Below are 57,671 nucleotides of genomic sequence, written 5' to 3'. Positions count from 1 at the left end.
TTCATAACATCCCCAAGTTTCCCTGTTAAAATTAATTTCCCTTTTCCTGGCGCTACCGACACTTCAATTGCAAGTGTATCGCCGCCCGCTGCTGTGTAAGCTAAACCTGTTGCCATACCAACTTGGTCTGTTTTTTCAGCTTGACCATAACGGAATATATGCTTACCAAGTAAATCAACAATATTTTTCTCTGTTACAACAATGCGCTTGCGTTCTGCTGTAACGATAATTTTTGCTGCTTTACGGCAAACTTTTGCAATTTGACGCTCTAACGTACGAACACCAGCCTCGCGTGTATAATAACGAATAATTTCAAGAAGCGCTTCATCACGTACTTGCAAATTACCTTTTCGCAAACCGTGCTCTTTTAATTGTTTCGGCAATAAATGCTCACGAGCAATGTGCACCTTTTCAAGTTCTGTATAACCAGCAATTGAAATGATTTCCATACGGTCAAGCAATGGGCCCGGAACACTTGCAAGTGTATTAGCAGTTGCAACGAACATAACTTTCGATAAATCATATGGCTCTTCAATGTAATGATCACTGAAGTTATGGTTTTGTTCTGGATCTAACACTTCAAGTAACGCCGCTGATGGGTCTCCCCTGAAATCGTTAGACATTTTATCAATCTCATCTAATAAGAAGACTGGATTAACTGTTTTCGCCTTTTTCATACCTTGAATAATACGTCCTGGCATCGCTCCTACATATGTACGACGGTGACCACGAATTTCAGATTCATCACGCACACCACCAAGAGAAACACGTACAAAATTACGATTTAACGATGTTGCAATAGAACGTGCTAACGAAGTTTTCCCAACCCCAGGAGGTCCTACTAGACAAAGAATTGGTCCTTTTAATGAATTCGTTAACTTCTGTACAGCTAAATATTCAAGTACTCGCTCTTTCACTTTTTCAAGACCGTAATGATCTTTATTTAAAATTTCTTCCGAATGAGTGAGGTCAATCATATCCTCTGTTGCTGTTGTCCAAGGGAGAGCTAATAACCAATCAATATAATTATGAATGACACCACTCTCAGCAGAACTTACAGGTAATTTTTCATAACGATCTAATTCTTTCAGTGCAGCCTTCATTGTTTCTTCAGGCATTCCCGACTGTTCAATTTTCTCACGAAGTTCTTCAACTTCCCCGCCCTTGCCTTCTTTATCACCAAGTTCAGTTTGAATCGCCTTCATTTGCTCACGTAAGAAATATTCTTTTTGCGTGCGCTCCATTGAACGTTTCACTTTTTGTCCAATTTTCTTTTCTAGGCTAAGTAACTCTTGTTCATCTTGAATAATTGAAATAAGTGTATGTAGTCGCTCTTTCACAGATACAATCTCTAAAATCTCTTGTTTCTGCTTCGTTTTAATCGGTAAGTGAGAAGCAATTAAATCAGCTAGTCTTCCCGGTTCTTCTACATCAGCTACCGTTGCAAATGTTTCATTTGAAACTTTTTTCGAAACTTTAATATATTGTTCGAAATGCTCCAGTAACGTACGCATAAGAGCCTTCTCTTCTAAATCATCTTCTACTTCTTCCGTTACCGTTTTAATAGAAACTTGCACTATATTTTCTTCTTCGATAAACTCTACTACTTCTGCTCTATGTAAACCTTCTACAAGGACACGAAGCGTACCGTTCGGCAATTTTAACATTTGCTTCACTTTCGCCACTGTACCTACACTATATATGTCATCTTCTTTCGGATCGTCGATATTCATTTCTTTTTGCATTGCTAAAAAGATGATATTTTCATCCATTGCCGCCTGCTCTAGTGCTTGTATCGATTTATCACGTCCTACATCAAGATGCAGAACCATCGTTGGATATACGAGAATGCCTCTTAATGGTAGGAGGGGCACAATTCTTTCATTCGTATTCATACTAGACATAGCACCTCCATAATAAATTAAACTCCTGTTCAACTATTTTATATTACAATACATCTAGATGCAATTGCAGAGATTCTTCGCAATTGTTAATCCCCTGTTTTTTTGTGCCTCACGGAAAGAAAAAAGACTCCGCTTAAGCATACAAACTTAAACGAAGTCTGGCAAATTTTTATTATTGTATATTCTCACATTGATTGTGCATCTGTTTCGTCCAAATCATTATGTGCATCAAGCTCACGATGCATATTTTCCTGCATAAATGTTAATTCAAATACTTCTTTTAATTTGCGAACAGGAATGATCTCAATTCCCTTTATTGTATACAAAAATGGTTGCATGTTTTCAGCCGGAATGATGACTTTCTTAGCTCCCGCTTTTTTCGCAGCTTTTATTTTTGCGTACACACCACCAATAGGCTTCACTTCTCCGTGGATACTTATCTCACCTGTCATCGCTACTTCATTATTCACATACGTACGATGCACTGCTGAATAGACACCTGTTGCCATAGCAATACCTGCTGAAGGACCATCAATCGGGATACCACCAGGAAAATTAATATGTATATCATACCCTTCTGGCAACACATCTAGAGAACGAAGTACTGTTAACACATTATCAACAGAGCCTTTCGCCATACTTTTGCGACGAATCGATTTCGTTTGATTTCCAATACTTTCCTCTTCTACAATTCCAGTGACATTTACTGATCCTTTATCTTTCGCAGGAATAGCTGTTACCTCAATTTCTAATAACGCACCTGTATTCGGCCCATATACAGCAAGCCCGTTCACAAGACCGATTCTCGGAATTGGATAAATACGTTTTTCGTACTTTGGTGTAAGCTGACTAGAATGAACAACCCATTCAATATCTTCATCTTTAATGAAAGGTCGTTCTTCATTTATCGCCATACCAGCAGAAATTTGCACGAGATTAATTGCTTCTCGCCCATTTCTTGCATACATTCCAATCATTTCGATACCGTTCTCACCTACTTGCATCTCCACTTTGTCAGCTGCATTTTTCGCTACTTTTTGAATTTCTTCTGTATCTAACTCACGGAAGAACACTTCTAAACAACGCGACCTAATTGCAGGAGGAATTTCCTCTGGTGAACGTGTCGTTGCACCAACTAAGCGAAAATCTGCCGGTAAACCTTTTTGAAAAATATCATGTATATACGTTGGAATCATCGAATTTTCTTCACTATAATACGCACTTTCCAAAAACACTTTCCGATCTTCTAACACTTTTAGCATTTTATTCATTTGAATTGGATGTAATTCACCAATCTCATCAATGAACAAAATACCACCATGCGCATCTGTTACAGCCCCTTTTTTCGGTTGCGGGATACCCGCTTGTCCCATTGCACCTGCTCCTTGATAAATAGGATCATGCACTGAACCAATTAATGGATCCGCAATACCACGCTCATCAAACCTAGCTGTCGTCGCATCAAGTTCGATAAATGTTGCATTTGTACGAAATGGAGATTTCGGATTTCGTTTCGCTTCTTCTAATACAAGGCGTGCTGCCGCTGTCTTTCCGACACCTGGCGGACCGTATATGATCACATGTTGCGGATTAGGACCACAAAGAGCCGCTTTTAACGACTTAATCCCGTCTTCTTGCCCTACAATGTCTATAAAGGATGTAGGACGTACCTTTTCCGCAAGCGGCTCTGTTAAAGAAACCTCACGCATTTTACGAAGCTGCTCTAATTCTTTTTTCGATTCTCGATCAATTGAAACTTTTTGTGTTCGCTGATTTCGAAGTAAATGCCAAAAATACAATCCGACAATTACGCCAAAAACAAGTTGAACAAGTAAAAATATATTTGTCCAGCTCATAATTCATTTCCTCCCGCTATGTTTTACCTCTTAGTATTTCCTGGGAGGAATAGTGCTAAACATAAAGAAAAACAGCAATTATAAAAATTGCTGTTTCTTCTTCGCATTATGCAGATGTTTTTGTATCAAGTACAGTACCGTCTTGTAACACCAATTTCGGTGGTTCATTATCAGCTACTGTTTCTTTCGTAAGAATACACTTCTCGATATCTTTGCGAGATGGAAGTTCGAACATTACATCAAGCATCAAGCCTTCAATAATAGAACGAAGTCCACGAGCACCTGTTTTACGTTCAATTGCTTTTTTCGCAATCTCAACTAGTGCACCTTCTTCAAACTCTAACTCAACATCGTCAAGCTCCAATAATTTTTGGAATTGCTTAACAAGTGCATTTTTCGGTTTAGTTAAAATATCTACAAGAGCATCTTCATCAAGCGGCTCTAGGTTCGCAATAACTGGAAGACGACCGATAAACTCCGGAATTAAACCGAATCTTAAAAGATCCTCTGGTAAAACGTGAGATAAAACATGCTTCTCATTTACATCAGCATTTTTCTTCTCAGCACCAAATCCAATTACTTTCTCACCAAGGCGACGTTTAATAATAGGCTCGATGCCATCAAACGCTCCACCACAAATGAATAGGATGTTCGTTGTATCAATTTGAATAAACTCTTGATGCGGGTGCTTACGACCACCTTGAGGTGGAACGCTCGCTACAGTACCTTCTAAAATTTTCAGAAGTGCCTGCTGTACACCTTCACCAGATACATCACGTGTAATTGATGGATTTTCGGACTTACGTGCCACTTTATCAATCTCATCAATATAAATAATTCCTTTTTCCGCTTTTTCTACATCGTAATCAGCCGCTTGAATTAGTTTTAGTAAGATGTTTTCTACATCTTCCCCAACGTATCCAGCTTCTGTTAAAGATGTTGCGTCCGCGATTGCAAATGGAACATTTAAAATACGCGCTAATGTTTGTGCCAATAATGTTTTACCACTACCAGTTGGCCCAATAAGTGAAATATTACTCTTCGCTAATTCTACATCATCAATTTTGCTGTTAGAATTAATGCGTTTGTAATGGTTATATACCGCTACCGCTAGTGCTTTTTTCGCGTTATCTTGTCCGATGACATACTCATCTAAGATTTCACGAATTTCTACCGGTTTCGGTACATCTTTGAATTCTACTTCTTCGTCCTTCGCAAGCTCCTCTTGTACAATTTCAGTACAAAGCTCGATACACTCGTCACAAATGTAAACACCTGGACCTGCAACTAACTTTCGAACTTGCGTTTGTGTTTTACCACAGAAAGAACATTTTAATTGACCTTTTTCATCATTAAATTTAAACATATTTTCACACCCCTTACAAAGTGCTAACCTCTTGCCTTCGTATGTACACGATAAATGTATCGTATGTAAATACATATTATGTCACTACGTAGCGAGAAATACAAATAATATGACTAGTTATGTACAAATAAAAAAATTTTAAAACTTTTGAAATATGTATATTCGACTTACAAAGGTACTTTTCCTTCTTCATCGAAAAGTTTTATAAATATATTTCTATATTTATAAAACAAGGCACGATTAAAATCGCGCCTTGTTATTTTATTATGCAGCGTTGTCTACTAAGAAGTCTACAGCTTTACGCACTTTAAGATCTTCAGATAAAGCGTCTACGCTTCCAAGAGCTTGCTTGATAGCGTCTACTGGCATACCGTACATTTCAGCCATTTTTTCAACTTCTGCAGTTACTTCTTCTTCAGTAACTTCGATGTTTTCAGCTTCAATGATAGCTTCAAGAACAAGATTGATTCTTACACGTTTTTGTGCATCCTCTTTCATTTGCTCTTTTAATTTGTCAGCGTCAGTACCTGTGAATTGGTAGTAAAGCTCAAGGTTCATACCTTGTTGGCTTAAACGTTGCTCGAATTCACGAACCATACGATCTAACTCAGTGTCGATCATAGCTTCTGGAATGTCGATTTCAGCGTTAGCAGCAGCTAATTCTACTACTTCGTCACGTACTTTGTGCTCAGCTTCGTGCTTTTTGCCTTCTTCTAAGTTTGTACGAAGTTTTGTTTTTAATTCATCAAGAGTTGCAACTTCTTCGTCAGCATCTTTAGCGAACTCGTCGTTTAACTCAGGAAGTTCTTTTGTTTTGATTTCGTGAATTGTTACTTTGAATGTTGCTGGTTTACCAGCTAATTCAGCAGCATGGTACTCTTCTGGGAATGATACTTCAACTTCTTTAGAATCACCAGATTTAAGACCAATTACTTGCTCTTCGAAACCTGGGATGAAAGTACCAGAACCGATTGCAAGAGAATAGTTTTCGCCTTTTCCGCCTTCAAATGCTTCGCCATCAACGAAACCTTCGAAGTCGATTACAGCTGTATCACCATCTGCAGCAGTTCCTTCTTCTTTAACAACTAGTTCAGCTTGACGCTCTTGTAAAGCTTTTACTTCGTTCTCTACATCCTCGTCAGTTACAGTTGTTTCAACTTTTTCTACTGCTAAACCTTTGTAATCACCTAATTTAACTTCAGGTTTTACAGTAACTTTTGCAGTGAAAATTAAGTTTTGGCCTTTTTCGAATTTCTCGATGTCAATCTCAGGATGAGCAACTGGGAAGATACCAGCTTCATCGATTGCTTCACCGTATGCTTTTGGTAAGATGATATCTAAAGCATCTTGGTATAAAGATTCAATACCAAAGCGTTGTTCGAATAATGGACGAGGCATTTTCCCTTTACGGAAACCTGGTACATTAATTGTTTTTACTACTTTTTTGAATGCAGCGTCGATAGAGTTATTTACTTCTTTAGCATCAACTTCGATTGTTAAAACGCCAACGTTACCTTCTAATTTTTCCCATTTTGTAGACATTTATTCTTTCCCTCCAACTATAATAATGTATGCACATACCTTTATAGATCAAAATTTTTATTATCTCTTTCTTGAAATAACAAATGTACAAATAACCCTCTAGCAAAAAGCTTTCAGATACAATGTTCCAATCTACTAATTGTCTAAAAGACAACTACGGTATATTTTGTTCGAGACTAATATGAAACATATTAAGTAAGAGAATTATACTTCTCTTCTCTTACAAACAGGCAGATTTCTGCCTTTTGCAACCCTTACATTATAACATAGAATGTGCTCGTTTCAATAACTGAACGATTCTTTTTCATAATTATACGGGCAAATACCCTTCTCTTTCAATGCGCAGTAACCATTGATAGGCAATATGAAATTCCTCAAACTCAATATTGTATGCTGTCATAAGTTCTTCTTCATCAATAGCCAATCCGAAACGCTTTCTTCCAATTCTCTCTAAGACAGCAGCCCAAATTTCTACTTTATCCATTAATAGAGGGAACGGAAAAACGCTAATTTGTAATTCTTTCCAGTATGTAACCATCGTACTAAATATATCTGGATAATTTTGCTCTAATCGGTTTGAGAATTTATGTATAATTTTATCGGATTGCTCCTCATTATGACCTGTAAATGCTGGAATCACCTTTATCGTATTTCCAAACTTCTCTACTTCTATCTCTTCTTCTATTTGATTTTCTACCATTTTATACAAAATAGAAGTTTTTAAATAAGGATGCTGATCTTCGTCTATTAAAAATTTCTTTAAAGTAGGAAGTGCGAGATCCAGGTCTTTTAACGAAAGTTTCTGGATCACTCTTAGCTTTTGACCAAAGTTTTCTCCAAAAAGCCCATCGGTAAATTCTTCTAATTCAAAATTCGAATCCACTAGCGGTTTATCTTCTTCATTCAGCATCCCTTGCGCAAACAAAGCAAGCTGCGCCAATTTTTCCTTTTGCTCAGGAATTATATCTTTCGTTTGCAAAACTTCCTCAACAGTTTCAATGACACCTTCATAATCATTTGTTTGAACTAAAATAGTTACATACGTTTCAAGAATATCACCAAATAATACAGCTCCTGTTTCAAGCAACTGCTCACATTTTTCTTTCGCTTCTTCCATACGTTTTAATTCTAGCAAACAAATAACGGAAGCTAATTCTGTTTGTTCCGTTTCTGCATTATACTGACGTAATATTTCAAAGCAGCGCAATGCATCTTCGAATTCCCGCTCTTTCAACGCTAAAAAACCTTTATCAATATAGCGTTCTGATAGTTGCGGAAACAATACGACCGTATTTTCTTTTTTATCCATACGTCCGCCTCTTTTTCTAGATTTTAATGATCTTCAAAGTAAATATATCAAATGCGTAATGAGAACACAACATTCCAAAATTATTTATTTGAAATATAGGAATATTCTATTTTCATAACAAAAAACAACAAACTTCTAAATGAAATTCATTTTTCACAAACAAAAACCCTCAGCAACAGACGGCAGAGGGTTCATCATTAATGGAAAGCTTTTATAATTGTGGGGTATATAACAAGGGTAATAATTTGGAGAACAATAATTGCCATAACAATCATGCTAAAATAGAAGATTGGTTTACTTCGCTTCATTAAAAACATAATAATGAGCATCGTACAAGCAAACAAACTTAAAAAGAACAAACTCGTTGTCGAACTGAGTATACCACTCGGGACAAAGAACAATAAAACTACACTACAAGTACCTATAATTCCAAATAACCATTCCATTCATTCACTCATTCCCTTTCCCTCTCATGGCAGTTTTTTCTACGCTACTAAATGTTTTACAACATCAATTACATATGTTAACTTTTCATACGCCACAAACCCAAAAGCTACTGTTAAACCCGTTACGATTAATCCTTTCATCATCTCTTCCTCCTCATTTATCGTTGTTATCTTCATTATATAGGATTAGTAATTTGTTACCATCGAACTTCCTTACACTTACCTTACAGAGTTGTAAGATTTCAAAAATAGATTTAAAATCATGTTAATATATTTTTGTACAATTAAGAATTTAATTTACAAGGGGGATTATATATGTTCAAAAAAATGGCAGCTGACGTTTTAGGATTAAGCGATGTAGGTTCCGTTATCACACCAAAAGATTACGATAAGGTCGATGCTGATGATTACGTAATGCATGAAGATGGGGAGAAAATTTACTTTCTTATTAAATCTAAATCAGATGAATATTGTTTCACAAACAAAGGATTAATTCACCTAGATGGTACAAGTGCCACAAGCAAAAAACGTACATTACGCCGCTTTAGCTATAGTAAATATCAAATTAAAAACGTAGCACTTGAAACTGCAGGAACGATTGATTTAGATGTAGAAATTAAATTTCAAATGGGAGATGAGCATTACTCAATTGATGTTCATAAAAAACATATTGAAGAATTAAAAGATTTATATAAGGCTCTTCTTAAAATCGAAGAAATTTCATACGACAACGACATTAAATTGCAGTATGCACATAAAAGTTTAGATATGGCATCTAACGCTTTCAGCCGTATTTCAAATGCACAAGTAAATTTAGCAGAACAGTTTAAAGAGATGAACGAGATCGCCTTTAACTGGCTCGTTGATACGAAAAAGCAATATAACGTGAAAGATTACGGTTTTGTCTTTGAAAAATTTATTAATAACTAATTTAAAACAAACAAAAAACCTTGTTATCAAAAGATAACAAGGTTTTGTTAGCGTCCCAGGAGAGATTCGAACTCCCGACCGTACGCTTAGAAGGCGTATGCTCTATCCGGCTGAGCTACTGGGACATGGAGCGGGTGAAGAGAATCGAACTCTCGACCAGAGCTTGGAAGGCTCTTGTTTTACCACTAAACTACACCCGCATATGTTATTTTATTTTTCTTCGTTAGCGCTGTTGCCCTATCGACAATATTTATTATATTCATAACTACTTATAAAGTCAACACTTTTTTAAAAGAGGATAATTTTTCTTATCCTCTTTTAAAAATTGCTTGTTCCACCAGCTGTCCATCTAATGTTTCAAAACGAACTTCTATATGATTTTCATCCATTTCTAATAAAGCGAATGTTTTTTCCACACGAGAGCGCGGGAGCAAAATACTTCCTGGATTAATAAATAAAATCCCATCAATTAATTCTGCCCCTAATATATGAGAATGTCCAAAGCATGCTACTTGCGCTCCTACTTCTCCTGCATGATACGCTAACGTTTGTAACGTCATTTTCACATTATGACGATGACCGTGTACAACTAAGAAACGAATTCTATCTACATCAGTTACAATTTCATCTTGAAAGTTAGCATAATCACAATTCCCTTTTACAACTTGGAAACCTTGTAGCTCTTCGTGAGCAGGCGTTAGCTCTGAATCACCACAATGAATCATGATATCTACTTTCCCTTCGTAATTCTCTTTTAACTGCTGTAATTCCTTCACAGAGCTATGACTATCGCTTACGATTAAAGCTTTCATCAATCTCTCTCCCTTATTCTTCTAAAAACCATTCTGGGATTTTTTCTTCTAATTTACGAAGAGCGCGTCCGCGGTGACTAATCGCATTTTTCTCATCCGAATTTAGCTCAGCCATCGATTTTTTATATTCTTCTACATAAAAAATCGGATCGTATCCGAAACCATTTTCCCCGCGGCGCTGTTCTAGAATTTTCCCTTCGCACGTTCCGTTTACAATAACCGGCTCTTTATCCACTTCAGGGAAAGCAACTGCTAGCGCACAGTAAAAACGAGCTGTACGTTTTTCTAAATCGAAGTCAGTTAACCCTTGTAACACCTTATCTATATTCGCCTGATCATCTTTCGGCTCCCCAGCAAAACGAGCTGAATACACACCTGGTTTCCCGTTTAAGGCATCTACAATAAGACCAGAGTCATCCGCAATTACGATGGAATTCAACTGTCTACTAAGACTGTCCGCCTTTAAAATTGCATTTTCTTCAAATGTTTCACCAGTTTCTTCGACTTCTTCAATATGAGGAAAATCGTGTAAAGATTTCACTTCTAAGTCAAATCTCTCAAATAACTCAGCAAACTCACGTACTTTCCCAAGATTTTTCGTCGCTACAACAACTTGCTTCATATTTTCCACCTCTACTCTATATGAGATACGATGTCACCTAATGCTTCTTTTTGCTTTTCAACAAGTTGGAAAATCCCTTGTTCAGCAGCATCAAGTAATTCATTTAATTCAGCTCTGCTAAACGTCGCTTCTTCTCCAGTTCCTTGTACTTCAACAAACTGACCTTTTCCAGTCATAATAACGTTCATATCAACGTCTGCTTTAGAATCTTCAGCATAATTTAAATCTAAAACAACACCTTGTTCTTCAACAACACCTACTGACGTTGCCGCTAAATAATCTTTCACCGGAATTTTAGATACTTTGTCTGCTTGCAATAATTTTTCAAAAGCTAATACCATCGCTACATAAGCACCTGTAATAGAAGCTGTTCTCGTTCCGCCATCCGCTTGAATTACATCACAGTCAATCCAAACCGTTCTTTCGCCAAGTGCTTCTAAATCAACAACCGCACGCAATGCTCGTCCAATTAAACGCTGGATCTCCATTGTGCGCCCTGTTACTTTCCCTTTACTTGACTCCCTGATTGTACGTTGCTCTGTCGCACGTGGAATCATTGAATATTCTGCTGTTACCCAGCCTTTTCCTTCTCCGCGCATAAACGGCGGTACACGCTCTTCAATTGTCGCTGAACAAATTACCTTTGTATCCCCAACTTCAATTAGTACTGATCCCTCTGGATGTTTTAAATAATTTGTATGAATATGTATATGGCGTAGCTCTGCTTTTCCTCTACCATCTACTCGCATAAAAATAACCCCCTCATAAATACTCTCATTAGTATAGCCAAATTTAAATGTACGATATGTATAACAATAAAAGAAGGGGAACTCAAAAAGCAATTCCCCTTTCTTACATAAGTATATCAAATTATTCGCGATTAAAAACTACCTGTATTCACGTTTTGTGGACGATTAACAGGTTTTATTAACTTTTCACCTTTCTCATCCATAAGATTTGCTTTCCCATTCACTTCAATAGAAACATTTTTCACACCTTGTTTTTCCGTTAAAGATAAGACTAACGATTTCAACACATAATTTGAAATCATATTTTTGTCTGGGTTCACAAATATATTTTCATTAAAGTTTAATGTAATATTTCCGTCCTTCACTTTCGGATTCGTAATAAGCTTAGCTCCTGGATTAAAATCATTTAGTAGCGATCCTTGAATCGGACCTTTTACAAGCTCATCCACAATTGCCGAGTAATCATTTTCTTTTCCTTCTGCAACGCGCCTTGTTACCGGTACGTAATATTGCTGCTTATTATTTTGCGCCATAAAGTAAAGTGTAACCGGTTTTGTATGCGTCACATCTGCTACTTGTTCATCATCAAAGTTAATTCCATTCGCACGACTTACACCTTCACCAAGCGGTGTACCCGCAACAGGCATCTTCGCTAATTTTTCACCATTTATTTGGAACTGCACTTGTTTTATTTCTGTAAATTGAGTCAAAGTCCACGCTACTGATTCAACAATTTGACGTTCTTCTTCTTTTGAATAATTTTTCATTTCTTTAGAGAAATCAATTACTGCTGTCCCGCCTTTTTTCAAATTCAAGGTCATCGTCGTATTCGCTGAAAGGACTGCTCGAAATCCATTTGGTAATAAATTTGTAACTGGTCCATCTTTCACAAGATACTCTAACGTTTGCTGTACAACTTCATTCGCTTTCGGAGTAGGCATTGCAATAGTTTGCGGTACAACATATCCATTTTTATCAACGAGGTATAACTCTCTATTTACTGTTTGCTCTTGTTTATCTTTTTTAGCAGTTTCTTTCTTTTCACCTTCTGTATACGTAACTTTTTTTGGCGGATCAATTTGTTCTGTCGCTTTCTCTTGATTTAACAAGCCACACCCTGATAATAAAATCGCACTCACAGTAGCACCAACAACCCATTTAAAAGTGGATTTAGGCATGCCATTCCCCCCTAAAATCTAAGTTTGTACTATTATGTATACGAGCTGTTTCATATTTTAGAACAAGCTATAGCTACTTACACAGAAAAAACCCCTGATTTCTCAGGAGTTCTCTTATATGAATCTACTATTATTCTGTTTCTAAATTGATATGCTTCACATTTTCAATCGGCTGACCGAACCACTTTGATGCAATTTCTTTAAACAGGCCTACTTTACCAGTCGTTAAGAAGAGATGATCACTTTGTTCTTCTCCCTCATTTAACATCTTACTATGGTATAAAATCGTGCTTACCTCACGCGCTGTTTCATCACCCGAACTAATTAATTGTACTTGATCCCCCATTACCTTTTTAATAACAGGACCTAAAATAGGATAATGTGTACATCCTAGAATAAGCGTATCAATGTCAGTACTTTTCAACGGTTGCAATGTTTCTCTTACAACTTCATACGCCATTTCACTTTCGAAATTCCCACTCTCTACAAGCTCAACGAAAGGTGGGCACGCTAAACTTTCTACCATAACACGGTTATTAATAGACTTTAGTGCCTCTTCATAGGCGCCACTTTTTACTGTTCCAATCGTTCCAATAATCCCAACATGATACGTATTTGTCACTTTTAAAGCTGTACGTGATCCTGGATGAATAACTCCAACTACTGGAATTGGTAATTGTTTCTGCATTTCTTCTAAGACAACCGCAGTTGCTGTATTACACGCAATAACTAACATTTTGATATTTAAATCTAATAAATGCTTCGTCATTTCCCACGTAAATTGACGCACTTCTTCACGAGAACGCGGACCATAAGGGCAACGTGCTGTATCCCCTAAATATATAATACGCTCTTTCGGCAACTGACGAATTAATTCCTTCGCTACTGTTAAACCGCCCACTCCTGAATCAATAACACCGATCGCTCTATTCAACTTAATCACCCGTTTTCTCATTCATCATCTTTTATGTTTATCAGTATATTTTACACACTTTAAGTTCGCTAACTTAAAGTGCCCCTGTATAAAAATTTTCATTTGTACCTATATAGATCAGGACCTTTTTTATTTTGCTCCTTTTTTTCATAATTTGCAAGACAGAAAAATAACCGACCTTCTATATGAAAGGCGGTTTCTTCTATATAAAATACGCATTTATCCCACTAATTAAAGTTTCACTTTATTGCTCCATCTTTTTTTGAAAAGAAGACATTCCTATTAATAAGAAGAAATGAGCAGAAATTAAAATGATGATTAAAATAAAATTCAAACGATAACTATTTGTAGATTCCATAACCTTGCTCGCTACAGCTGGTCCAAATGCCATACCGAAAAAGTTAATTAAATTATATAAACCAAGACCGACTCCAACTTTAGCTGGATGTAATGTTTTCGGTATAAATGTGTTTAATGATACTTGAATAGCTGAATAACTCATAAATGTTAAAATAACCGCCACTAAAATAATGATTAAGTTCCCGTTCGGAATAAGCCCTAAAATTAAAAAGCCAACGATCATAATGACAGACGCTACATAAATCATATTCACATTTCCAAACGAAGGGACAATCTTTCCCGTAATAAAACTAGATACAATACCAAAGAGTGATGCAACAAACAGTGCAATTCCGATAACGAATGGCGACAATCCGTGCACTCTTCCTAACAGTGATGGCAATAATAATAGACTAGCACATAACGCCACATTAATTATAAACCCGACCGCTATTAAACGAAAAAATGGTTTGTTCGAAAATAACTCAATATCAATAAATGGATGCTCCGCGTTCTTCATACGAACCGTGAATAAAAATAAGAAAGCTACCGATAACACAAATAGCCAACTATTAATATTGACACCTAATAAAACAGTCGTAATGAATGCAAATAATAACGCCGCTCCAATGTAATCAAAATGAAACACTTCATCCGTATGCTGCGCTTCTTCTGGCATAAATTTTATAAGCAAGAAAATCCCAACTACTGAAATAACCATAAATAAAAATAAATATGGCCACCCTAATGTATTTGTAATAGCCCCGCCAACTAAAGGACCAATGCCTATTGCTAATGCAATAGAAGAACTAATCATCGCTAATGCACCAGGCTTCTTAGCAGGAGCAACTAATTTTGCCACTGCAATCATACTAAGCGCAATAAACGCCGCGCCCCCACTCGCCTGCACTAATCTTGCAAGAATGGTAATCGCATAAGATTGATTCATAAATCCAATAATAGAACCCGCTACAAATATGATAATTGAAATAATCAATAGTTTTTTTACGCTATAACGATCAGCCAACTTCCCATATATCATCGAACCAATACCGACAACTAAAGAATAACCTACTACAACCCAACTTACTTTCGATTGACTAATAGATAAATCATTAGCAATATCCTCTAACGCTACATTAAATAAAACCGCATTCATCGGTCCTAATAAAACGATAAAACATAATGTGAAAACAAACCATTTTGAATGGTTACTTATATCTTTCCCCATGCGTAACACCTCTTCTGATTGTAGTAACTGTAAATGAAACATGAAGTTGTTTAGCTCCTCTATCACTACTAAGCAACTTCATCAAATGTATAAATTTATCGCGCGACAAATTGAATTCGAAACGTAACATTATGTTGTTCGATATTCATGGAACTATCATAGTTTCAGCATTACAGTTTGTCAACGAAAAATATACAAAGTAAACTGTTTTAGTGTTTTTAGTTTACTTTGTCCAAAAATTGTTATACACTAATTTCGAATCCGGTATAAGGGGGACTGACATGGTTATTCAAATTTGCAATTTCTAACTTAATAAAATCAAGTAAATAAAGAACTTTTATATAGAAGAAACATTACAGGAGGATTATGATGAAGAAAAAAATGTTAGTTGTATTAACGAGCGTAGAAAGATACCCAAATTTAAATAGAGCTACTGGGCTTTGGCTTGGTGAAGCTGTCCATTTCGTTAAAAAAGTAGAAGAAGCTGGTTACGAAGTAGATTATGTCAGTCCACAAGGTGGTTATACACCGATTGATCCGCATAGTTTAGCGATGGCGGAGAGCATCGATTGGGAATGGTATCAAAAGAAAGAATTTATGAATCGTCTCGGTTCTACAATGAAACCGAGTGAAGTGAATCAAGAAGACTACGCTGTTATTTATTACGCGGGTGGTCACGGAGTTATTTGGGACTTCCCAGAAAACAAAGAACTTCAAAAGATTAGCCGCAACATTTATGAAAATGGCGGAATTGTTTCCTCTGTTTGTCACGGAGCTGCTGGTTTATTCCATATCACATTAAGTAACGGGGATCGTTTAATTAACGATAAAAAAGTAACAGGATTCTCAAATGAAGAAGAGAAACTAGCTGAATTAGATCAATTCGTTCCATTTTTAACAGAAGATGAACTCGTTAAATATGGGGGACTTTACGAAAAAGCTGCGCAGCCTTGGGAAGCTTACGCTGTAGAAGATAATCGTGTAATTACTGGTCAAAACCCTGCTTCAGGTGGTCCAGTAGCTGAATTAGTATTAAAACAGTTGCAAAAATAATATGTACTAAAAAAGCAGATTTCCCTCTAGTAAGGGAAATCTGCTTTTTTTACGAAATCATTTGTAAATTAGCTTTAATTTCTTTTTCAATTTCAGAATCATCAACTACATCTAAAAATTCCGGTTTAAACAGTTGATATTTCTTCAAATTGTAGAAATCAAGTATCGCTTGCTTTAACGTAATATCGTACTGAATGCAAAAAGTATGATCTATAATGCGTCTTAACATCACATCATCTTGCACCATAAATAGTTGCGCATTCATTTTATTAAAGTAACCTTGTTCCATACCCGACTCAAAAAACATTTGCAAATTACGATTGCGATTTTGTTGTGCAGCGACTAATTGATCCGACAAATGCGGATACGCTTCTTTCAAATCTTGTAAAAAGACATCCGAAATATACGTCACACATTTTAAAGAATGGATAAACGTCTTTTGGAAACGTTCTGTAAACGACATACTTTCATCTTGATTATCCGCATCTCCTTCAAGAAGATAGTTTATAAAATCCTCTACTACTGCCTCAATAATCTCATCTTTCGAAGAAAAACGTTTATATAAAGTAGCTTTACTAATATCCATATATTTCGCAATTTCATCTATTTTTAATTGGCTAAAACTCGTCTTTCGAATAACGGGCTTTATTTTATTAATATAAGTATTTGCACACGCTACTTTTCTCATTTAAAAGAGCCTCCTCTTTTGTTCATACAAAATAGTATAGCAAATTCATGAATGTTTATAAATGAAGTTATTATACTCATTACGTCTTTTTAGTTTATTACAATTTCAATCTACGCTATACATAAAAAGTACCCGCTACCTTTGTTAGTAGCGGGCACCTTTTCTATAACTTATTTACAGCTCTTTTTATAGCCTTACCTATTCCCACACTAGACTGCGGATTCTGCCCTGTAATCAAACGCCCATCTACTACAACATGCGGCGTGAAATTAGGTGCCACATAAAATAATGCCCCTTCTTCTTTCAACTTACTTTCTAGCAAAAAAGGAACTCGCTTTTCTAAATGTACAGCTTTTTCTTCATCGTTTGTATAACCTGTTATACGCTTACCGGCAACAAAAAACGAGCCATCTTTATTTTTCACACCAACTAAAGAACTTACCCCGTGACAAACAGCCGCTACAACCCGGTTATTGTTATACATATTTACAATCAAATTCGCTACATATGTATTACCAGGAAAATCTACAATAGCCCCGTGCCCACCACCAAATAAAACTGCATCATAATCTGAAAAATGAACCTTCGAAATCGGCTTCGTACTTTGCAATATCATAGCTACCTGCTTAAATTCACGAGGTATCCCATTTGGAATTGACACTCTATCAATAGGTACCCTTCCACCTTCTATAGATACAAGATCAACATCGAACTTAGCCTTTCTAAATAAATTATACGGAGCTGCGAGCTCTTCAAGCCATAAACCAGTCGGGTGTCCATTCAAGTTATGAGCGCTTGTTGAAACTAATAATACCCTTTTCAACATATCCCCTCCTTACTACCTATTTATGTAGGAAACATTCTTATCATTCATATGGAGCATGAAACAAACAAAAAAATAGCCGACCTCTTGTATAAAAGTCGGCTGCTTTCTTATAGTTCGAGCTCTCCCATACGAAGAAGCTCAACAACTGCTTGTGAACGTCCTTTAACCCCTAGCTTTTGCATTGCGTTTGAGATGTGATTACGTACTGTTTTTTCACTTATAAACAGTTCACCTGCAATTTCCTTCGTCGTTTTATCTTGAACCAGTAATTCAAATACTTCTCTTTCTCTCTTTGTGAGTAACGGTTTAGATTGATACGCTTTTTCCTTCAACTGGTATAACCCTCCTTGCTTAAGCCAGAGCTGTATATGTGTAAGTTGGGTGTTTATTTAGTCAAGATATTGTATGAACGAAATGTGCAGGTGGTGAATGAAAATGGGCTTTATTTCTTATGTTATTTTAGACTTTTATACAGTGCGTACACTCTTTTTATCCACTTACTTTTCAGTACACCATATTTGTTCTAGTAATATGCTGACAACTGTACCTACGAACAAACCATTTCCGAATATATATTGCATCACAGACGGCAAGGATTGGAGTGCTCCAGACGGTAAAAACATAACACCACTTCCAAATAATATAGCAACTCCTAAAATCGTTATATTCCTTTCGCTCATTGGCACTTGTTTTATATTATGAAACCCAATTCCAATTAGCTGTACGAACGAAGCCATTAAAACCGCAGATGCGACCGCGGATGGCAGAGAGGCTAAGTAGCGGATAATACTTGGAAACAGCGACATACCGACTAATAGTACGCATGCAAATAAGAATGAACGCATGTACTTTTGATTTGTTAAACGTATGAAACCTGCCGTTGCTGGTAATGGAACGACACCTACAGTTGAAAACAAAGAGGAAATCATATGCGAAATCCCTCCGACCCACGTACCATTTCTCAACTGTTTTTGTTCAATAGTCGCTTTATGAATCGTAGCTTGATTGATTGCTATAATAGCTGCCACTGTATTTGAAACTAAAATACATACCATAACGAAACTTGATACAGCCATACCTGTATTCCATTTTGGAATTCCCCACGCGAATATATGTGGAAGTTGCACAAAATGAGTTACTTGAGATGGGATCGTCACTTTTCCTGCAATGAGAAAAATAATCCAGCCACTAATTAGCCCTATTAAAACCGCATAACTTTTAACAAACCCTTTTCCAAAGTTGGAGAGTATGACTACGAATAAAAATATGCCAAAAGCAATTAATGCTGTAAATCCATCAATTTGAGAAACAGTAGCTGTAATTCCTAGCATTCCTTTTAAAAATACACCACTTAATTGTAAACATAATAAAAGTAAGAACGTCCCTGTCACGAGCGGCGTAAATAAAAATAAAATACGCCCGATAACTCCCGTTACTCCTAGCCCTATTAAAACAACTCCCGCAACCATCATTCCTAATTCTAAAATTTGCAATGTACTATGTAATTGATCCTGTCCTACAGTTGCATAAGCAAGCACGGTAAATACACCAACCCAAGATCCAGCTGGTCCATCCGCAATCGGAAGCTTATGTCCAAGCCATCCTTGTAAAAAAGAAGATATACCAACTACGAAAAACGTACGCTGCATTAAATAAAATACTTCTTCCGTCGTAAGATGAAATAATCCGCCAACAACAATTGGTAGCGCGATTGAGTTTGCTAATAAAAAAATAAACCATTGCAAAGTTCCCATAATATGATTTTGATTATGTTGATTGTCCAAACTTTTCATCCCTTCTTGCTTCCTTATAAGGAAGTATAGTACTTCCCTGTTTCTACTAAATAAAAAAGAAGGGTTCTATTTTCACAATTAGAACCCTTCTCAAAACATCTAAACGATTCCTCTATACAAGATTATCAGATTTCACTTGATCTAAATCCCCTATAACAACATTCCCTTTATACATAACTACACGCTTCTCTGTTTGACGAGCCACTGCTTCCGCGGCGCATGTTGCATTCGTCAAGACAAAACTTGCCTCATCTCCTACATTTGGCCATAATCTCTTGCCTTCATCGTTTAGCGTAGCTTTCCCTCCTGTAATAAAACGAAGAGCTTTCCCTAAAGACCTTTCATCACTCCAACCAAATCGTTCTGCCAATCGATTTACCTTTTGAAGCATATCACCTGTGCCAAACGGAGACCAATGATCTGTAATACTATCATTTCCTAATGAAACTTTAACTCCTTTTTTATCTAGTAATGGAATTGGGATTACTTGTTTACCGATTGGAACAGTTGAAGTGATATCAATCTTTAATGCTGCTAGTCTTTCTGCCACTTCTTCAGCTTCTTTATCAGTAACACCACCAAGTCCAAGCGCATGACTAATTGTTACACGACCTTGCCATCCTGCTTCTTCCGTTAGACTTGCCAATCTCTTCATTGTAAACGTTCCAAGGTTATTCGCATCGTGCAAATGAATATCAACATCCGCATTAAATTCTACCGCAATGTCCATAATCGTATGTAATGATTTTTCAATATCATTATCTACTGTAGCTGGGTCCACTCCGCCAACTAATTGTGCGCCCATACGCATCGCATCTTTTACAAGTTGCACAGAATTACTGCGCAACAATCCATGTTGCGGAAATGCAACTATTCTACCAGACAACCGATCTTTATATGTTTCTAAAGCCGCTAACGTTGCCTCTAAATTACGAAGTCCAATAACCGGATCCACATTACAATGCGTTCTAATATTTGTTGCGCCATTTCGAAGCAATAACTCTAGCATATTTTCCGCCCTGTCTTGAGCAGTTGCTAATTGCTTTGGTAAAATCGTTTTTTCTTCATTAAAACGTGTAAAAATATTTTCTGCTGGCATACAAGCTTTCCAAGGCCCACTATAATATGTTTTATCAATATGAATATGCATCTCTTCAAAAGCTGGTAAAACTAATAAACGATTAGCATCAAAAGTTAACGTTCCTTCCTCTTGGGCGATTCCCGATATAATTCTTTTAATTCGCCCATCTTCAATAAGAAGACTGCATATCTCAGTTTCCGTTTGTGAAATTTTCGCTTCTTCATATGTATAACCTGTTTCAAGCTTTACATTAGTCAACCAATATAATGTCATTACCATTTCCCCACCTTATATTAGAAAATACGTCACACCCTCATTTTCATTTTAATACCAACTGAAAATTAAGACAATTAATCCACTGTATTGTCCTTTCACAAAAAAATGTAATATAACCTAATGGTCTTCTCATAAATTTCCATATAGAATAAAAGTACACTGTATCACTCATACATAACAGCGGTGATATAAAAAGGAGAGGATCATAATATGTCGAAGAGGTTATATAAATCCGAAACTGATAAAATGTTATTTGGTATATGCGGTGGTTTAGGAGAATATTTTGATATTAGCTCTACTCTCATTCGCATACTTTGGGTCATTGCTATTTTATGTTTTGGAACGGGGTTTTTAGTTTATTTTATTTGTTTATTACTTATGCCACGCTCTTACTAATAACATTCTTTCATATATTTGAGCATAGCGTATAAAAAATCCCCTATAGATTTTTCTATAGGGGATTTTTTCATGAAGAATATTTCATCGTTAAATGTAATACCGCCACTTCATCCTCTTCATTTTTATAACTATGTTTCTTATTAGCTTCAAACTGAATGGAGTCAAACTCATTTAGCACATATACGTCATTCTCAACTTGAATAGAAACTTTCCCTTTCATTACTGTTACAAGCTCAATTGCTCCTTCATGATGAGCTTCCGGTTCATATATACTATTCGCTCTTAAACAAGCACGATGCATTTCCATCCCTGTTTCTTTCGTGTAACGGAACATCGTTTCTAAATGCCATGCTTGTCCTACATCTACTGCAAATCCTTCTCCGCAGCGCGCAACAGCTACAGGTTCTCCAACAACCATTAATCTCGATAAAGGAATCGATAACCCTTTCGTTATTTTCCAAATGACAGCTAACGTTGGATTCGTTTCGCCTCTCTCAATTTTTCCTAATGTTAATTTACTAACCCCTGTTTTTTGGGCTAATTCTTCTAAACTTAATTTTTGTTCATTTCGAATTTGTCTTAATAGCTGACCTACTTGCTGAATTACTTCTTTCGTTTGTATATCTTCATTTTCTTTCATATATAAAACCACCTTGAAGTATAAAATAGTTTACTTTTATTTATTTTAAGTATATTATACTATACATAAATACTCAATTCCGAAAGGAGTGCCATATTTCATGCGCGCAATATTACTAGGTCTTTTATCATCGGCCTTTTTTTCTGCAACCTTTATTATTAACAGAGCAATGAATGTATCTGGAACAAGCTGGGCTTGGACTGCTTCCTTCCGTTTTCTATTTGCTCTCCCTATTTTATTCCTTATCGTTTTATTTCGCAAAAACTTAGGAGCTTTATGGGCAGAATTAAAAAAACATCCATTTGTATGGATCGGGTGGGGCTCGGTCGCTGGCATCGGCTTCTATTCTTTATTAAGTTTCGCAGCTGTTTTTTCTCCAGCTTGGCTCGTTGCTGGAACTTGGCAAGTTACGATATTAGCAGGTTTACTACTATCACCATTATTTTTCGTTAAAATAGAAACGAAATCAGGTACAAAACTTGTACGTGGAAAAATTCCACTTCGCAGTTTATATGTAGCATTATTTATTTTACTTGGTGTAATTTGTATGCAAGCGACTGCAGCGGGTCATATTACAATGACTCAGTTCATCTCGGGATTTTTACCTGTCGTATTAGCGGCTTTCTTATATCCGTTCGGTAACCGAAAAATGATGGAACTTGTTGGTGGGCGTCTTGATACATTCCAACGTGTATTAGGAATGGCAATCGGAAGTCTCCCTATTACAATCCTACTTGGTATATACGGATTTTCCACTACCGGTATTCCATCATCAAGTCAAATGATGCAAGGATTTTTGTTAGCATTATGTTCCGGAGTTATTGCGACGATGACATTTTTCTTTGCTACTGACTTAGCAAAAAACAATCTTGCTTTACTTGGAGCTGTTGAAGCAACACAAGCTGGAACGATGGTCTTCACTGTGCTTGGTGAGATTATTTTCTTAAATGGTTCATTCCCTAGCGGACTGTCACTGATTGGGATGATTATTATCATGCTAGGAATGATCGTAAATAGTGTTTTAAACCGTTCTGTTCCAGTCATTAAACAAAAAAAATCAGCATAAAAATAGATATGGTTCTTCTTCATAGAACCATATCTATTTTTATTATCTCCCTATTTCGCCTTATCAGAATAGTATTTCATTAGCTGTTTATACTAAAACCTATGTTATAATACGTTTCATGTGCATTAATAGGAGGTAAATTATGTTAAAAAAAGCAATTGCTGAATTTATTGGTACATTTGTACTTGTATTATTCGGAACTGGAGTAGCTGTCATTGGTGGCGGAATTGAAGGAATCGGAACATTAGGTATCGCTATGGCTTTCGGATTATCTATCGTGGCTATGGCATATAGCATTGGAACAATTTCTGGATGTCATATTAACCCAGCAGTATCAATCGCTATGTTCATCAACAAAAGAATGAACGCTATGGAACTTAGCTATTATTTATTAGCTCAAATTTTAGGTGGTTTATTAGGAACTGCAACGTTAGTAACAATTTTACGATCTGCTAAATTACCTTTAGATAATTTAGGACAAAATAGTTTTGGAACTCTTGGTTTATCTGGAGCATTTTTAGTTGAATTCATTTTAACTTTCGTATTTGTTTTAGTTATCGTTGCTGTAACAGGTAAAAAAGGAAGTTCTTCTTTAGCTGGACTAGTAATTGGTTTCACATTAGTATTAATTCACTTATTAGGTATTCCGTTAACTGGAACATCTGTTAACCCAGCTCGTAGTATCGCACCAGCTCTATTCGCTGGCGGAGAAGCAATTTCTCAACTATGGGTGTTCATCGTTGCCCCAATTTTTGGTGGTATCGTAGCAGCTGTTGTAGGAAAGTTTATTTTAAATACTGAAAAATAGAATTTTCAATATTTCCGAATAAAAAAAGGCGAGCCCTCATCATGAGGAAGCTCGCTTTTTTTATTCTTTAATTTTCGACTTTAAATTTGTAACTAATTGCTGCACCGTTACATTTGCAAGTACGTTTTCCATCGCTTCTTGCGATTGTATTAAAACAATCTCTAATACCGATTGAATATTAGCTCCTACTGGACATTCAATGTTGGGATTTTCATGGAAAGAAAATAGATGTCCTTCTTCTACAACTTCCACAGCTTTATATACATCAAGTAATGTAATTTCATCTAAATCACGAGCAAGTGTCGTACCACCTTTACCGGCTTGTACATCAACAAGTCCTGCTCTCTTCAACATTCCTGTAATGCGACGAATCACAACTGGATTTGTATTCACACTACCAGCAATCCATTCAGAGGTACAGCGAGAGTTTCGATCTATTGCAAGTAACGTTAACATATGAACACCTACTGTAAAACGACTACTAATTCCCATCTGCACACCCTCCTTTTTATTCATTCTATTAAAAGACAACTCTTATTATTATATACTATTTTTAATTTATACATAAAGTGAAACTTTAATCAGTGGGGGTTTTGTTCATCCCCCACTGATTATTAGTTGAACCAATCGGGCGTTTACGGGCAGTTGATCTCCCATCTAACTTCTTTGCTCCAGCTGAATTTTGAGATGGGAGTTTTACTGCCCGTTAATGCGGGGTAAAGAAAAAGCATGATTCCATTAGAAAATCATGCTTTCCCTCTATTATTGACGCTTTATAAATTTCGCCAAATCTTTAAACTTCACTTTATCAGAGTAATTCATTACACCGTTTACGTAAATGCGGCTTGTAACAGCACTTAATATACCGATTGTTGTTAAAAGAACCGCCATTGTTATCGTAATTTCTAACATACCAGCTTCACCAGCTACAAAGCGTGAGAATGTGATCATCGGGCTGAAGAATGGAACGTAAGAACTTACAACAACAACAGTACTATTTGGATCACCTAGCGATTTAATACTTATAAAGAACGCGGCCATTATTAAAATCGATACTGGCAATATAACACCTTGTAAATCCTCAGTCCTAGAGACAACCGCTCCAGCAGCCGCATACATCATCGCATAAAGGAAATATCCTGTAACAAAATAAATAAGGAACATACCGATAACTTGTGCATCTATCTTTGTAAAATCAATTGGCGCTCCAAATAATGAACCATTTTCTAAATCTACCCATCCTAGTAACCAAGGAACCAAGTAACCACATGCCAATATGGCAAGTTGTAATAACGCCGTTGAAACAACCGCTAAAATTTTCGCATACATCATCGTAAGTGGTTTTACTTTCGGAATCATAACTTCCATAACGCGAGAAGCTTTTTCAGAAGCAATATTCATCGCAATTGTACTTCCGAACATGATAATAAACATATACAAAGCAAATGTAAAGAAATATGCGATTCCTGCGGAAGCAGAACGATCTTTTATCGCTTCTTGTTTCACAGAAATTTCGGTTTGCAATTGCTGTGCAATTTCCGGTGAAACATTATGTTTAGCAATTGTTACCGCCGTATATTGCGCTTTTAAATAACTAGCTATAATTGTAGAAGTTGTTTCACTAGGTAACTTATTAAACATATACGTAACTTCTGGAACTCCATCCTTTTCCGTCACATGGAATAGACCATCTAAATCTCCCTCTTCTACTTGCTTATGCAGTTTATCAAAATCATCCTTTGAACCGACCGTTATTTTTGCTGATGGCAATAGCTTATTTAGCTCTTCTTTTTGTACTTTGTATGTGGAACTCTCTACTACAACTGCAATTTTATCTTTATCCTTATTTTTATCATCGCCTGAAGTAAAATGATTAAATGCAAAAATCCCAAACACAACTAAAAATAAAATCGCACTCGTAATTAATGATTTTTTAGATAAAAACGCTTCCTTAAAATAAAATGAAAATACATGAGAAAATTTACGCATCTTTATTTCGCCCTCTCTACAAAGATTTCGTTTAACGTCGGCTCTAACATTTTAAATTGTCGTAAGCTAATACCTTGCTCTTGCAACTGTTGCAAAATCTTTAGAGCTTCTGCATCGCCTTGTACTTTTACATAAAGAAGGCCTTGTTGTTTTTCATACGGAACGTGTATAGCTTCTAATCCCTTTTCATTCTCTACTGTATCTTCAATCGTTAAATTACGAAAACCGTATTCTTTCTTAATATCACTTAACTGTCCTTCTACAACCGCTTCGCCTTTTTTCAAAATACATACATGTTGGCAAAAAGCCTCTACTTGCTCCATACGATGACTTGATAAAATAATTGTCTTTCCACTCTGTACTTGTTCTCCAATAATATTAGCTAACATTCCCGCATTAACTGGATCAAGTCCGCTAAATGGTTCATCTAAAATAAGAAGTTCTGGATCATGAAGAAGAGCAGCAATCAATTGAATTTTTTGCTGATTCCCTTTCGAAAGTTCTCCCGCCGTTTTAAATTTATATTCTGGAATTGCTAAGCGTTCTAACCAGTGATCAATTGCAAGATCCACTTCTTTTTTCGTCATTCCTTCTAATCTGCCAAAATATCGCAACTGATCTATTACTCTACTTTTTGTATATAATCCTCTTTCTTCTGGTAAATATCCAATTGTTACCCCGCTATCACCAAATGATTTTCCATCCCACGTAATAGAACCTTCATTTGGCGTTAATAAACCTAGTAACATTTTAATTGTCGTTGTTTTCCCTGCACCATTTCGGCCAAGTAACCCTAACACTTCACCTTTCGGTAACGAGATTTGCAAACCATTAACCGCTTTAGATTCTCCGAATATTTTTGTTAAGTTTTGAATTTGTAAACTCAATGTATAAAGCCTCCCCTTTAGTATCATTCGTACCTTCTGTTAAAGCCTATGATTGTTCAGAATAAAATATAGTACTATATTTCATTCTCTTATATGTATCACTACACCTAACCCATCATTTGTTTCATTTAGTTAAAATTGTAAATAAAAATCCTGTTTTTGTCAATTATAATTGTCATTACGACAATAAAACTTGTCAAAATAATTATTATTATTTAACCCATCTTTCTAATATAGGACAAACTACTACATATACAAAAGACAATATGCAAATGTTCATAAAAAAAAATATAAAAAGCATTATATTTTAATATATAATATTAAATGATTTACTAACATCAAGGAGGATACATATGAAGATGAAGAGGGGTATTACCACTTTATTATCTGTAGCCGTTCTTTCCACATCGCTTGTAGCATGTTCAGGAACAGCTGAGAAAACAGTGGCGAAAGAAGAAAAAGTAAAATTAACAGACCAGCAATTAATGGCTGATTTATGGTATCAAACAGCTGGCGAAACGAAAGCACTATACTACCAAGGATACAATATTGGTCAATTTAAGCTTGATGCAGCTCTTGCAAAAGGGACAGGCAAAAAACCTGCTATCGTACTTGATTTAGATGAAACTGTTTTAGATAACAGTCCTCATCAAGCAATGAGCGTAAAAACAGGAAAAGGCTATCCTTATAAATGGGACGATTGGATTAATAAAGCTGAAGCTGAAGCTCTTCCAGGCGCGATTGATTTCTTAAAATATACAGAGTCTAAAGGTGTAGATATTTACTACATCTCAAATCGCAAAACGAATCAACTAGATGCAACTATTAAAAACCTTGAGCGCGTAGGGGCTCCTCAAGCAACAAAAGAGCATATCTTATTACAAGATCCGAAAGAAAAAGGGAAAGAAAAACGTCGTGAACTTGTTTCTCAAACACATGACATCGTCCTATTTTTCGGTGACAACTTATCTGACTTCACTGGTTTTGATGGAAAATCTGTAAAAGATCGCAATCAAACAGTCGCAGATTCAAAAGCACAATTTGGTGAGAAATTCATCATTTTCCCTAATCCGATGTATGGCGATTGGGAAGGCGCTTTATATGACTATGATTTCAAAAAATCAGATGCAGAAAAAGATAAAATTCGTCGTAACAATTTAAAATCATTTGATGCAAAATAACAAAGAGGATGGCTTTCGCCATCCTCTTTTATTGCATATTTCTTGTTAAAGGTAAAATAAATACTTCTACACGTCTATTTTTTGATTTTCCTTCTGGTGTATCATTTGGTGCAATTGAACGGTATTCTCCGTAACCAATTGCACTAAATTTTTCTGGTTGCAATTCTTTATTTTGGAGTAACACCTGCATGAAATTAACTGCACGCTGTGTACTTAACTCCCAGTTTGATGCAAACTGAGCATTTGCGATAGGAACCGTATCTGTATGACCCGACACTGTAATTTCACGAGGTGATGCTGAAACAAGTAGGTTAGACATCTCTTTTGCAATCCCTAACGATTCCAACTTCACATCTGCTTTCCCTGAATCAAATAGTACATTTTCTAATATCGTTAACATTAATCCTTTTTCAGTTAACTTAGTTTGAAAAGAAGAGGATAGTTGTTTCTCATTAATATATTGATCAATCTTTTTTTGTAATGCTTTCAACTCATCCATTTCTTTTTTTTCTTTAGCTCTATCTTCCGCTTGTTTTTTTGCTTGTTCTGCCTCAAGGCTATTTGCTGATAATTCTTTTTCCTCATTTGGTTTTTGATCGCTTAAAAATTCTTTATTTCCTGTTCCACCGGCTAACTCACTTCGAAAAGCAACTGCCATCTGTTTAAACTTCGCAGCATCTATACTACTCATTGCGAATAAAACGATGAACAATGCAAATAACAACGTTAACATATCAGAATATGGAATTAACCAAGTTTCATCGATATGCTCATCATGTTTTTTCTTTTTACCTCTTCTATTTTTCTTACTCCGCATTTTTTTCTGCTCCTTTTTCTAGCTTTTTACGCTCAGTTGCAGAAAGCGCACCTAAAATGCGATTTTTCATAATAAATGGATATGTACCTTCTTGTAACATTAATAAACAATCAATAATTAAACGTTTCTTCTCTAATTCAGCAGCAGACTTTTGCTTCAATTTGTTTGCAAATGGATGCCATAATACGTAACCTGAAAAAATACCGAAAATCGTTGCAATAAACGCACCCGAAATAGCATGTCCTAACTTGTCAATATCAGTTAAATTACCAAGAGCAGCTACAAGACCAATAACAGCACCTAAAACCCCTAATGTAGGTGCATATGTACCTGCTTGTGAGAAAATAGCAGCTCCTTTTGCATGCCTCTCTTCAATTGCTTCTAATTCGGCTTCTAAAATTTGTTCTAAATCTTCCGCAGATACGCCATCAATAACAAATTTCATACCACGCAAAAGAAATTCATCTTCAATTTCATCTAATTGTTGCTCTAAAGACAAAATACCGTATTTTCTACTCTCAGATGTCCAATGAACAAATAATTCTAGCAATTGTTCATAACTTAAATCTTTTTTATTTGAACCAAAAAGAACTTTAAATAATTTTGGAACTCTTTTTAGTTGATTCATCGGAAATGCAATACACACTGCAGCAAATGTACCGACGAAAATAATTAGTGCTGCGGCAGGATTTAGTAAGGCTGTTATGTCAGCGCCCTTGACGACCATCCCTACGACTACCGCTAATACCCCTAAAATGATTCCAATAATTGTTGCAAAATCCATTCCCATTCACTCCTAGTCTATACAAGAGGTCTTTTATTCTCGATAATCGTTACATCTTCTTATATACATATATTACATAAAAAATGAACTTCATGAAAGATAAGAAATGAATTATATGAAAAAATACTACATTTTCACACATTTTCTGACATTTTCTTTGCATTTCTATTACGTTACGACTCTTATATTTCTTTTTCAATAAGCTAGACTTATAATAAAACCGATACATATTTTATTAAGAAAGGACAGTGATTACAAGGTATCATGAAAAAGATAATAATTATTTCTGCCGCTACTATTGTAATCGGTATCACATCTTTCGCTTACTTTGGTCCTAAATCACCACTGCAAAACGAGGCGAAAGCTGTCGAAAATCAAAAACATAGTAACCATCCAAAAGAAGAGATTCCTGCTTTCCCAAAAGCTGATCATAATGCAAAGAAACTAGATGATAATTTTTCCGTTGTAACAAACCCAGATTCTGCTCTTGTATTAGTCAATAAACATCGTAAATTACCAGATGGGTACATTCCAGAAGATTTAACGAAACCGAACGTACCATTTACTAGTCCAAAAGATAAAGAGAAAACATTACTTCGCAAAGATGCTGCAGACGCTCTTGAAAAAATGTTCCAAGCAGCGAAAAAAGAAGGTTTAGAACTTACAGCAGTTTCAGGTTACCGTTCTTACAAACGCCAACAGTCATTACATAATACATATATTAAACGCCAAGGAAAAGCTGAGGCTGATTCGGTAAGTGCAATTCCTGGAACAAGTGAGCATCAAACTGGTCTAGCAATGGATATTAGCTCAAAATCCGCCAAATTCCAATTAGAACCAATTTTCGGAGAGACAGCAGAAGGAAAATGGGTTGCAGAACATGCCCATGAGTTCGGATTTGTAATTCGTTATTTAGAGGATAAAACAGAGACAACAGAGTATTCATACGAACCGTGGCACTTACGCTACGTTGGCAATCCATATGCCACATACATATATAAGCACCATCTAACATTAGAAGAGGCAACGAAGGACAAAAAATAAGAGAGCGAATCGCTCTCTTATTTTTTCTTTTATTCTATTATTGTAATAATTTCTTCCATTCCTCAGGCCACGGTTCGCCTCTTCCAGTTTTTTTCGATGCTTGGACCATCATACCGCGTCCAACTAAACAAACTTCTCCTTCTGCATTTTTGACCATATAGTGTAAATCTAAAGAGGAATTCCCAACCGCTCCCGCCTTTACATATACTTTCAACTGCTCATCAAAATAAATTTGTTTAATAAAATTGCATTGTAGATCTGCGACGACTATCATCGTTTCTGATGATTCATGTGTCCATTCTTGCATAAATCCGAGTTCTTTAAACAATGCGATACGCGCTTCTTCAAAATATGTAAAAGCAACGACATTATTTACATGTCCAAACATATCTACTTCACCAAAACGAACTTTGACAGGATTATAAAATGAAAAACCACTTTCCCATTGCTCAAAGTCTTCAATATAAGAAATTCTCTTCATCGTTCCCTCTCCTTTTCGCCCTTAAAATAAAGTGAAACTTTAATCAGTGGGGGTTTACGGGCAGTTGATCTCCCACCCAGCTTCTTTGCTCCACCTGAATTTTGAGGTGGGAGTTTTACTGCCCGTTAATGCGGGATAAACATAATAAACAGAATAAACAGAAATATAAAGTTATAAATATTGCCTCTTCAACATGAAGAGGCAATATTTATTAATAGTTATTGTCGCTACCAAAGAAATCTTTGAACGATTGAATTGTTGTATCACGGTTTAATGCTGCAATTGAAGTTGTTAATGGAATACCTTTCGGACATGATTGCACACAGTTTTGAGAGTTACCACAGTTTGCAAGTCCTCCATCACCCATAATTGCACGTAAGCGATCTGCTTTATGCATTTCACCAGTTGGATGCGAGTTAAATAAACGCGCTTGTGAAAGCGGTGCTGGTCCAATAAAGTCAGACTTACTGTTTACGTTCGGACATGACTCTAAGCAAACACCACATGTCATACATTTCGAAAGTTCATATGCCCATTGACGCTTTTTCTCTGGCATTCTTGGACCTGGTCCTAGGTCGTACGTACCGTCGATTGGAATCCAAGCTTTAACACGTTTTAACGCGTTAAACATACGGCTACGGTCAACTTGTAAATCACGTACAATCGGGAATGTCTTCATCGGCTTTAAGCGAATTGGTTGCTCTAACTGGTCAATAAGGGCTGTACATGATTGACGTGGTTTTCCGTTAATCACCATCGAACATGCTCCACATACTTCCTCTAAGCAGTTCATATCCCATGCGATCGGAGTTGTTTGGTTCCCTTTTGAGTCGACAGGATTACGGCGAATTTCCATAAGCGCCGAAATAATATTCATATTAGGACGATATGGAATTTCAAACTCTTGGTCAAACTCTTGTGCATCTGGGCCATCTTGTCTCGTAATGATGAGGCGGATTGTTTTCTCAGACATGTTGTTTATCCCCCTTCTCTTCACCCTTAGCAGCTACATCATGTTTTGAGGAATAGTCACGTTTACGTGGTTTAATTAATGAAACATCCACTTCTTCGTAATGGAATGCTGGTGCCTTTCCTTCTCCCTCAAATTTCGCCATCGTAGTTTTTAAGAAGTTTGCATCATCACGATTTGGGAATTCTGGTTTGTAATGCGCTCCGCGGCTTTCATTACGGTTATATGCGCCAATTGTAATAACACGTGCTAACTCGAACATATTTGCAAGTTGGCGTGTAAATGAAGCACCCTGGTTACTCCATCTTGCTGTATCGTTAATGTTAATGCGTTTGTAACGCGCCATTAACTCTTCAATTTTCGCATCAGTTTCTAGTAACTTTTTATTTTCACGAACTACTGTAACGTTATCTGTCATCCATTCTCCAAGCTCTTTATGAAGAACATATGCATTTTCGTTACCATCAAGCATTAAAATATTGTTAAATTTCTCTGTTTCGATTAATTCATTTTGCTCATATACAGTAGATGAAACAGCATCAGATGATTTAGCAAGACCTTTCATATACTCAATTGCGTTCGGTCCTGCTACCATACCACCGTAAATTGCTGATAATAATGAGTTCGCACCAAGGCGGTTACCACCGTGCATAGAATAATCACACTCACCTGCTGCAAATAAACCTGGAATACTTGTCATTTGCTTATAATCAACCCATAATCCGCCCATTGAATAGTGAACTGCTGGGAAGATTTTCATTGGTAGTTTACGAGGATCATCACCTGTAAATTTCTCATAGATTTCAATAATTCCACCAAGTTTAATATCTAGTTCTTTCGGATCTTTATGAGAAAGATCTAAGTACACCATGTTTTCACCGTTAATACCTAGTTTTTGCTCTACGCAAACATCAAAGATTTCACGCGTTGCAATATCACGAGGTACAAGGTTTCCGTAAGCTGGATATTTTTCTTCTAAGAAGTACCATGGCTTACCATCTTTATACGTCCAAACACGTCCACCTTCACCACGTGCAGATTCACTCATAAGACGTAACTTATCGTCTCCAGGAATTGCCGTTGGATGAATTTGAATGAACTCACCGTTCGCATAATATGCACCTTGTTGATATACAGCAGACGCTGCTGTACCTGTATTAATAATAGAGTTTGTTGATTTCCCAAAGATGATACCAGGGCCCCCTGTTGCCATAATCACGGCATCAGCTTGGAAACTTTTTATCTCCATAGTTTGTAAGTCTTGCGCGACGATTCCTCGGCACACACCTTCATCATCTACAACAGCTCGTAAGAAATCCCAACCTTCATATTTCGTTACAAGTCCTGCTACTTCATGACGACGTACTTGCTCATCTAATGCATATAGTAATTGTTGACCAGTTGTTGCGCCAGCAAATGCTGTACGGTGATGTTGTGTTCCACCGAAACGACGGAAATCCAGAAGTCCTTCTTCCGTACGGTTGAACATAACACCCATGCGGTCCATTAAATGAATAATACCAGGTGCTGCATCACACATCGCTTTAACTGGTGGTTGGTTCGCTAAGAAGTCCCCACCATAAATTGTATCGTCAAAGTGGATCCATGGAGAATCCCCTTCACCTTTTGTATTTACGGCACCGTTAATTCCACCTTGGGCACATACAGAATGTGAACGTTTTACTGGTACTAAAGAAAATAGTTCAACATTTACTCCTGCTTCTGCCGCTTTAATCGTTGCCATTAAGCCGGCCAAGCCACCGCCGACTACTATAAGTTTCCCTTTCATGCTCTCCCACTCCTTACTGGTTTGCTAGCTGTGGATCGATGAACGCTAATAATGCACTCACACCTACATAAGATAGACCTAAGAAAATAGCTAATGTTACATAAGTAGAGATTCTTTGTGAACGTGGAGATACTGTAATTCCCCAGCTTATGCAGAATGTCCATAGTCCATTTGCAAAGTGGAAAATTGTTGAAACAACACCAACTAAATAGAAACCAAACATAAATGGGTTGTTTAAAATATCTGCCATCATATCATAGTTTACCTCTTTACCTAACAATGCTTGAATACGAGTTTCCCAGACGTGCCAAGAAATGAAGATCAGCGTAACGATACCTGAAATTCGTTGGAAGACGAACATCCAGTTACGGAAATAGCCGTAAGATACCGCATTGTTCTTAGCTGTAAATGCAATATATAAGCCATATATAGCATGGTACAGTATAGGTAAAAAGATGATGAAAATTTCTAGCGCATACCGGAATGGAAGGAGCTCCATAAAGCCTGCAGCTTTGTTAAAAGCCTCTGCTCCTCTTGTTGCAAAGTTGTTTACAATTAAATGTTGCGTCAAAAAGACACCAACCGGGATGACCCCCATTAATGAGTGCCACTTACGAAACGTATACTCGCGGCCTTTCATGTCCCCATTACCCCCTTGAATGTTTGACTGCTGTTTTCAGATTAATTTACAACAATAATGTTTTTTCACTATTGGCATAAGAAAAACTGAAAAAATTATTCAAAATATTTCAGCATAATTTGATTCCAAGTTCATTTTACCCCTATTTTTGTCGAAGCGTCAAGAAAACGTATACATAATTTGCATATAATTTGCCAATTCTTTTTTTTTCTTATATATTCAGATTTACCCAAAGAAAAATCTGTTTTTATAAATGAAAAATGTTATATAATAATCCCTATAGAAAGAGGGGAATATTGTGAGCAAAAATACAATCGATATAACATCTTTAGAAGATGTTTCATTGAACGCCTTCGCTTATGAATTGCTACGTGAAGAATTACTACCTGATTTAATTGGTAACGATTTAGATGGTATTTTATACTGGGCCGGTAGAAACCTTGGGAGAAAATATCCGCTAGAAACAATTGAAGAAGTCATTCAGTTTTTTGAAAAAGCTGGTTGGGGCACTTTAAGCATCATTGAACATAAACGTCGTGAAATGCAGTTTCAACTTAAAGGTACACTTATTACTGAGCGTCAAAAACAAAAAAGACATTCATCTTATCAATTAGAAGCTGGATTTATCGCCGAGCAAATTCAAAGACAAAGAAACGTCGTTGCAGAGTCCTATGAGGAACAGAAAAAACGTTCAGACTCTATTACATTTCTTGTTAAATGGGATATAAAAGATCTCATTGAAGTGTAGCATCTACTTACAGTCAACTAGACATATAAGTTTAGTTGACTTTTTTGTATATTCATTCAGGTGAGTTTATTTTAAATCTTCAGAAATTATACCAAAAAACAGAAGACGTTGTAAACTACAACGTCTTCTTATCTGTTAAATAAGTATATATCATCTCTGCAACATTTTTCGGCATACCTGCTTCGACAAATTCAGCTATGGAAGCTTCTTTCATCTTTTTTAACGAGCCAAAATGTTTTAACAATACCTTTTTTCGTTTATCACCGATTCCTGGAATATCATCCAATGCTGATTGAATGACCGATTTCCCGTGCAACTGGCGATGGAATGTAATTGCAAATCTATGCACTTCATCTTGAATGCGTTGCAATAAATAAAATTCTTGGCTATTCCTCTCAAGCATCACAGGTTCAGGCGGATCTCCAATAATTAAATGTGATGTTTTATGCTTGTCATCTTTTACAAGCCCTGCCATTGGAATATATAATCCGAGTTCATTCTCCAGAACATCACTTGTAGCGGCCAGATGGCCTTTTCCACCATCAATAATGATTAAATCTGGTAAAGGTAAATTTTCTTTAAGCGCCCTCGTATAACGACGTCTTACAACTTCCCTCATAGACTCGTAATCATCAGGACCTTGAACCGTTTTAATTTTATATTTCCGATATTCTTTCTTCGCTGGTTTCCCATCGATAAAAGCAATCATTGCTGAAACAGGATTTGTTCCTTGAATATTCGAATTATCAAACGCTTCAATACGATATGGTGTTTCAATCCCTAGTTGCCTCCCGAGATTATCAACAGCTTTAATCGTCCGTTCTTCATCACGTTCAATTAAGTGAAATTTCTCTTCTAGTGCAATTTTTGCATTTTTATTTGCTAATTCCACAAGATCTTTTTTCTTCCCACGCTTCGGCTGTGTCGCTTCAACTTCTAAAAAGCGCTCTACTAATTCTGAATCTATACTTCCTGGAACAACAATTTCCTTCGGCTTGAAATGACTACTGTTTTCATAAAATTGACCGATAAAAGTTAAAAATCCCTCTTCTGGTTCATCATAAATCGGGAACATAGAAACATCACGTTCAATTAGCTTTCCTTTTCGAACGAAGAAAACTTGAACACACATCCACCCTTTATCAACTGCATATCCAAACACATCACGATCCACTAAATCACTCATAATCATCTTTTGCTTTTCCATAATTGCATCAATATGAGCAATTTGATCTCGCAACTCTTTCGCCCGTTCAAATTCTAGCTTTTCTGAAGCCTCATACATCTTCGTTTCTAATTCTGAACGAATTTCTTTATGCCCACCGTTTAAGAATTTAATAATTTCATCAACAATTTCTTTGTTTTGCTCATCCGTTACTTCTTTCACACAAGGTGCTAAACATTGACCCATATGATAATACAAGCAAACTTTATCTGGCATATTTGAACATTTACGAAGTGGATACATACGATCTAATAATTTCTTTGTTTCATGTGCCGATTGCGCATTTGGATAAGGCCCAAAGTACTTTCCTTTATCCTTTTTTACATTTCGCGTAATGAGTAAGCGCGGCTGTTTTTCAGCTGTAATTTTAATGAAAGGATATGTTTTATCATCTTTTAATTGAATATTATATTTTGGATCATATTTTTTTATTAAATTTAACTCTAAAATAAGAGCCTCCAAATTTGAGGAAGTCACAATATATTCAAAATCAACAATTTCTCCAACAAGCCGAAGTGTTTTCCCATCATGCGAACCAGTAAAGTACGAGCGCACACGATTTTTGAGTACCTTTGCTTTTCCGACATATATAACCGTTCCCTGCTTATCCTTCATTAAATAACAACCAGGTTGATCGGGCAAAATTGCTAACTTCTCTTTTAAATGCTCGTGCACTCGTCTCCCTCCATTTCTACATGCTTATCATTTTTATTTTCACATAAAAACATACTATGCCAAAACACCCAACATACGTTCTTTTATTGTAACGGAAAGGTTGTAAAAAAGAAAATAAAAAAAGCTACCAAATGGTAGCTTTTTTTATTTTAGAAGTGTTTAGAAACTAATTCTACTAACGCTTCTTTCGGTTTATATCCTAACGCTTGATCAACCACTTTACCGTCTTTTAATACGAAAAGAGCTGGAATGCTCATTACTTCGAATTGACGCGCAGTTTCTTGGTTTTCATCAACGTCAACTTTTACTACTTTTACTTTCTCGCCTAACTCTGAATCGATTTCCTCTAATACAGGAGCGATCATTTTACAAGGTCCGCACCAAGGCGCCCAGAAATCTAATAGTACAACACCTTCGCTAGTTTCAGCTGCGAAGCTTTGGTCATTTGCATTTATAATTGCCATTTTATTTCCTCCTTCAAGTATATTCTACCAAGAGTATATCATTAACTTTTATACGTGGCGAATATTATGTATCGTTATGTATTGTAACAAAAAAATGTTCCTTTATACTATATAAAAATATGGATGAAATACTAAAAAGATGAGAGACAGGGGATCTCTCACCTTTTTCTATATATAGGGGTACTTCACTTGGAACTCAAGGGTACTCAAATCATGAATGTACTTTTAACTTTTTAAACTCTTCTGTTAAAAGAGGTAATACTTCAAACAGATCTCCGACAATACCATAGTCAGCTACTTTGAAGATACTTGCTTCTGGATCTTTATTAATCGCAACAATTATTTTTGAATTAGACATACCAGCTAAATGCTGAATCGCACCAGAAATTCCGCATGCAATGTATAGGTCTGGTGTAACAACTTTACCTGTTTGACCAATTTGTAATGAATAATCACAGTACTCTGCATCACAAGCACCACGAGATGCTCCAACAGCGCCGCCTAGTACGTCAGCTAATTCTTTTAACGGTTTAAATCCTTCTTCACTCTTCACACCACGTCCGCCAGCTATAATGACTTTCGCTTCAGAAAGATCAACACCCTCTGCAGTTTTACGGACAACATCTTGAATGATTGTACGTAAATCTTTCACATCAACTGTAATAGAAGACACGTCACCACTGCGAGACTCGTCTTTTTCAAGAGTTGCAATGTTATTTGGACGCACTGTCGCAAATAATATACCATCTGTTACAATCTTCTTCTCGAACGCTTTACCAGAGTAAATTGGACGAGTGAAGATAACATTTCCACCTTCAACTTCTAAAGCAGTTACGTCAGAAACTAAACCAGCTTCAAGCTTCGCTGCTAATTTTGGTGATAAATCTTTACCAAGTGCTGTATGTCCAAATACAATACCTTCTGGATTTTCTTCAGCATATACAGCTAAGAACGCTTGCGCATAACCATCAGACGTATATGATTTTAATTTATCATTTTCAACTGTCACAACGCGATCTGCACCGTAATGAATCAATTCATTTGCAAAAGAGGCAACGCTGTCTCCAACTAGAAGACCTACCACTTCACCGCCTTCTGCAATTGTTTTTGCTGCTGCTACCGCTTCAAACGAAACGTTGCGTAGCGATCCATCACGAACTTCACCCATTACTAATACTTTACGAGCCATAGATTTTCCCTCCTGCATATATAATTTCGTATTTTATTAGATTACTTTCGCTTCTGTATGGAGCAACGATACAAGTTCTTTTACTTGATCTTGCAGCTCGCCTTGTAACACTTTTCCTGCATCTTTCTTAGGAGGCAAATAGATTTCAATTGTTTTTGTTTTTGCTTCCACATCATCTTCTTCTAAATCTAAATCATCTAATTCTACTTCTTCTAGTGGCTTCTTCTTCGCTTTCATAATACCTGGAAGTGATGGATAACGCGGTTCATTTAAACCTTGTTGCGCTGTTACTAGAAGAGGTAATGATGATTCAATTACTTCTGTATCCCCTTCAACATCACGCTCAATCTTCACATTTGTACCATCAATTTCAAGCTTCGTAATCGTCGTTACGTATGGGATATTTAACGCTTCAGCTACTCGTGGACCAACTTGTCCAGATGCACCGTCAATCGCAACGTTCCCGCCTAAAATTAAATCTATTTCTTTATCTTTTAAATATTCAGCAAGTACTTTTGCTGTTGTAAATTGGTCACCATTCTCAACATCATCTTCAATGTTAATTAGTACCGCTTTATCGCAGCCCATCGCCAATGCTGTGCGAAGTTCTTTTTCACTATCCTCGCCACCAACTGTTATAACAGTAACTTCTCCACCTTGTGCATCTCTTACTTGAATTGCTTCTTCAATCGCATATTCATCGTAAGGGTTGATGATGAATTCCGCTTCGCCATCGTAAATTGCACCGTTTTTAATTACGATTTTTTCTTCTGTATCAAATGTTCGTTTCATGAGTACGTAGATGTTCATTTCATTTACCCCCTTATTTTTCAGAAAGATTCTATCAATTTTAAAATTCTGTTAATTTGTATTAAAAAAATAATTGGATTACCTACCACTAAATGAAGGCTTACGTTTTTCTAAAAACGCTGCTACGCCTTCTCTTCCATCTTCACTCGTAAATACTTCACCAAAAATCTGTGATTCACGCTGTACACCTTCATAATAATGAGACGATTTTGTCGTTTGTAATAACTCTAGCACAGCACGAGTTGTTGCTGGGCTTTTTCCAGCAATCTGTTTTGCAATTTTAAGCGTATCTTCTAAAATGGATTCTTCAGAAAACACTCCGTTAACAAGTCCCCATTGTAATGCTTCTGCGCCAGTAATTGGTGTACTTGTTAACATCATTTCACAAGCTTTCGCTTTACCAACATAACGTGGTAAGCGCTGTGTACCTGCAAAACCAGGAATTAATCCAAGTGTTAATTCAGGTAAACCAAGCTTTGTACTTTCAGTTACAAAGCGCATGTGGCAAGACATAGCAAACTCCAGGCCGCCGCCAAGTGCCGCTCCATGAATTGCCGCAATAACTGGTTTTGAACATTTTTCAACACGCTCAAACGTAACTTGTCCAAGCTGTGCTAACTCTGTTGCTTGCTTCGCTTCAGTAACAGATGTAAATTCTTTAATATCTGCCCCTGCTGAGAAGAAGCGTCCTTCACCATGTAGAACAACAACACGAATGTTATCATCCTTTTCCACTTGATCGATTAATTCAGTAACGTCATGCATAACTTGTGAAGACATCGCATTAGCTGGAGCATGGTTTAACGTCGCCACCGCGATATGATCTTCAACTTTTACAGATAGGAATTTCAACATGATCCCTCCCATTATTTACGATAACCACAAGCTGCAATAAGTAGCCCATGTACCGTTTTTGAAAGTGCGACCAGATCATACTTATGATCGCTCATTACCCAATTGGTCACAACTTCATCTACTGTTCCAAAGATCATTTGTCTTGCCACGCGAACGTTTAAATCCGCCTGAAATTCACCTTGCTTTATACCTGTCTCTAAAATCTCATCCATAACTTGTAAGTAGCCTTTTAATACTTCATTTATTTTAAGGCGCAAGTCTTGATTGGACTGCCTTAGCTCTAATTGCGTAACGATAGCAAGAGGATCATTTTGTGACAACAGCAAGAAGTGCGTTTCTACCAACATGAATAACTTCGCTACAGCGCTTTCAATTCCTGCTATTTTTTGACGAATTGTTTCAACAAATTCTCCCATCTTCTCTTGGAATAAGGATATTAATATATCTTCTTTATTTTTAAAATATAAATAAATCGTGCCATCAGCTACCCCAGCTTGCTTTGCAATTTTAGAAACTTGCGCTTGATGGTATCCATTCTCCGCAATCACAATGACTGCAGCATCAATAATCTGATTGTATTTCGGTCTATTTTTCTTCACTTTACTGTCCCCTTCAAGAAGATGACTGAATGAATAGTCATTCATATTCTTATAATACTGACTATTTAGAAAAGTGTCAATCCTATTTTTTCAAAAAGAAAGGGCCTTAGCCCGTTTGCTCATCCTCATTCTTTCTCTTCTCTTCATCTATTAGGACACGACGTAAAATTTTTCCGACTGTCGTCTTCGGCAACTCACTTCTAAACTCATATACCTTCGGAACTTTGTAAGCTGCTAAATATTTACGTGCAAACTGATCTAATTCTTCTTCAGAACACTCAGCGCCTTCTTTCAAAACAACAAACGCTTTTACAGTTTCCCCTCGATACGGATCAGGAACACCGATTGTTACTACTTCTTGCACCTTTTCGTGTTCATATAACACTTCTTCTACTTCACGAGGATATACGTTAAAGCCACTAGCAACGATCATATCTTTCTTACGATCTTTCACATAGAAAAAGCCATCCTCATCCATGTATCCTACATCACCTGTATGGAGCCAGCCATCTTGCAGTACAGCTGCCGTTTCTTCTGGCTTATTCCAATACCCTTTCATAATTTGTGGGCCCTTTACGACAATTTCACCAATTTCACCTGGAGGTAATGACTCTCCTGTTTCAAGTGACATGATGATTGCCTCTGTATCCGGCCACGGTACCCCAATACTTCCCGGCACACGCTTTTCCCACAAAAAATTCCCATGTGTAACTGGTGATGACTCCGTTAATCCATAACCCTCTACTAATTTACCACCTGTAACTCTCTCAAACTCCTCCTGCACTTCTACAGGAAGCGGTGCAGAACCACTAATACAAGCCTGAATTGAAGAAATATCATATTCTTTTAAAAGAGGACTATTTAATAGAGCAATATAAATGGTTGGTGCTCCTGGAAATAGTGTAACTTTATGTTTCTTAATTGCTTCAAAAACCATTTTCATATCAAACTTCGGAATAAGCACCATTTTATATCCTTGCATAATACTTAAATTCATTACAGCTGTCATCCCGTACACATGAAAAAACGGAAGAACACCAAGAATTACCTCTTCTCCTTCTTTACAATTATATAACCAATGCGCTCCCATTAAAGTGTTCGAAACGAGGTTTTTATGCGTTAACATAACCCCTTTTGGAAACCCTGTCGTTCCCCCTGTATACTGCAAAAGGGCTAGATCATTTTCAGGATCACATGGAACTTCAACATCAGTACTACTTTCCCTTTCTACCGATTTCCAAAGATGAATCGTTTCGCTTTCCGACACATTCACAACAAGATTTGCCTGCTTTTTTTGTACAAATGGATAAAGTAAATTTTTAGGAAATGGTAAAAAATCTGCAATACGGGTCACGATAATGTGCTCAAGCTTTGTTGCAGTTTGAACGTTAGTAACTCTCGGAAACACTAAATCCAGGCACAGAATAACTTTTGCCCCTGAGTCATGAAGTTGGTACTCCAGCTCTCTTTCTGTATAAAGAGGATTCGTTTGTACGACAATCCCTCCCGCAAGCAAAGTACCATAATAACCAATTACAGATTGCGGACAATTCGGTAACATAATCGCAACTCTATCGCCTTTTTCAATACCAAGCCTTTGAAGGTAATTCGCAAATTTCTTTACCTTGTCATGGAAATCTGAAAATGTAACATCTTTACCTAAAAAGTGAAGCGCTTTCTTTTCTGGATAACGAGCAGCCATTTTCTCTAAATATCCATGAAGTGGCTGAATATCATAAGAAATTGTCCCTGGAATTTCATCTGGATAACTCTGCAGCCAAGGTTTTTCCACTCTCATTCCCCCTTCCAATACTTGTGAAAATAAATGAATGTTCATTCATGATAGTTGTTTTCATTATATTATAGTCGTAACATCGTTACAATCATAATATTCTGACTTTTTTTATAACTATGCTTTACTTCCTTAACTTCTTATTATATGTAGAAACTCTCCTAATTTTAAAAGAATAAGAGAGTTCACGTTACTTAGCTTAATCTTATAATCGTTAAAACTGCACCAGGTGTAGTCGTTGATAACGTGGCAACAGCTAACAATCCAAACAACTGCAAACTAATTGCACTCCCCGCTGCAAGAGTCGTAATAATTGTTGCACTAAATGAAGTCGTTGCTAATGCAGGAGCGTTGATAGTTCCAGCAAGCGCTGCTCCATTAATTGTAATCCGCGAACTGACTAATAATGAGGCCGTTATATTAATTGTATATGAAATATAATAATTCCCGGCATTTGCGGCCGTAAATACTGTATTCCCCCCAGACACAGTAATTCCCGGACCGATATTTTGATTATTTGGAAGTGTGACATTTGTCCCACCAAGTAATACTGATATTGCCGTACCCGATGTATTATTCGCAAATGCATACGTAGCAGTTATACTTGTACCTGTATCTCCTGTTGCTCCCGTTGCTCCTGTTGATCCTGTTGCTCCTGTTGCTCCCGTTACTCCTGTTGATCCTGTTGATCCTGTTGATCCTGTTGATCCTGTTGGACCTGTTACTCCTGTTGGGCCTGTTGCTCCTGTTGATCCTGTTGCTCCTGTTGGACCTGTTGCTCCTGTTACTCCTGTTGATCCTGTTGGACCTGTTCCTCCTGTTACTCCTGTTGATCCTGTTGGGCCTGTTGGGCCTGTTACTCCTGTTACTCCTGTTGATCCTGTTGGGCCTGTTACTCCCGTTGATCCTGTTGCCCCTGTTGGACCTGTTGCTCCCGTTGCTCCCGTTGCTCCAGTTGCGACTGTTGCTCCTGTTGCTCCAGTTACTCCAGTTGGTCCTGTTACTCCTGTTGCTCCTGTTACTCCTGTTGCTCCTGTTACTCCTGTTGCTCCTGTTGGTCCTGTCGCTCCTGTTGCTCCCGTTGAACCTGTTGGTCCCGTTGGTCCTGTTACTCCCGTTGAACCTGTTGCTCCACCTGTTGGCCCTGTTGGTCCTGTTACTCCTGTTACTCCTGTTGGTCCAGTTACTCCCGTTGAACCTGTTGCTCCTGTTACTCCTGTTGCTCCTGTTACTCCAGTTACTCCTGTTGGTCCTGTCGCTCCAGTTGCTCCTGTTGGTCCTGTCGCTCCAGTTGCTCCTGTTGGTCCTGTCGCTCCAGTTAATCCCGTTGAACCTGTTGGTCCCGTTGAACCTGTTGGTCCCGTTGGTCCTGTTGGTCCTGTTGGTCCTGTTGGTCCTGTTGGTCCTGTTGGTCCTGTTGGTAGTGTAAATGATGGGATAGGTGGGAGTGTAGGACCAATTAAGTTTGGATCTAATGCAGCCGCGGATAATAATTCCTTACAACTAAATTGTTCTGATTTTTTTTTATCTGACATAAATTCGCCTCCGATTTATTCCTTTAAAAAGGCTTTACTATTTATAATAAATGCACAAAGAAAAAAAATGATCCTGGTACATCACCTATTTTTAAATAAATGGAACTAGTTGCAATTTTATATAACGGAACATATAATGTTATCGACATAAATTCACTAAAAAAGAGATGACATAAGATTCCATCTCTTTTTTTTTATAAAACCGGATGTGTCTCAAATACAAAGCTTTACTAAAAATAAACTCACTCCAAAATAAATTACTGTTCCCACTCACAATAGCTATTTTTATCGATAGCTTAGCATACATTATTTTACAAATGCATCTTATCTTGAGGTTATATGGATTACATAAAGTTAAAAATATAGTGTTAACCCCCCAAAAAAACACCATAACAGTGGTCACGGTGTTTTCCATATTAAAAATAAGAATATTATTTAAGTACTCTGAAACTGATTCATATTATAGAAATATCCATTTTAAGATAATAATACGCTTCAAAATCTTCATTAAATATATCTGTAACTAATTGTATAGCCTCCGTATCATAAAACCTCTGATATGTAGGCAGCCGAGGGAAGGATGGATCTGTAATGTCAGCTTCAGCATAACTTCCCTTATGAATCATCTTAGGCGCCTGATGATGCCATGATTTCGTTAATGTGTCTAGTGGGATAGTCTGTAGGTTATATTTAGTTTCTATTCTTGAGATTTCATTAGAGAAATCCTCTAAATATATATAATTTGTTACAAACTCTTCTTCTCCTTGAATATATTGTTGTGAATAGTGTGCATTAAGATAGTCAGCATCTGCCCCATTTGCATGAAGATAATGTAAAAAATGTTTAAATGATATTTTCTTTTTGCATGTACTATCGTTATAAATAAACTTTCTAATGGGTCCCCACTCTGGATTTTCTATACCTGGTGGAGCAATAAGCGAAACAAAAGAGCTTACCGCTCTTTTGTAAGGATTCCGTACTAATTTTAGCGTGTCTTTTTCTCCTTTTAGAAGTTCTCTTGACAATTTCGTTATATAACCAGCTTTGCTTTTATATATATCATATTCATAGTTATGAATAAATGGATTATACTGCATTGCAGTTTCATATAATCCTATCTGGGAAAAGAACCAATTTGCAAATGATGTACACCCACTCTTTTGACTCCAAAATAAAATTAAAGGGAAATTAGGATGAAAATGAGGGGCACGTGCCCCATATTCAATGATTTTCTTTACTTTTTCATTCATTATAAATGACCCCCATTTCTCTATTTATTAGAATCAGTTCTAAAACATTTAAGTATTTAGAAATTTACTTACCATATTTTTGAATTTAAGTTTGTCATAGTTTATATACTGGTTTGCCATGTTACGTATTGGATCACCCGCGTAGAATCGCTCATATAATTCATGCCGAGATCCTAAAGGGCTTCCAATTATATCCCATCCCAACTTAAAGAGCTTTGTTTTTTGGTCTGCTGGAATAGTAGCTCCTTTAAAATATTTTTCTAATAGATGTGATAATGGACTTTGAAAATCCTCTACACGAGAAGGTAGCTGTATGAAGCCTCCGGCTCCAATAAGTTGTAAAACTTCTATAGCTCTTGGATAATACTTAGATCCTAGATTTCTTGCTGTTTCGATGTATTTAAAATTAGGTAAATATGTTTTATGTTCATCTAGCTTCCCTTCTCTTTCTGAAGAGAGTAAAAGAGCTCTGATCGTTTCAATTTGCATAATAAGTTCCCCAAGCTTTTCTTGGACATGTAAATAAGAGTTAGCACCAATTGCTTCCGCCATTTCACAAGCAATTGCTGTAACGAATTCTAGCTTTATTAATAATCGAACAATCGCTTGGTGATAAGCTAAGCTATTGGAGGCTACATCTGATTTTAATTTCCATAGAGCCTCTGGATTATCATACAGTAATACACGTTCCCAAGGTACAAAGACATCATCAAAGATTAATAGCGCATCCATTTCATCATATTTGGAGCTAATCGGTGCATTAACTTGTTGGGAAAAATCAGTTGCGAACGACTCCCGACAAATCATATGTAAACCAGGAGAATTTGCAGAAACAACAAGGAAATGAGCTAAAGAGCTTAATTCACTTTTTAATCGTGTTACAGGATAAATAAGTAAATCATTCGAGTATGGCGATGCGGTTCCAATCATCTTAGCACCATTTAAAAATATCCCATCAGTAGTTTTTCTTGTAATTCTTAATAAACCTAATTCATTTATATCGACTGGATGCTGAGCAGATCGATTTATTTGTGGATCACGTTGAATTACACTTATGAAACGGTGTTGATCTCTTGCCTCTTCATAGTAATTTGATATTTTATCAGGAAATTGAGGATCAAACTCTTTATATGATTCACGAGCTGCATACCACCCTGTTAATCGAGATCGAGCATAATCGGATAAACGGCTCATAACCCCATCTGTCATCTGGCTCCATGTTTCAAAAGCTGTCCGTCTTTTTAATATATCCTCAAAAGATTTTGGTACTAAGAAGGCTGTATGAACCCATGTATGCGTTTTAGGACTTAGATAGCCAACTAATTGCTGATGTGTAGGATCTTTAAACAAGTCATATAAATGCGTAATAGTAGCTAACGTACCTTGGAAATTTTCATTCTTTGTGACATCAATTTGTTTACCTTTTAGCCAAACACTCCGTCCGTCTTGTAGACTTTGTATGAAATGATTTTTAAATTGATCCATAATAACCCCTTTCAAAATGAACAATTTAAAGGAAAATAATTAGCTCCTATTACATCTTATTAAGAAGAATGGATTGTTACTCCTTCTAATGATGGGGAATATACATGGAAAGTAATAGCTGGTAAGGGCATAGTGTTCTGCATCATATGAATCGTATCTTTATCAACAGTAAATACATTTCCTTGCGTAAATTGTTGCGTTTGATGATAGATTGGTGTAGTCTCGGAGGGTTCAAAATTGTATAGGATATTTTGTAAGCTGCCTTGTACAATATAAATACACCCCGTTGAAGTACCATGATTATGAATGGGAGTCTTCGCCAAGCTAGGGAAGTAAAGAACAATTACTTCCAGGTTTTTTGTATGATAAATGATATTTCGCCCGTATTCCAATTGTTTTGGGGCTCTAATATAAGGAATGACATTTTCAGGTGACAAATCTAATGTTTGTACAATCTGTATAAGCTCCTGTTGACTATATAAGTGTACAGAATCAAAGCTACGCTTTATAATTTCGATAAATTTCATAATACGTGCTCCTTTTTCATAAAAATTTATATCCATCCTAATATAGAATAGTGGACAACCTCTCATAATATATATCTATTCAACTTTCTGAAATACTTTCATCCAAACGTTGAGAAATAAGAAAAAATAAAGGAAATCTACTTTAAAATAGATGAGATAATAGAAATTGAAGACTTCTCTTTAATATAAAGAATCAATTATTTAAATTTATGTTTTTTCCACACCCTCCAATGATCTACTGGAATCAAAATGTAGCAATAGCTGTAACAAAAACATCCGTTTTTGTTACAGTCATTACTAATAAACTTTTAGTCTAATTAACGTGCATACGGAGCGTAACAAAAATACGTAACAATATCCTCATTTAATAGTTTTTGGTACAATGTTTGGTGAAGGAGATGATAAATATGAAGTTTGGCTATATGCGTGTTTCTACATTAGATCAAAATTTAGATCGCCAAAAGAAACAGCTTGAAGAATTTGGATGCGACCGCATTTTCTTCGAAAAAATAACCGGTACAAAACGAAACCGAACGGAGCTAAATAGTATGCTAGAATTTCTTCGTCCAGAAGATACAGTAGTTGTAACGGATTTAACTCGATTATCACGTTCTACAAAAGATCTCATTGAAATTACGGAACAAATTTCTCGAAAAGGGGCGCACTTGAAAAGTTTAAAGGAATCATGGCTTGATACAACAACAGCACATGGGAAAATGTTGTTTACTATTTTTGCTGGTATTGCTCAATTTGAAAGGGATTTAACTTCTGAACGGACAAAAGAAGGGATTGAGGCCGCAAGAAAACGAGGGAAACATCCCGGAAGACCAAAAACCGATGAGGAAAAGATAGATTATGCTTTATATCTTATTAATCAAGGTATGAGTCGTACAGACGCCGCGGAGAAATCCGGTATCTCTAGAATGACCTTGTATCGCAAGATGCAACAAGATACTATGGTCAACTGATAATCTAATGGAGCAAATGAGTAGTTACAGTAATAGTTTACAAAGATGTTAGCATGACAAGAAGATACTTCAATCTAACATCCATTGAGCTACAGCATCCTATAGACAAGGTATTTTCTTGCATTGTAGAAAGGAGAAAAACATGTCTTTAAAACGTGCAAGAGAATTATTGACGTCAGAACAGCGCTTAGAGTTTACATCTATTCCAGAACAAATTAGTGAGTATGAATTAGGAAGTTACTGCACCTTGTCCCCTCATGATATTGAAATTATCAAGCGCCATCGTCGGGATCATAATAAGTTAGGATTTGCTTTACAGCTTTGTGTATTGAGATTTCCTTGTTGGACTTTGTCAGACGTTCAACATATACCCGATTGTGTTGTGAACTATATAGCTAAACAACTGCAAATTAATGCGAACGAAATACACATATATGCAGAACGTGAGCAAACGAAACATGAACATCTCGAAGAAATGGGAATGCTCTACACTTAATCCAGATAGCCATTGAAGAATTAAGAAAAAGAAAAATTATTTTACCAGCTATGACAACAATAGAGCGAATGGTATGGGAAGTTCGAAGACGTGCAGAAGAAAAGATTTTTTGATTACTTAATTCTTCTTTAACCATGGAACATATCCAAAAATTAAACCGTCTTTTACTTCCGATGGAAGACAGTCTTAAAACATATTTGGCGTGGTTACGTGAAATACCAGGCTCTCATTCCCCTGATTCTTTTCTCAAAGTAGTTGAAAAACTTGAATTTATCCGGAATTTACAATTGCAAATTGATACAAAGAACTTACATCCAAACAGATTACGACAATTATCTAAAATGGGTTCAAGATATGAACCCCACTCTTTTCGAAGATTTGATGATTCTAAAAAATATGCTATTTTAGTTGTTTATCTCATGGAATTAATTCAAGATTTGACGGACCAAGCATTTGAGATACATGACCGTCAGATCATGTCTTTATTATCCAAAGGAAGAAAAGCACAAGAAGAACGACAAAAACAAAATGGGAAATCCATTAATGAAAAAGTGGTGCACTTTGCTAATCTTGGCGAAACGCTCATCAAAGCTAGAGATGAAGGTGCCGATCCTTATATAGTATTAGAAATGATAATGCCTTGGGAAAAGCTAGTTCAATCTGTAGAAGAAGCAAAGCAATTAGCGCGTCCAATTGACTATGATTATGTGGACTTATTAGAGAAGAAATTCTATACATTGAGAAAGTATACACCCCTCTTGTTAAAATCATTTGAGTTTCATTCTACGAAATTAGCAGAGCCATTAATACGTGCTATTCACACGGTTAGAGAAATGAACGAAACAGGTAAACGTAAAGTACCGGAAGGTGCACCTCTGGATTTTGTATCAAATAGATGGCAAAAGCACGTATATGATGAAAATGGAACCATTAACAGGTATTATTATGAAATGGCTGTTTTAACTGAACTACGAAATTCTATTCGATCAGGTAATATATCTATTAGTGATAGTAGACAACATAAAGATTTTGATGAGTACCTTATTTCAAAAGAAGAGTGGAACGAAATTCAGCCTGAAACATCCGAGTTAGCTGTTAGTCTATTCGCTCATGAATATTTAGAAGAACAAACATCTTCATTATTAAGGCGCTTAAAATGGGTGTCAAGTCATATAGGCGAATTAAATGGGGTAAGTTTAGAGAATGGCAGACTGCATTTAAGCCGTTTAGAAAAAGACACACCACAAGAAGCAAAAAATTTCAGCTCATCTCTTTATGATTTACTTCCACGTGTAAAGCTCACTGACTTATTAATGGAAGTAGCTCATTGGACTGGTTTCCATGAGCAGTTTGTTCATGCTTCAACCAATCGTATTCCAAATGAGGAAGAAACCACTATTCTTATGTCTGCACTTATGGCACTGGGAACAAACATAGGCATGACAAAAATTGCTGAAGCTACGCCTGATATTTCCTATAGACAAATGGCAAATTCAACACAATGGAGATTATATGAGGATGCAATGAGTAAAGCACAATCTGTACTCGTTAATTTCCATCATAAATTATCTCTTTCCTCATACTGGGGAGCTGGAACACCCCGAAGTAACGCTCAGGGGAACGAAAGGTTACTTTCGTCGTGTAACTGAGAAGCTACGACTCTAAGATTTGTCGGGGCGAGTAGTTCACAATAACCTAAATTAAACTGCTCCTCAAAATATGTAGATGTGAAACAAACATAAAAGAAGAATTTCGAGGCGCAATCCTACTATTTTGATATACTTTTAAAAATAATGCTTGAAAATGATTTGCAATCAATGTTAATAAATACAGCATATAAAAGATTAAATAATCCACTTCTAATTATTCAGAATATATGATAAAATAAAATTTGGACGGAAGTCCATATAAATATTATTAAAATTAAAGTGGTTATCAAATCGAAGAACAGCACTCATTTGAGTGTCTTTTCTTTTTTTAAAAGAATCCGTTCAATAATAATAAAAAGTCTTTTCCATTTTATAAATTTTGATAATGCTTCTACTTTCTCTTTCATTTCGCTAGATTTCTCCGATATCGCCTCAATTGATGCTGCTTGTAATTGGACTGACTGTACAGTTTGAGCCCTAATAGAAAGTTCCTTCACTGATGATGAACTTTCCTGAACACTAGTAACCTGGTTTTTTATTTACTTCAAAAATAGTGTGCAAAACCTCACTTGAAATATTAGAAGTCCTTTTTGCATCTTGTAACATACCAATAGTAGAAAAAATAACCTCTTTTGTTGTGATTTTCAATTTTTTAATAATTATGTTGTAAATTATCCAACATAATTATTAAAAAATTGCATAATACTTCCCAACTTATCATTTAATTTATAAGAGGCACGTATGTATTGTTAAATCACCTAAAGATACTTTCGCCATATCCCTTTGTAATCATAATTGGTTGTTTATTAGCTCTTTTAATCATATGGCCAATAAATATTTTGGAAAAAGAATTGTTTATATTACATATTCTTTTTGATACAACTATAATTACAGATATTCATCTTTTCTATTTAGCCAAGCCTCAAAAACTTCTGTTTCTCCGGAGACTTCTATTTTTATTTCGCCATCTTCTTTATAAATTCTCTCGATGATTGGTATAGTAACCATCTGTTTTTCTAGTTGTCTCTGTTTTCGAAAATTCTCTAAGTTAAGAATAGTCATTTTGAAATCCTCCTAATTTATATACAAAGAAAAAACACTCATTTGAGCGCCTTTCCCTAACTTGAACACATATACTTTTAAGAAATACCACATAACAAAAATTATATCACAAACAAAAAATCAAAATATACAAATTATTATAGCACAAGGAAATTGTTTTTTAATTACCTTGCGCTATAAAACCTTAGTAAGTATTCTGCTCAAACTATTTATTTTTTCTAGATTAATCCGTTTCTTTTTCCCTTCTTAACATTCCATAACAAGCCCATCACACCTAAATTACGGAAGAACTTAAACATTCATTCCTATATACATTTTATAATCTTATTAAATGTCCATTTTGTTCGAGAAGTAATAAAACTACTTTCCATAGCACATGCTATCTCTAAAAGGAGTCTTCATGAGAATATTAAAATACACAGCACTTTCAATCATAAGTATTGGAATTTTACTTTTTTGGTATGTGTTACTATTTTTTGAACATTTTTCAAATTTCCACTTTGTCCAACAAAAATAGAACACCCTTTACAATGGATACTCCTTATGTAAAAAGAATTCACATTTGATGAGTATTATTTAATACCCTTCAAAAGATGCTTTACCTTCTCAAAAAATACAATTTAAAAAGAGCACTTCCTATTTGGAATGCTCTTTTTAAGAATGGATCAAGGTTGGTAACACGTTAGACAATATTCTGTACCATTGTATGATATTTAATCCTTAACTATACCTAAAAGATTCTTCGATTTTTTCATGTGTAATTTCTATATAACAAAGGAAAAAGCACAGTATTGCACCAATCTCATTAATTCTTTAGGATACTTTATAAAAATGTCCGTTACGAAAAAACAATAAACCAAAATGTTATAGAATATATTACTTTTACCATCGGATGAACTTGTTTAATTAACATATAGTATTGTTATTTTTTATCGACATTCCTAAAGTTCCTTCTGAAGAGGAACTCACGCATACAAATTCAACTCAAAAATAAACGTAAAATGTACTAAAGAAAAAGCAATCATTAAAATATGCAAACTCCTAAGAAATATAACAAATGGCAATAAAATTTGTCCAACCCTATTGGTATTCTAGGTGCTCTCAGTCTTCTTCAAATCATCATATTTTAACTACATGCTTTACGTTTAGTGACTAATAGGAGATATACTGCGCAGAGATGATTCAATAATTTAGCAAGCTACTTTCATTTGCACCCTTGCTAATTAATTTCGTTTACTCCTGATCAATTAGATTCGAATTGTATTTATCAAAAGAAAGACGTAAAAAAACTAAATTCTTGAGTAGAAATTTCTTACTTACGACAGACATCATGATAGGCGTATTAAGACTGAACCTTTGAAACAAAATATTTTGTCTCCTAACCATACTTAGGAATCTCCCACTTCAAACATTCCGCTAAGATGTTAAGTGGTGAGTAGTTCAATATATTATGGATATATTCTTGCATTTACTGTAATTAATCTAATTATAGTTATAACAAAAACAATTTACTCTCGCTATCCAAGAAAAGGGTACCTTGAATCAAATAGTCTTTTATATCAGAATCATTTCTTGAAAAAATTATTAAAATATTCCCTATTATGATGAATACTTGGATCATTAGGAATAAATTGCGCAGCTTGTTCATTATGATAAATAGCTTTTTCATACTCTTTTATACGATCATAACAAATACACAATTGAATATGTGGCACCCATGTATAGCAAGCTTCACGAATAAAATAAGAATCTTTAGGCCTTGGTCCTTCAATTGCTGAACGGTACCAATAAATAGCCTTTTGATAGTCATTTTTTTGTAAAAATAGATAGCCTAAATGACAACAAATTTCTCCTCTAGGTGTATCATACATAAATGAATGTAAACAAGCATGGACAGATTCTTTCCAATTACCTAATTCCAAATAACATTCTGCTCTTTTCAGACAAGCTTGAATATTATCTTCAAACCATCCTTGCCCTTCATCTAAAAATTTCGAATACCACTTAATTGCTACATCATATAATTGATGATCCTTGCATTCATTCGCATAATAATATACATCTCGCGGACTTAGCTCTTTTCCATCTGCAATATGCTTTTCATATAGCTTCAAATTCCGATCACTATGCGCCTTTTCTTTTTTATGCGTTACACCTATGTCACTGTCCATCAGATTTCCATATACTTCTAAGTATTCATGAACAAAACCATGCCATTTAAAACTCCTGTTTCTCTTTACTAAGCGATATCTCCTCAGCTGAAATGTTGGATTTCCTTCTACATCAAAACCCAAATAATATTTCATAGATACCGCATCAATATTTGCATCTAATGTATGCTTTAATTGAAGGAATTTCTTCTTATTGTCATTTGTAATCTCGTCATCTGCATCAAGCCAAAGGATATATTTTTTAGTGGCCTTAGAAAACGCAAAATTCCGTGCTGCTGAAAAATCATTAATCCATTTAAAGTCATAAATTTTCGACTTATACCTTTTGACAATTTCTTTTGTAGCATCTGTTGAACCTGTATCTACAATAATAATTTCATCAACTATCCCTTTAACTGAATCTAAACATCTTGAAATAGTTTGTTCTTCATTTTTTACAATCATACACAAACTGATAGTGATTGGACTTTTTGCCATATAATTCCCCTCCTATCTTATGACATATATATATGTATAGGAAGAAAATTATATTTCTTTGGCTTCCGTTGTGTAACAATATGAATTTATAGTTTTTTACTTAAGATTATCCTTATAAAATATTTAATCGATAGCAACAATACTTAAAAGAAGATGAAAGCCATTCTTCAATAAATATTTCCTAAGAGAAAAATAAATGGATAAAAATAGATTTTTTATAGATTGTAGTTCCATTTAGAAAACTTTACGAACAGGTAGCTATGAGTTAGTACAGATTTTTTCCTCTATTTAATTTCTTACAAAAACAGAAGAAAATCTCATGTGACATCAAACTTATTTAAGTCTAGCTTGATTGGCATGTATCACAGCCCCAAGATCGTATTTCTTAATAGTTCAAAAACCAAATAATTAGATAAATCTAGGGGTATTTAAAGGCAGTTTATCTGTCACTTTACTCTAGATGTATAATAGTTGTCTCTTCTGAAAACTATTATTCCTGCTAATTGAAAATCTATTTGTTAATCATTCACAAACTTTATTATTTCGAATAGTTGTTTATCTCAACGTTTTTTGTTCCACATCATAAAATATTCGTATAAAAAATTTAAAGGAGGAACCTTATGAGTCATGACAAAAAACATTGTAATCCTGTAACCTTCACAGCATAATGTTGCAACAACCCGCAAACAATTCCTATTACAGGCCAACAATTAAATCAACTAATAACGTTATTAATTGATTTAGTAACAGCCGTTGCTAGCTTTTTTGCAGATTCGAGCGAAGCCAATAGATTGATATTGATCAATTTATTTAATCAATTATTAGATTTATTAAACTCGTTAATACCTTCACCAGAAGAAAAATTACCTAAAACAGTTAATTCAAAGCATTCTAACAATCCTACAATCACCTACACCTAATCTAAGTCAATTGGCTATATTACTTCAACAATTTTACAGTGCTCTCGCGCCTTTCTTTTTTGCATTAATTATTAATCCAGCATCTTTACAACTTCTTCTAAATTTATTAGTTCAGTTAATTATTGCTACTCCAGGGCCTACTGGACCTCTTGTAACCGCTAATAACGCCCGGATAACGAACCCAGCAATTAGCCGATGGAGATGCAGTTCCTTTAACAATTAATAACCTAATTAACGGTACAGTAATTACGCATGTTGCAGGATCACCTTTTATTATCTTAGCAGCCAATCAAACTTATTTTGCAACCTATGAAACTGTAACAAATTTAGGATTTGCTAATCAGGGAACTTCGATAGTACAATTTAATCTAGATGGTTCATTAGTCGGTGGAACACAAAGTGAATATAATTTAGCCGGCTTAAGTCCAACTTTCCCATTTGCGACTAGGGTATCACAAAGTTCGGATGCAGTTATTACTACAGGCGCAGTTCCTAGTGTATTAACATTAGTTAATGCTTCAGGTCATACGTTAGATTTTGAAGGAACTAATATTAACATAGTAAAAATAGAATAACTCTAAAAAATAACTAACTTACAATGAATCACTAAAATAAGTAGTATTTCCAAACGACTACCTATTCCCTAAAGACTAGGTAGTTTAATTTCCACTGAGATTTACAGGCAATTATCTTTATCAAGATAATTTAATTATTTTTAATTAAAAAAAATCCACAATAGCATTATTGGAATTTCTTAAATGCAGAAAACTAACAGTCTTTATTTGTTAGAAGGCTATTCTCCTGTTTTCTGTGATTAAAAGAACAATTGTTTCATTTTGAAAATTCACCCCTGTATCATTATCTATATATCTATATATAGAATATTTATACTCACAAATTTTGAGAGGTTTAACATCTTTATTTTTGCAAACTCAATTCGAACAAAACTGAATAGGAACAAATATTTTGGATATAATCTCAACTTAATAATTAGATAACTAAATTATAGTTTACAGTTTTAAAATATATACCGTTCAGTATAAATCCTCAAGTTCAATACATATATTAATATTTGCACTAATATTCCCTTATATTTGAGTAAGAGTAAGACTTAGCATTAGACAACCTTCAACAACCCAAAATTAATTTATATTAAAAACAGGAAAATAAAACAACTGAAACAGTTAGCGAATTATAAATCATTAAAAGTAGCTAACTATACAAACAAATTTTATAAAGCTAAACTAAGAGCTCATCCCATCTAAACATTTTTGAATAAAATAAATAATAAATTTGTTTTTTAGATTTATAAAATACAAATTTATTATTATGCCACAAGCTAACATACCTAATATTACCCCTAATATTTCTTTGACGAGAGAAGAATCTATTAATTTAATTTTAGCTTATATCACTTTAAAAGAATTAGGTTTAGCCCATATTATTAATGTAGAAGCTGAGAAAATTCAATACGCAATTGGAACTTTGTCTGGATTGTCATCATCTGCTACTTTAGATGAAATTTTAACAGTCAATGAAAGTGTTAATTAAACGATTCAAACCGCACTCAAAACACAGATGTTGTTACAAAGTAAGTTGGATATTGTGATACAAACACCTGTATTAACAGGACCTACTAGGCCTCTAATACTGCTAATAATGCACGTATAATCAATCCTGATATTGTACAGGTAGATTTTAGCAATGCAGTTCCCCTTACTTTTAACTCTGTTATTAATGGAACTGCAATTTCACGCACACCTCGATCAACAAATATTACGTTGGCCCCTAATCAAACCTATTATGAAAAAGCTTCTACAAATTTAAGATTCGCAGATCAAGGAACTGCAATTTTACAGTTGCAGTTGAAAGGAGCAGTATTAAATGGGTCACAAAGTGAATTAAATTTATCACAAACAGCTACAAACTCCCCTCCAAATGTCACTAGTTTATCACTTAGTTCAAGTGCAGTATTTAATACAGGAGCAGGAACTAGCATATTAACATTGGTTAATGCCTCCGGACACGCTATAGATGTAGTGGGCGACAATATTAATATAATAAAACTTCAATAAAAGGATTTTATAGGAAGATTGAATACACTAAAATAGTTAAATTAATATACCAAACGTTTATTTTCTGAGTACCAAATTACATTTTTATTACAGATGCCTAAAAATATATAATTGAATAAGCTATATACATTGTAAAGAAGCATAGAATGTACAGATACTAAAAAAGCGAGAGGAGGTGAAACATGTCTCAAGCGAATATCCCTAATATAACCCCAACGATATCGATTACTGCCGGACAATCAATTTCTTTACTCTTGGCATCTATCGCA

Annotated in this window: 51 protein-coding genes, 2 tRNA genes and 3 pseudogenes (1 of these 56 running past the window's edge); 13 read left to right on the top strand and 43 right to left on the bottom strand. The window is 35.7% G+C overall.

Annotated elements, in window-relative coordinates; translation table 11 throughout:
- The 6 genes from lon to MR155_RS00260 all read right to left on the bottom strand — a co-directional run.
- Positions 1-1,904, bottom strand: the 5' portion of a protein-coding gene (gene lon / locus MR155_RS00285; RefSeq protein WP_002034201.1) for an endopeptidase La. 427 nt of this gene lie to the left of the window's left edge; only the first 1,904 of its 2,331 coding nucleotides appear in the window; its start codon is at positions 1,902-1,904; the stop codon falls past the left edge of the window.
- A 185-nt stretch (positions 1,905-2,089) separates the two neighbouring features.
- Entirely contained in the window at positions 2,090-3,760 is a 1,671-nt protein-coding gene (gene lonB / locus MR155_RS00280; RefSeq protein ID WP_002034202.1) for an ATP-dependent protease LonB, read from the bottom strand.
- 106 nt (positions 3,761-3,866) lie between these two features.
- Positions 3,867-5,126 (bottom strand): ATP-dependent protease ATP-binding subunit ClpX, encoded by a 1,260-nt coding sequence (gene clpX / locus MR155_RS00275; RefSeq protein WP_000472285.1) that lies wholly within the window; start codon positions 5,124-5,126, stop codon positions 3,867-3,869.
- A gap of 264 nt (positions 5,127-5,390) precedes the next feature.
- The gene (tig, locus tag MR155_RS00270) at positions 5,391-6,668 is read right to left on the bottom strand and encodes a trigger factor (protein WP_002034203.1); all 1,278 of its coding nucleotides are present in this window, start codon (positions 6,666-6,668) and stop codon (positions 5,391-5,393) included.
- 310 nt (positions 6,669-6,978) lie between these two features.
- Positions 6,979-7,977, bottom strand: coding sequence for a hypothetical protein (locus MR155_RS00265; RefSeq protein ID WP_002067360.1), 999 nt, complete (start codon positions 7,975-7,977; stop codon positions 6,979-6,981).
- A 197-nt stretch (positions 7,978-8,174) separates the two neighbouring features.
- Complete coding sequence (locus tag MR155_RS00260; RefSeq protein ID WP_001983650.1) at positions 8,175-8,423, bottom strand: hypothetical protein; 249 nt, start codon at positions 8,421-8,423, stop codon at positions 8,175-8,177.
- A 315-nt stretch (positions 8,424-8,738) separates the two neighbouring features.
- Between MR155_RS00260 and MR155_RS00255 the strand changes: the two genes are divergently transcribed.
- Complete coding sequence (locus MR155_RS00255) at positions 8,739-9,353, top strand: PH domain-containing protein (protein ID WP_016092377.1); 615 nt, start codon at positions 8,739-8,741, stop codon at positions 9,351-9,353.
- Between the two features lie 51 nt (positions 9,354-9,404).
- On the opposite strand, the gene MR155_RS00250 is transcribed toward MR155_RS00255, so the two are convergent.
- The 8 genes from MR155_RS00250 to MR155_RS00215 form a co-directional block, all read right to left on the bottom strand.
- A tRNA-Arg gene (locus MR155_RS00250) sits at positions 9,405-9,478 on the bottom strand.
- A 1-nt stretch (position 9,479) separates the two neighbouring features.
- Positions 9,480-9,553 (bottom strand) — tRNA-Gly (locus MR155_RS00245).
- Positions 9,554-9,661: 108 nt separating this feature from the next.
- Entirely contained in the window at positions 9,662-10,165 is a 504-nt protein-coding gene (locus MR155_RS00240) for a metallophosphoesterase (protein ID WP_242307498.1), read from the bottom strand.
- Between the two features lie 13 nt (positions 10,166-10,178).
- Entirely contained in the window at positions 10,179-10,787 is a 609-nt protein-coding gene (locus MR155_RS00235; protein WP_113935654.1) for an XTP/dITP diphosphatase, read from the bottom strand.
- Positions 10,788-10,798: 11 nt separating this feature from the next.
- Entirely contained in the window at positions 10,799-11,536 is a 738-nt protein-coding gene (gene rph / locus MR155_RS00230; protein WP_002138500.1) for a ribonuclease PH, read from the bottom strand.
- Positions 11,537-11,667: 131 nt separating this feature from the next.
- Positions 11,668-12,714 (bottom strand): GerMN domain-containing protein, encoded by a 1,047-nt coding sequence (locus MR155_RS00225; protein WP_242307496.1) that lies wholly within the window; start codon positions 12,712-12,714, stop codon positions 11,668-11,670.
- Between the two features lie 130 nt (positions 12,715-12,844).
- On the bottom strand, positions 12,845-13,657 hold the full coding sequence (gene racE, locus MR155_RS00220; protein WP_396027160.1) for a glutamate racemase: 813 nt from the start codon (positions 13,655-13,657) through the stop codon (positions 12,845-12,847).
- A gap of 235 nt (positions 13,658-13,892) precedes the next feature.
- Positions 13,893-15,218: an MFS transporter gene (locus tag MR155_RS00215; RefSeq protein WP_242308241.1), complete on the bottom strand. Its 1,326-nt coding sequence runs from the start codon at positions 15,216-15,218 to the stop codon at positions 13,893-13,895.
- 369 nt (positions 15,219-15,587) lie between these two features.
- Between MR155_RS00215 and MR155_RS00210 the strand changes: the two genes are divergently transcribed.
- Positions 15,588-16,271: a type 1 glutamine amidotransferase domain-containing protein gene (locus tag MR155_RS00210; protein WP_242307493.1), complete on the top strand. Its 684-nt coding sequence runs from the start codon at positions 15,588-15,590 to the stop codon at positions 16,269-16,271.
- 49 nt (positions 16,272-16,320) lie between these two features.
- On the opposite strand, the gene MR155_RS00205 is transcribed toward MR155_RS00210, so the two are convergent.
- The 5 genes from MR155_RS00205 to MR155_RS00185 all read right to left on the bottom strand — a co-directional run bounded on the left by MR155_RS00205 (position 16,321) and on the right by MR155_RS00185 (position 20,932).
- Positions 16,321-16,959: a TetR/AcrR family transcriptional regulator gene (locus MR155_RS00205; protein WP_242307490.1), complete on the bottom strand. Its 639-nt coding sequence runs from the start codon at positions 16,957-16,959 to the stop codon at positions 16,321-16,323.
- 163 nt (positions 16,960-17,122) lie between these two features.
- Entirely contained in the window at positions 17,123-17,785 is a 663-nt protein-coding gene (locus MR155_RS00200; protein ID WP_242307486.1) for a type 1 glutamine amidotransferase domain-containing protein, read from the bottom strand.
- 107 nt (positions 17,786-17,892) lie between these two features.
- Positions 17,893-18,117: a spore germination transcription factor GerE gene (gene gerE, locus MR155_RS00195; protein WP_000659484.1), complete on the bottom strand. Its 225-nt coding sequence runs from the start codon at positions 18,115-18,117 to the stop codon at positions 17,893-17,895.
- 165 nt (positions 18,118-18,282) lie between these two features.
- Positions 18,283-19,578, bottom strand: coding sequence for a purine/pyrimidine permease (locus tag MR155_RS00190; protein WP_242307483.1), 1,296 nt, complete (start codon positions 19,576-19,578; stop codon positions 18,283-18,285).
- A gap of 112 nt (positions 19,579-19,690) precedes the next feature.
- Positions 19,691-20,932: an amidohydrolase family protein gene (locus MR155_RS00185; RefSeq protein ID WP_219303609.1), complete on the bottom strand. Its 1,242-nt coding sequence runs from the start codon at positions 20,930-20,932 to the stop codon at positions 19,691-19,693.
- 213 nt (positions 20,933-21,145) lie between these two features.
- On the opposite strand from MR155_RS00185, the gene MR155_RS00180 reads away from it, so the two are divergent.
- Positions 21,146-21,331: a PspC domain-containing protein gene (locus tag MR155_RS00180; RefSeq protein WP_002129290.1), complete on the top strand. Its 186-nt coding sequence runs from the start codon at positions 21,146-21,148 to the stop codon at positions 21,329-21,331.
- A gap of 70 nt (positions 21,332-21,401) precedes the next feature.
- Here the strand turns inward: MR155_RS00180 and MR155_RS00175 are convergent, their stop codons facing one another.
- Complete coding sequence (locus MR155_RS00175) at positions 21,402-21,974, bottom strand: helix-turn-helix domain-containing protein (protein WP_002138507.1); 573 nt, start codon at positions 21,972-21,974, stop codon at positions 21,402-21,404.
- 100 nt (positions 21,975-22,074) lie between these two features.
- On the opposite strand from MR155_RS00175, the gene MR155_RS00170 reads away from it, so the two are divergent.
- A complete protein-coding gene (locus MR155_RS00170) occupies positions 22,075-23,040 on the top strand; it encodes a DMT family transporter (RefSeq protein ID WP_219303610.1) in 966 nt (321 codons plus the stop codon).
- 142 nt (positions 23,041-23,182) lie between these two features.
- The gene (locus MR155_RS00165; RefSeq protein WP_002067333.1) at positions 23,183-23,848 is read left to right on the top strand and encodes an aquaporin; all 666 of its coding nucleotides are present in this window, start codon (positions 23,183-23,185) and stop codon (positions 23,846-23,848) included.
- Between the two features lie 60 nt (positions 23,849-23,908).
- Here MR155_RS00165 and MR155_RS00160 read toward each other — a convergent pair whose 3' ends face one another.
- The 3 genes from MR155_RS00160 to MR155_RS00150 all read right to left on the bottom strand — a co-directional run bounded on the left by MR155_RS00160 (position 23,909) and on the right by MR155_RS00150 (position 26,724).
- Complete coding sequence (locus MR155_RS00160; protein WP_002112095.1) at positions 23,909-24,340, bottom strand: Rrf2 family transcriptional regulator; 432 nt, start codon at positions 24,338-24,340, stop codon at positions 23,909-23,911.
- 270 nt (positions 24,341-24,610) lie between these two features.
- Complete coding sequence (locus MR155_RS00155) at positions 24,611-25,837, bottom strand: ABC transporter permease (protein WP_219303612.1); 1,227 nt, start codon at positions 25,835-25,837, stop codon at positions 24,611-24,613.
- A 2-nt stretch (positions 25,838-25,839) separates the two neighbouring features.
- Complete coding sequence (locus MR155_RS00150; protein ID WP_002088851.1) at positions 25,840-26,724, bottom strand: ABC transporter ATP-binding protein; 885 nt, start codon at positions 26,722-26,724, stop codon at positions 25,840-25,842.
- Positions 26,725-27,077: 353 nt separating this feature from the next.
- Between MR155_RS00150 and MR155_RS00145 the strand changes: the two genes are divergently transcribed.
- Positions 27,078-27,905 (top strand): 5'-nucleotidase, lipoprotein e(P4) family, encoded by an 828-nt coding sequence (locus tag MR155_RS00145; protein ID WP_219303613.1) that lies wholly within the window; start codon positions 27,078-27,080, stop codon positions 27,903-27,905.
- A 28-nt stretch (positions 27,906-27,933) separates the two neighbouring features.
- Here the strand turns inward: MR155_RS00145 and motB are convergent, their stop codons facing one another.
- Positions 27,934-28,722 carry a flagellar motor protein MotB gene (gene motB / locus MR155_RS00140; RefSeq protein WP_219303614.1) on the bottom strand — a complete coding sequence of 263 codons (789 nt, stop codon included), beginning with the start codon at positions 28,720-28,722 and terminating at the stop codon, positions 27,934-27,936.
- The gene (gene motA / locus MR155_RS00135) at positions 28,712-29,506 is read right to left on the bottom strand and encodes a flagellar motor stator protein MotA (protein ID WP_219303615.1); all 795 of its coding nucleotides are present in this window, start codon (positions 29,504-29,506) and stop codon (positions 28,712-28,714) included. The genes motB and motA overlap by 11 nt, the downstream gene beginning before the upstream one ends.
- 264 nt (positions 29,507-29,770) lie before the next feature.
- On the opposite strand from motA, the gene MR155_RS00130 reads away from it, so the two are divergent.
- Complete coding sequence (locus MR155_RS00130; protein ID WP_219303616.1) at positions 29,771-30,550, top strand: M15 family metallopeptidase; 780 nt, start codon at positions 29,771-29,773, stop codon at positions 30,548-30,550.
- A gap of 37 nt (positions 30,551-30,587) precedes the next feature.
- Here MR155_RS00130 and MR155_RS00125 read toward each other — a convergent pair whose 3' ends face one another.
- The 4 genes from MR155_RS00125 to sdhC all read right to left on the bottom strand — a co-directional run bounded on the left by MR155_RS00125 (position 30,588) and on the right by sdhC (position 34,430).
- Positions 30,588-31,031, bottom strand: a complete 444-nt coding sequence (locus tag MR155_RS00125; RefSeq protein ID WP_219303617.1) for an acyl-CoA thioesterase — start codon at positions 31,029-31,031, stop codon at positions 30,588-30,590.
- Positions 31,032-31,242: 211 nt separating this feature from the next.
- The gene (sdhB, locus tag MR155_RS00120; RefSeq protein ID WP_002088861.1) at positions 31,243-32,004 is read right to left on the bottom strand and encodes a succinate dehydrogenase iron-sulfur subunit; all 762 of its coding nucleotides are present in this window, start codon (positions 32,002-32,004) and stop codon (positions 31,243-31,245) included.
- Complete coding sequence (gene sdhA, locus MR155_RS00115; RefSeq protein ID WP_219303618.1) at positions 31,997-33,790, bottom strand: succinate dehydrogenase flavoprotein subunit; 1,794 nt, start codon at positions 33,788-33,790, stop codon at positions 31,997-31,999. The genes sdhB and sdhA overlap by 8 nt, the downstream gene beginning before the upstream one ends.
- Before the next feature lie 13 nt (positions 33,791-33,803).
- Positions 33,804-34,430: a succinate dehydrogenase cytochrome B558 gene (sdhC, locus tag MR155_RS00110; protein WP_002015407.1), complete on the bottom strand. Its 627-nt coding sequence runs from the start codon at positions 34,428-34,430 to the stop codon at positions 33,804-33,806.
- 298 nt (positions 34,431-34,728) lie between these two features.
- On the opposite strand from sdhC, the gene MR155_RS00105 reads away from it, so the two are divergent.
- Positions 34,729-35,178 (top strand): YslB family protein, encoded by a 450-nt coding sequence (locus MR155_RS00105; RefSeq protein WP_219303619.1) that lies wholly within the window; start codon positions 34,729-34,731, stop codon positions 35,176-35,178.
- 115 nt (positions 35,179-35,293) lie between these two features.
- On the opposite strand, the gene uvrC is transcribed toward MR155_RS00105, so the two are convergent.
- The 11 genes from uvrC to MR155_RS00045 form a co-directional block, all read right to left on the bottom strand.
- Complete coding sequence (gene uvrC / locus MR155_RS00100; RefSeq protein ID WP_242307480.1) at positions 35,294-37,078, bottom strand: excinuclease ABC subunit C; 1,785 nt, start codon at positions 37,076-37,078, stop codon at positions 35,294-35,296.
- Between the two features lie 149 nt (positions 37,079-37,227).
- On the bottom strand, positions 37,228-37,542 hold the full coding sequence (trxA, locus tag MR155_RS00095) for a thioredoxin (protein ID WP_000974757.1): 315 nt from the start codon (positions 37,540-37,542) through the stop codon (positions 37,228-37,230).
- 211 nt (positions 37,543-37,753) lie between these two features.
- Positions 37,754-38,731, bottom strand: a complete 978-nt coding sequence (etfA, locus tag MR155_RS00090; RefSeq protein ID WP_016086063.1) for an electron transfer flavoprotein subunit alpha — start codon at positions 38,729-38,731, stop codon at positions 37,754-37,756.
- 36 nt (positions 38,732-38,767) lie between these two features.
- Entirely contained in the window at positions 38,768-39,541 is a 774-nt protein-coding gene (etfB, locus tag MR155_RS00085) for an electron transfer flavoprotein subunit beta (RefSeq protein ID WP_002088867.1), read from the bottom strand.
- Positions 39,542-39,619: 78 nt separating this feature from the next.
- Positions 39,620-40,396: an enoyl-CoA hydratase gene (locus MR155_RS00080; protein WP_002088868.1), complete on the bottom strand. Its 777-nt coding sequence runs from the start codon at positions 40,394-40,396 to the stop codon at positions 39,620-39,622.
- Positions 40,397-40,407: 11 nt separating this feature from the next.
- Positions 40,408-40,995 (bottom strand): TetR/AcrR family transcriptional regulator, encoded by a 588-nt coding sequence (locus MR155_RS00075; RefSeq protein WP_087945806.1) that lies wholly within the window; start codon positions 40,993-40,995, stop codon positions 40,408-40,410.
- 106 nt (positions 40,996-41,101) lie between these two features.
- Entirely contained in the window at positions 41,102-42,787 is a 1,686-nt protein-coding gene (locus tag MR155_RS00070) for a long-chain-fatty-acid--CoA ligase (protein WP_242307475.1), read from the bottom strand.
- Between the two features lie 194 nt (positions 42,788-42,981).
- Positions 42,982-44,322 carry a BclA C-terminal domain-containing protein gene (locus tag MR155_RS00065; RefSeq protein ID WP_277958595.1) on the bottom strand — a complete coding sequence of 447 codons (1,341 nt, stop codon included), beginning with the start codon at positions 44,320-44,322 and terminating at the stop codon, positions 42,982-42,984.
- A 455-nt stretch (positions 44,323-44,777) separates the two neighbouring features.
- Complete coding sequence (locus tag MR155_RS00055; protein ID WP_396027161.1) at positions 44,778-45,575, bottom strand: sulfotransferase family 2 domain-containing protein; 798 nt, start codon at positions 45,573-45,575, stop codon at positions 44,778-44,780.
- Positions 45,576-45,620: 45 nt separating this feature from the next.
- Entirely contained in the window at positions 45,621-47,057 is a 1,437-nt protein-coding gene (locus tag MR155_RS00050; RefSeq protein WP_242307468.1) for a 4-hydroxyphenylacetate 3-hydroxylase family protein, read from the bottom strand.
- A 59-nt stretch (positions 47,058-47,116) separates the two neighbouring features.
- Entirely contained in the window at positions 47,117-47,584 is a 468-nt protein-coding gene (locus MR155_RS00045; RefSeq protein ID WP_242307459.1) for a cysteine dioxygenase, read from the bottom strand.
- A 407-nt stretch (positions 47,585-47,991) separates the two neighbouring features.
- Here MR155_RS00045 and MR155_RS00040 point away from each other — a divergent pair, with 407 nt between their 5' ends.
- Both MR155_RS00040 and MR155_RS00035 read left to right on the top strand, forming a co-directional pair.
- A complete protein-coding gene (locus MR155_RS00040; protein ID WP_242307456.1) occupies positions 47,992-48,552 on the top strand; it encodes a recombinase family protein in 561 nt (186 codons plus the stop codon).
- Positions 48,553-48,694: 142 nt separating this feature from the next.
- A pseudogene (locus tag MR155_RS00035) lies at positions 48,695-50,658 on the top strand (DUF4158 domain-containing protein); the annotation flags it as partial.
- 526 nt (positions 50,659-51,184) lie between these two features.
- On the opposite strand, the pseudogene MR155_RS32420 reads toward MR155_RS00035, so the two are convergent.
- From MR155_RS32420 to MR155_RS00020, 3 genes and pseudogenes are all read right to left on the bottom strand, one after another.
- Positions 51,185-51,535, bottom strand: a pseudogene (locus MR155_RS32420) (methyl-accepting chemotaxis protein); the annotation flags it as partial.
- Between the two features lie 50 nt (positions 51,536-51,585).
- A complete protein-coding gene (locus tag MR155_RS00025; RefSeq protein ID WP_242307454.1) occupies positions 51,586-51,759 on the bottom strand; it encodes a hypothetical protein in 174 nt (57 codons plus the stop codon).
- A gap of 1,565 nt (positions 51,760-53,324) precedes the next feature.
- Entirely contained in the window at positions 53,325-54,374 is a 1,050-nt protein-coding gene (locus MR155_RS00020; RefSeq protein WP_242308222.1) for a glycosyltransferase, read from the bottom strand.
- 653 nt (positions 54,375-55,027) lie between these two features.
- Between MR155_RS00020 and MR155_RS00015 the strand changes: the two are divergent.
- From MR155_RS00015 to MR155_RS00005, 3 genes and pseudogenes are all read left to right on the top strand, one after another.
- Positions 55,028-55,475: pseudogene (locus MR155_RS00015) on the top strand (collagen-like repeat preface domain-containing protein); the annotation flags it as partial.
- Between the two features lie 1,181 nt (positions 55,476-56,656).
- Positions 56,657-56,878, top strand: a complete 222-nt coding sequence (locus MR155_RS00010) for an alpha-helical endospore appendage domain-containing protein (RefSeq protein WP_242307452.1) — start codon at positions 56,657-56,659, stop codon at positions 56,876-56,878.
- Between the two features lie 230 nt (positions 56,879-57,108).
- On the top strand, positions 57,109-57,402 hold the full coding sequence (locus tag MR155_RS00005; RefSeq protein WP_242307450.1) for a hypothetical protein: 294 nt from the start codon (positions 57,109-57,111) through the stop codon (positions 57,400-57,402).
- The last annotated feature ends 269 nt before the right edge of the window (positions 57,403-57,671 follow it).

This window comes from Bacillus cereus group sp. BfR-BA-01331 (genome assembly GCF_022663915.1).
Classification (GTDB): Bacteria; Bacillota; Bacilli; order Bacillales; family Bacillaceae_G; genus Bacillus_A; species Bacillus_A mycoides.
Note: the sequence above shows the minus strand (reverse complement) of the source record. Positions and strands in the feature narration are given on the sequence as shown.

What these genes read in the sequence shown, in the direction of transcription:
- MR155_RS00205 (WP_242307490.1), bottom strand. Translation starts at nt 16,959, where the DNA reads ATGAGAAAAGTAGCGTGTGCAAATACTTATATTAATAAAATAAAGCCC.
- MR155_RS00040 (WP_242307456.1), top strand. Translation starts at nt 47,992, where the DNA reads ATGAAGTTTGGCTATATGCGTGTTTCTACATTAGATCAAAATTTAGAT.
- rph (WP_002138500.1), bottom strand. Translation starts at nt 11,536, where the DNA reads ATGCGAGTAGATGGTAGAGGAAAAGCAGAGCTACGCCATATACATATT.
- MR155_RS00045 (WP_242307459.1), bottom strand. Translation starts at nt 47,584, where the DNA reads ATGAAATTTATCGAAATTATAAAGCGTAGCTTTGATTCTGTACACTTA.
- MR155_RS00215 (WP_242308241.1), bottom strand. Translation starts at nt 15,218, where the DNA reads ATGGGGAAAGATATAAGTAACCATTCAAAATGGTTTGTTTTCACATTA.
- MR155_RS00050 (WP_242307468.1), bottom strand. Translation starts at nt 47,057, where the DNA reads ATGGATCAATTTAAAAATCATTTCATACAAAGTCTACAAGACGGACGG.
- clpX (WP_000472285.1), bottom strand. Translation starts at nt 5,126, where the DNA reads ATGTTTAAATTTAATGATGAAAAAGGTCAATTAAAATGTTCTTTCTGT.
- MR155_RS00240 (WP_242307498.1), bottom strand. Translation starts at nt 10,165, where the DNA reads ATGAAAGCTTTAATCGTAAGCGATAGTCATAGCTCTGTGAAGGAATTA.
- motB (WP_219303614.1), bottom strand. Translation starts at nt 28,722, where the DNA reads ATGCGGAGTAAGAAAAATAGAAGAGGTAAAAAGAAAAAACATGATGAG.
- tig (WP_002034203.1), bottom strand. Translation starts at nt 6,668, where the DNA reads ATGTCTACAAAATGGGAAAAATTAGAAGGTAACGTTGGCGTTTTAACA.
- MR155_RS00125 (WP_219303617.1), bottom strand. Translation starts at nt 31,031, where the DNA reads ATGAAGAGAATTTCTTATATTGAAGACTTTGAGCAATGGGAAAGTGGT.
- MR155_RS00210 (WP_242307493.1), top strand. Translation starts at nt 15,588, where the DNA reads ATGAAGAAAAAAATGTTAGTTGTATTAACGAGCGTAGAAAGATACCCA.
- trxA (WP_000974757.1), bottom strand. Translation starts at nt 37,542, where the DNA reads ATGGCAATTATAAATGCAAATGACCAAAGCTTCGCAGCTGAAACTAGC.
- MR155_RS00260 (WP_001983650.1), bottom strand. Translation starts at nt 8,423, where the DNA reads ATGGAATGGTTATTTGGAATTATAGGTACTTGTAGTGTAGTTTTATTG.
- MR155_RS00225 (WP_242307496.1), bottom strand. Translation starts at nt 12,714, where the DNA reads ATGCCTAAATCCACTTTTAAATGGGTTGTTGGTGCTACTGTGAGTGCG.
- MR155_RS00080 (WP_002088868.1), bottom strand. Translation starts at nt 40,396, where the DNA reads ATGTTGAAATTCCTATCTGTAAAAGTTGAAGATCATATCGCGGTGGCG.
- MR155_RS00020 (WP_242308222.1), bottom strand. Translation starts at nt 54,374, where the DNA reads ATGATTGTAAAAAATGAAGAACAAACTATTTCAAGATGTTTAGATTCA.
- MR155_RS00160 (WP_002112095.1), bottom strand. Translation starts at nt 24,340, where the DNA reads ATGGGAATTAGTAGTCGTTTTACAGTAGGTGTTCATATGTTAACGTTA.
- etfA (WP_016086063.1), bottom strand. Translation starts at nt 38,731, where the DNA reads ATGGCTCGTAAAGTATTAGTAATGGGTGAAGTTCGTGATGGATCGCTA.
- sdhB (WP_002088861.1), bottom strand. Translation starts at nt 32,004, where the DNA reads ATGTCTGAGAAAACAATCCGCCTCATCATTACGAGACAAGATGGCCCA.
- MR155_RS00255 (WP_016092377.1), top strand. Translation starts at nt 8,739, where the DNA reads ATGTTCAAAAAAATGGCAGCTGACGTTTTAGGATTAAGCGATGTAGGT.
- MR155_RS00170 (WP_219303610.1), top strand. Translation starts at nt 22,075, where the DNA reads ATGCGCGCAATATTACTAGGTCTTTTATCATCGGCCTTTTTTTCTGCA.
- MR155_RS00200 (WP_242307486.1), bottom strand. Translation starts at nt 17,785, where the DNA reads ATGTTGAAAAGGGTATTATTAGTTTCAACAAGCGCTCATAACTTGAAT.
- etfB (WP_002088867.1), bottom strand. Translation starts at nt 39,541, where the DNA reads ATGAACATCTACGTACTCATGAAACGAACATTTGATACAGAAGAAAAA.
- MR155_RS00265 (WP_002067360.1), bottom strand. Translation starts at nt 7,977, where the DNA reads ATGGATAAAAAAGAAAATACGGTCGTATTGTTTCCGCAACTATCAGAA.
- sdhA (WP_219303618.1), bottom strand. Translation starts at nt 33,790, where the DNA reads ATGAAAGGGAAACTTATAGTAGTCGGCGGTGGCTTGGCCGGCTTAATG.
- sdhC (WP_002015407.1), bottom strand. Translation starts at nt 34,430, where the DNA reads ATGAAAGGCCGCGAGTATACGTTTCGTAAGTGGCACTCATTAATGGGG.
- lonB (WP_002034202.1), bottom strand. Translation starts at nt 3,760, where the DNA reads ATGAGCTGGACAAATATATTTTTACTTGTTCAACTTGTTTTTGGCGTA.
- MR155_RS00190 (WP_242307483.1), bottom strand. Translation starts at nt 19,578, where the DNA reads ATGAAAAGTTTGGACAATCAACATAATCAAAATCATATTATGGGAACT.
- MR155_RS00185 (WP_219303609.1), bottom strand. Translation starts at nt 20,932, where the DNA reads ATGACATTATATTGGTTGACTAATGTAAAGCTTGAAACAGGTTATACA.
- MR155_RS00130 (WP_219303616.1), top strand. Translation starts at nt 29,771, where the DNA reads ATGAAAAAGATAATAATTATTTCTGCCGCTACTATTGTAATCGGTATC.
- MR155_RS00180 (WP_002129290.1), top strand. Translation starts at nt 21,146, where the DNA reads ATGTCGAAGAGGTTATATAAATCCGAAACTGATAAAATGTTATTTGGT.
- MR155_RS00155 (WP_219303612.1), bottom strand. Translation starts at nt 25,837, where the DNA reads ATGCGTAAATTTTCTCATGTATTTTCATTTTATTTTAAGGAAGCGTTT.
- MR155_RS00145 (WP_219303613.1), top strand. Translation starts at nt 27,078, where the DNA reads ATGAAGATGAAGAGGGGTATTACCACTTTATTATCTGTAGCCGTTCTT.
- MR155_RS00065 (WP_277958595.1), bottom strand. Translation starts at nt 44,322, where the DNA reads ATGTCAGATAAAAAAAAATCAGAACAATTTAGTTGTAAGGAATTATTA.
- motA (WP_219303615.1), bottom strand. Translation starts at nt 29,506, where the DNA reads ATGGATTTTGCAACAATTATTGGAATCATTTTAGGGGTATTAGCGGTA.
- MR155_RS00235 (WP_113935654.1), bottom strand. Translation starts at nt 10,787, where the DNA reads ATGAAGCAAGTTGTTGTAGCGACGAAAAATCTTGGGAAAGTACGTGAG.
- MR155_RS00010 (WP_242307452.1), top strand. Translation starts at nt 56,657, where the DNA reads ATGCCACAAGCTAACATACCTAATATTACCCCTAATATTTCTTTGACG.
- MR155_RS00175 (WP_002138507.1), bottom strand. Translation starts at nt 21,974, where the DNA reads ATGAAAGAAAATGAAGATATACAAACGAAAGAAGTAATTCAGCAAGTA.
- MR155_RS00165 (WP_002067333.1), top strand. Translation starts at nt 23,183, where the DNA reads ATGTTAAAAAAAGCAATTGCTGAATTTATTGGTACATTTGTACTTGTA.
- MR155_RS00025 (WP_242307454.1), bottom strand. Translation starts at nt 51,759, where the DNA reads ATGACTATTCTTAACTTAGAGAATTTTCGAAAACAGAGACAACTAGAA.